This window comes from Microbacterium pumilum, from assembly GCF_039530225.1.
Classification (GTDB): domain Bacteria; phylum Actinomycetota; class Actinomycetes; order Actinomycetales; family Microbacteriaceae; genus Microbacterium; species Microbacterium pumilum.
Map to the genome: position 1 here is coordinate 2,178,139 of NZ_BAAAOH010000001.1, position 55,719 is coordinate 2,233,857.

Here is a 55,719-nt window from a genome sequence, read left to right on the forward strand (position 1 = left end):
GATCGGGGTCGCTCAGCAGGTCGTACGTCAGCCGCTCCTCCTCGCGAAAGCGTCGGAGCTTCTCGGGTGTGTCGCGAGAGACGCCGAGGAGCGTGTAGCCGGCCGACTGAAGCGGTGCAAGGCTGTCGCGGAAGTCGCACGCCTCTTTCGTGCAGCCCGGCGTCATGGCCTCGGGGTAGAAGAACAGGATGACGCGCTCGCCGCGAAGGTCGCGGAGCGTCACCGGTCGCTCGTCCTGATCCAGGAGCGTGAAGGCGGGGGCGAGGGAGCCGGGTTCGAGGCGCGCGGGGGTCACGATTCCAGCGTAGACGGCGAGGTCGATCCCGCCCGCTGGGATGATTTGTCGGCGAACGTCAGCAGCAGGCGCTGCAGCGAGTCCAGGCGCGAGGCTCCGTTGTCGCCCAGGCGACCCTCGGCCACAGCCTCGACGATCGCGCAGTCCGGGGCGTCTGGAAGGTGCGTGCATCCGCGCGGGCACTCCTTCGAGATCTCGTCGAGATCGGTGAATGCGCGCAGGATGTTGGCCGGATCGACGTGGCCGAGTCCGAACGAACGCACACCAGGTGTGTCGATGACCCAGCCTGCCCCGCCTTCGCCGTGGTACCGCAGCGACACCGTCGACGACGAGGTGTGACGGCCGCGGCCGGTGACGACGTTCACATGGCCGGTCGCGCGGCGCGCGTCGGGCACCAGCACGTTCACGAGCGTCGACTTTCCGACACCCGAGTGACCGACGAACACGGTCGAGTGCCCGACGAGAGCGGCGCCGATGCGCTCGACCGGCATCTCGTCCTGAGCGCTGGTGAAGACCTCCAGGTCGAGTCCCTCGAAGTGCTCCAGGAAGCTCGAGGGATCGGCGAGGTCCGTCTTCGTGACGACGAGGAGTGGGCGGATGCCGGCATCCAATGCCGCGACGAGGTAGCGGTCCACGAGCCGCTCGCGTGGCTCGGGGTCGGCCGCTGCGACGACGACGAGCATCTGGTCGGCGTTGGCCACGATGATCCGCTCCACCTGATCGGTGTCGTCGGCGCTCCGCCGCAGCAGCGACGTCCGATCCTCGATGCCCACGATGCGGGCCAGCGTGCCTCCGTCGCCCGTGCGGTCGCCGACCACTCGCGCCCGGTCGCCCGTGACGATGGGCATCTTGCGCAGCTCGCGTGCACGGACTCCGAGGACCGTGCGCTCGTCCGGGCCGTTCTCGTCGACGAGCACCGTGTAGCGCCCGCGATCGACGCCGAGCACGCGGGCGATCTCGGCATCCGCGTGTGCCGGGCGGCGCTTCGACCGTGGTCGGTTGGCCTTGGGATTCGGGCGTACGCGCACGTCCGCCTCATCGAACTCGGGTTCGTCGTCGTCGTCGAGATCCTCGAGCCAGCTCACGATGCGCGCATGGCCTCCGGCTGCAGGGCGCCGGGCGCGCCGTCGGCGTCGAGCATGCGCTGCCACAGCTCGGGGAACTGCGGCATCGTCTTGGCCGTCGTGCCGATGTCGTCGATCTCGATGCCGGGGACTCCGAGCCCGATCAGCGCGCCGGTCGTCGCGAGGCGGTGATCGTGGTGGGCATGCCAGCGACCGCCGTGCAGCGGCCGGGGCACGACGCGGATGCCGTCCTCGAGCTCGTGCGCTTCGCCGCCCAGGTTGCGCAGCTCGGCGCTGAGCGCAGCGATCCGGTCGGTCTCATGGCCGCGGATGTGCCCGATGCCGTACAGCGTCGTGGGAGTGTCGGCGAAAGCGGCGAGCGCGAAGATCGTGGGGGTCAGTTCACCGGCTGCCGACAGATCCAGATCCACGCCCTGGATGCCGCCAGCCGTGGCCGTCACGGTGAGCGCGCCACCGCGGCGGACGACCTTGGCGCCCATCAGCGTCAGGATCTCGGTGAGCATGGCACCCGGCTGCGTCGAGTGAGCCGGCCATCCGGTCACCGACACCGAGCCGCCGGCGATCATCGCGGCGGCGAGGAACGGCGCGGCATTCGACAGGTCGGGCTCGATTGCGACATCCTTCCCGCGGATGGCACCCGCCGGAACGATCCATTCGCCGGTCGCGGGCCGTTCGACGTGCACACCGCGATGGGCGAGCGCCTCGACGGTCATGTCGATGTGCGGGGTGCTCGGCAGACGCGCGCCGGAGTGCACGAGATGGATGCCGACATCGAACCGCGGCGCGGCGAGCAGCAGACCCGACACGAACTGGCTCGATGCACTCGCATCGATCGTGACCTCGCCGCCGCGCACGTGCCCGTGTCCGCGGACGATGAACGGCAGCGCCCAGTGCCCGCCGTCGTCGATGTCGACGCCCACATCGCGCAGCGCCGTGATCATCGCGCCCATCGGGCGGTGGAGGGCGCTCTCGTGCGCCGTCATCGTCACGTCGCCTGACGCGAAGCCGCCGAGCGGCGCGGCGAAACGCATCACGGTGCCGGCCTGTCCGCAATCGACCTCCGTGCCGCCGCGCAGCGGCCAGACCGGAGTCACGACGATGTCATCGCCGTATTTCCCGTTGCCCGGCTCGAACTCGATGCCGACGCCGAGCGCGCGCAGCGCGTCCACCATCCGCGCCGAGTCGTCCGAGTGGAGGGGTGCGATCAACCGGCTGGGTCCGTCGGCGAGCGCCGCGAGGATGAGCTCACGATTCGTCAGCGATTTGGAGCCCGGCACTGTGACGGTCGCGTGCATCGGAGCAGGCGCGACAGGTGCCTGCCAAGGCCCGCGCGCGCCCGTCGCGAAGTCTGGGGAATACCCGTCGGCTGTCATCGGGTTCTACCCTACTGAACCCAACAGACCTACCAGCGAAGCGGAGCCGGATGATCGCCACCCTCGATCGCACGGATGCCGGGGCATCGACCTGGCCGGACTCGGGAGTTTGGGACGCCGCCGTAGACTGGCGCGTGATGACCGAACCCACTGAGCAGGTACAGGCCGACCCGGCGCAGGAAGCGCGTACCCAGTTCGAAGAGCAGGCGCTGCCCTTCATGGACCAGCTGTACGCAGCCGCCATGCGCATGACCCGCAACCCCGCCGATGCCGCAGACCTCGTCCAGGAGACGTTCGTCAAGGCGTTCGCATCGTGGCGTACGTTCACCCAGGGCACCAACCTCAAAGCCTGGCTGTACCGCATCCTCACCAACACGTACATCAACACGTACCGCAAGAAGCAGCGCGAGCCCTACCAGGGAACGATCGACGATCTGGAGGACTGGCAGCTCGGCGGCGCAGAATCGACCACCGCGACGAGTTCGCGGTCGGCGGAGGCCGAAGCGATCGACCGGATGCCGGCATCCGTCGTGAAGGACGCGCTGCAGGCCATCCCCGAGGATTTCCGGCTGGCGGTGTACCTCGCAGACGTCGAGGGCTTCGCCTACCAGGAGATCGCCGACATCATGAAGACCCCCATCGGCACAGTCATGAGCCGCCTGCATCGAGGCAGGCGGCTGCTCCGTGAACTGCTCGCCGACTACGCGAAGGAGCGCGGCATCTCCACGGCCGCCACGAGGAGAGAGACATGACCGACTGCGGCTGTGACAAGGCGCGGCGCGACCTGGAGGAGTATCTCCGCCACGAGGTGTGCAAGACGGAGCAGGCCGACATCGCCGAGCATCTGGCGCACTGCGCCGACTGCACCGACGAAGCGCTGGTGGCCCGCACGCTGACCGAGGTCATCGCGAGGGCGTGCAAGGAGACTGCTCCCGAAGAGCTGCGCGACCAGGTGCTGTCGTCGCTGCGCGCCGCGCAGGCCATGCACTGACCGCTTCCGGGTCCGCTTTCTCCTGCTACGGCGAGAAGACGGTGAGGGCTCCTGGGACGACGTCGACGGTGAGCGGAAGCGCACCGATCGGATCGCCGTCCGCGTACGCGGTCACTCCGGGCGACGACAGCCGCACCGACCGCACCAGACGGATCGACACCTCCGCCACCGAGGCGTGCGTGCCCTTGTAGACCTTCGGCAGCAGGCGGAGCAGCCGCATCCGGCCCGCCGGTCGCACCAGGACGACGTCGAGCAGCCCGTCGGTCGGGTCGGCGTCGGGGCAGATCGGGATGCCGCCGCCGTAGGTGCGGCCGTTCCCGACCGTGGCCATGACGAGGTCTCCGGTGACGTGCTCGCGGGTGCCGTCGCCCAGTTCGAGCTCGACCTCGTACGGAATGCCGGTGAGGGTCAGGAACTCCACGAGGATTGCGATGTTGTAGCGCGATCCGCCGCGCGGCCAGCGCATCGCGTTCGCACGGTCGTTCACCTTCGAGTCGAAGCCGCTCGCGAGGACCGAGCCGAAGAATGTGGTGGTGCCGTCCGTGCGCGTGACGCGCGCGAGGTCGATCGCGCGGGTGCGGCCGGACGCGATCGTGTCTGCCGCGGCGGAGACATCCAGTTCCTTGAGTCCGAGCGTGCTCGCGAAGTCGTTTCCCGTGCCGGCCGGGATGATGCCGAGGGGGATGCCGGTCCCTGCCACCTCCTGGATGGCCAGGTGCACAGTGCCGTCGCCTCCGGCCACGACCACCGCGTCGGTGCCCATCTCCACCGCAGTACGCAGAAGCTCGCGGGACTCGGCGGCGCTCCCGCCGCTGATGATCGTGGTTCGGATGCCGCGGGCACGCAGAATCTCGGCTGCCTCGGCGCCCGCGCCCGAATGAGAGCCCGCCCGGGCGGCAGGATTGACGAGCAGCGCGACCTTCATGCGTCGTCACCTTCCGCGTCTGTGGGACTGGGGCTCCGCGCCTGTTGGCGCTCCGCGTCTATGGGGCAGCGTGCGGCGCGATGAGTGCGCCGGGGTTCATTATGCCGCGAGGGTCGAGTGTCGCCTTCACCGCCCGCAGGACCTCGATGCCCAACGCGCCGACCTCGGCCTCGAGGTAGGCCCGGTGGTCGCGCCCTACCGCGTGGTGGTGGGTGATGGTCGCGCGTGCGTCGGCGATCGCGCGGGATGCGGCATCCTTCGCCCGCAGCCACTGCCCGATCGGATCGGGCCCGAGCGCCGCGATCACGGTGAAGTACAGCGACGCGCCCGCAGGGTACACGTGGGAGATGTGGCACAGCACGACCGGCTTGGTGCCCTCTGCGGCCAGGGTGTCGGTCAGCGCCTCGGTGACGGTCCGCTTGAGCCCCGGCAGCAGTGCCCACGTCGTCGCCGTCTCGAGGGTCTCGGCGAGGACGCCGGTGTCGAGGAGCGTGTCGCGCAGGGCGGGTGAGGAGAATCGCCCACGCTCCCACGACCGAGCGGGATCCTCGCCGCGCGACTTGGCGCCGTGCGCCGCGAACAGGGAATCGAGCTTCGAGCGGATCGCCTCGGATTCGGCGTCATCCGACCCTTCGAAGGTCGCGACGGCGAGGCAGCCGCGCATCCGCGTGAGGTGCCCGCCGAGAGCCGCGTTCACGCGCGTTTCGGCCTCATCGCTCAGCCGCAGGACGGTGGGGCGGATGCCGCGCTGGGTCGCCTCGCGGATGGCCGCCGAGCCGGACGCGAAGTCGGGGAACGTCCACGCGCCGTACCTGGTCGCCCCGGGCAGCCGTCTGATGCGCACCGACACCTCGGTGAGGACGCCGAGCGCTCCCTCGGACCCGAGGAACAGCTCACGAAGGTCCGGTCCTGCCGCGCTCGCCGGTGCGCGCCCGAGCGACAGCTCGCCGACGGGGGTCGCGACGCGCAGGGCGTGGACCAGGTCATCGAACCGTCCGTAGCCTCGCGACGCCTGACCGCTCGAGCGGGTCGCGGCGAAGCCGCCGATCGTCGCGAACTGGAAGCTCTGCGGGAAGTGGCCGAGCGTGCAGCCGTGCGCGGCCAGCAGCTCCTCGGCCTGCGGTCCGGTCGTGCCCGCGCCGAAGGTCGCGAGGAGCGAGACCTCGTCGAGGTCGAGGAGGGCTGCCGTGCGCGAGAGATCCAGCGCGATCACGGCGGGGTGCGCGCCGCGCTGAGGATCCACACCGCCCACCACGGATGTGCCGCCGCCGAACGGCACGACCGCGATTCCGCGATCGTCGCAGAGGGTGAGCACCGCGGCGACCTCGTCGTGGGTCGCCGGAGAGATCACCGCGTCAGGCGCCGTCTGAGGGTCATCGAGGCGGCGTCGCAGCAGATCGGGTGTGCTCTTTCCACCGAGGTGCAGCATCCGCAGGTCGTCGCCGAGGGTCGCATTCGCGGGGCCGACGATCTCGGCGAACGCCGCGAGCGTCGTGACGTCGAGGTGAGACGGCGTCAGGTTTGGCCCATCGCGGCGGGGGATGGCGCGCGGCTTTCCGGGCAGTACGGTCGCGAGGATGGCCCGCGCACCGGGCGGCAGCCGCGCAGGTTCGGTGCCCCACGCGTCCCACCGTGATCGAGGGGCGGCAGCGGCGGGCACCTCTACGGGGAATGGTGTCGATTCCGAGCTCGACGGCGTCGTCGCAGGCATGGCGACAGTATGACACATTCTGTATGGTTGTCACATGATTGATGGCGTCACCGACACCGAGGCTGCGATCCTCGACGCCGCGCTCGAAGAAGTGCTCGCCCACGGGATCCGGCGGACCACCGCATCCGACATCGCACGGCGATGCGGCATCGCCCGGCAGACGCTGTACCGCTACTGGCCCGACGTGCAGTCGGTCTTCGCCGCGCTCGTGACCCGTGAGCTGCTTGCGGTGCTGCCCTCGGGAGCGTCGACGGCTTCTGATCTGCCGGAGTTCGTGTCGGTGCTCGTCGACACCGCGGATCGGGTACGGCGGCTTCCGCTCGTCGACCGGCTGCGCGAGACCGACCCCGAGCTGTTCGCACGGTACGTCCTGCATCGGCTCGGCACGAGTCAGCGCACCATCCACGCCGAGCTGGCGCGGCAGATCGGCGCCGCCCAGCGCGCCGGGTTCGTTCGTCAGTGGGAACCATCCCAGCTGGCCGCGATGGTGCTGCTCATCGCTCAGTCAGCCGTGCTCTCGGCATCCGTGGTGGCCGAATGGCTGCCCGCCGAGTCGTGGCGGACCGAACTGGGCCGCGCGCTCGCGGGGTATCTCGAAGTGCCGGCCGCGTGATCTCGCCCGTCCTCGGCCGGACGCCCCTGCCGTCCGCCCTCCACGCCCGGCGCAGGGCCCGCGAGCTCGACGCGCTCGGCACCGATCCCGACGTCGACATCCTCGTGATCGGCGGCGGCGCGACCGGCGCCGGGATCGCGCTGGATGCCGCGAGCCGGGGGCTCCGCACCGTGCTGGTCGAGCGTCGGGACCTCGCGCACGGCACCAGCCGATGGAGCTCGAAGCTGGTCCACGGCGGCCTGCGCTATCTGGCATCCGGTCAGGTCGCCATCGCTCACGAGAGCGCATCTGAGCGGCATCTGCTCATGACCCGGATCGCGCCGCATCTCGTGCGGCCCATGGCGCAGGTGACCCCGCTGTACGCGCCCGGGCACATGTCGCGAGGCGCATATGTCGGAATGGGCTACGGGCTCGGGGATGGCCTGCGGCGGATCGTCGGCACCCCCGACGCCGTGCTCCACGCCCCAGGACCGATCGGCCGGGACGAGACGCTCCGCCTCGCACCGGCCCTGCGCGCTGACTCGCTGCGCGGGGGCATGCGCGGGTGGGATGGCCAGCTCATCGACGATGCACGGCTCGTGGTCGCCATTGCCCGCACGGCGGCGGGGTATGGAGCATCCATCCTCACGCAGGTCGAGGCGCTCGAGGCTGATGGCGACGGCGCGCTCCTGCGCGACGCGCTCACCGGATCGGAGCTGCGGGTTCGGGCCCGAGCGGTCCTCAACGCCACGGGAGTGTGGGCGGGGGAGTTCGATCCCGCCGTCGTGCTGAGGCCGAGCCGCGGGACCCACCTCATCGTGGACGCGGCGCGGCTCGGCGACTCGGACGTCTCGCTCACCGTCGCCGTGCCCGGTTCATCGAACCGGTTTGTCTTCACCGTTCCCGCGCCGCACGGCCGGGCATACATCGGGCTGACCGACACGCCCGCCGACGGACCGCTCCCCGAGGTTCCGACAGCGACGGATGCCGAGATCGACATGCTCCTCGCCACCATCAACACCGTGATGGCGTCGCCTCTCACCCGCGACGATCTGCTCGGCACCTTCGCCGGGCTGCGACCGCTCCTGGCCGGACGCGCCGAGGGCGAGACGAGTGACCTGTCGCGTCGTCACGCGATCATCGAGTCGTCGACCGGCCTTCTCAGCGTCGTCGGCGGAAAGCTCACGACCTATCGCCGGATGGCTCAGGACGCCGTCGACGTCGCGGCGGCACGGCGATTCGCGCCGGACGACATGCCGGGCTCCCGGACGCGCGCCCTGCCTCTCGTCGGGGCGTGGCCGCGCCCACGGCTCGGCGAGATCGCCGCCGCACCGCGGCTGGTGCGCCGCTACGGCGCGGAGGCGCCGTTCGCGGCCGCACTGCCCGACGGTCCTCGCGGCGCCCGGGGCGTCACGGCGCAGGAACTGGAGTGGGGGATTGCGGTCGAGGGCGCGCTGACGATCGACGACGTGCTCGACCGGCGCACGCGGCTCGGTCTCGTCGCGCGGGATCGACAGGCGTCGTGGGATGCGGCGGCCGCCGCATTCGAGCGGGCAGGCATCGCTCCACAGTGAGGTCGCGGCATGCACGCGAGGGTTTGGCAGGAATCCGCGGAACGACGTCCGATCGCCGCGAGCGCGTGTCCTCGCCGACCGCGAGACTGGAGGAGTGACCTCGCCGGACGCACCGCCCGCCCCCGCTCGCCACGGCGGGATCGGCATCGTGCAGGGCACCGCCCTCTACATCGCATCCGTCCTCGGAACCGGTCTCCTGGTGCTGCCCGGGCTTGCGGCAGCTGTGGCTGGGCCGGCGAGCATCGTCGCCGTGATCGCGGTCATCGGCCTGTCGGTGCCTCTCGCGGGCACATTCGCCGTCCTGGCGGCGCGCTATCCCGACCCCGGCGGTGTCGCAAGCTACGTGCGGCGGGCGCTCGGCGGCACCGCTGCTCGCATGACCGGCTACTGGTTCATGTTCGGCGTGTGCGCGGGCGCGCCGGTCGTCGCCGTGCTGGGTGCGAACTACGTCGCCGCCGTCGCCGGAATCGACCGGAGCATGGTGCCGCTCCTGGCCCTCGCGATCCTGGTGCCGCCCTTCGCCGCCAACGCGTTCGGCGTCCGCGTGGCGGGCTGGGTGCAATTCGTCCTCACCGCGCTGCTCCTCGGCGTCGTGGTGGTTGTCGTCTCGCTCGCCGCACCGGCCGTCGACCCGCAGAACTACACACCGTTCCTGCCGCACGGCTGGGTGGGTGTCGGCACCGCCGTGAGCCTGTTCGTGTGGGCCTTCGCCGGCTGGGAGGTCGGGACGCACATCTCGGGGGAGTTCCGCAATCCGCGCCGTGACATCCCGGTCGGCACGGCGATCGCCCTCGTCGTGACCGGCGCCTGCTACCTCATCCTGCAGATCGTGACGGTCGGTGCCCTCGGCGGCGATGCCGGCGACGGGGCGGTTCCGCTGCTCGAACTCGCCCGTCTCGGCTCGCAGGGACTCGGCGCGATCGCGGTGGGAGTCATCGCTGCGATCGTCGCGCTGGGCGTCATGAACGCCTACCTCGCCGCATTCGCCAAGCTGGGCGCCTCACTTGCCTTGAATCGGGATCTGCCGCGGTGGTTCTCCGCGGGCGCCGAATCGGGCGGCATACCGCGTCGCGCGCTCGCTCTCACCGGAGTCGTCGTGCTCGCGTACTTCGGTCTCATGCTCGCCTCCGGCCTCGACCTCAAGCCGTTCATCCTCGTGCACACGAGCAGCATGGTGGCGATCTACGCGCTGGGCATGGTTGCGGCCGTGCGTCTGCTGCGCCGATTCACCACGGGATGGTGGATGGCGGTCATCGCCGCTGTCCTCTGCGTCGGCATGCTGGTGCTCGCGATCGGCTCACTGCTGCCTGCCGCGGGTCTCGCCGTTGCGGCGGTCGCCGTGACGATCGTTCGGCGAGCGCGCAGGACCGCGGGCACGGTCCTTGTGGCCCAGGCCATGGTCGACGACCGGTCGGATCCCGGTGTCGGCACGCCCGCAGAGCCCGCGGCACGATCGAGTCGGCCCTGACACGAAGCGGGTCGGCGCCGCAGAGCGGCATCGACCCACCTCGAGTGATCCGGGCAGTCCCGGACGTCAGAGCGTCAGCGCCTTCTGCAGGATCGTCGCCTGCTCGGTCGCGTGCACCTTCGGCGACCCGGTGGCCGTCGACGCGGCTGCCGGGCGCGAGATGCGCTTGATCGTGCGTCCGTGCAGGTGCTTGACGACCTCGAGCGCGATGAAGGGCCAGGCGCCCTGGTTCTCGGGCTCGTCCTGCACCCAGAAGAGCTGGGCGTTCGGGTAGCTGTCGATCACGGCGTTCAGCTCGTCGATCGGCGCCGGATAGAACTGCTCCACGCGCACGAGGGCGATCTCGGGGTTCGGCTTCTTCTCCAGCTCGGCGCGGAGGTCCCAGTGGATCTTTCCGGCGTGCAGCAGGACGCGCTTGACGGCGCTCTTGTCGAGACCGCGGTCGTCGTCGAGCACCGGCTCGAACCGCCCGCTGAGGAAGTCCTCGACGGGGCTGGTCGCGCCGCGCAGTCGCAGCATCGCCTTGGGGGTGAAGACCACGAGCGGCCGGCGTGGGCGCGCGTACGCCTGGCGGCGGAGCAGGTGGAAGTACGACGCGGGCGTCGACGGTCGTGCGACGGTCATGTTGTCCTGCGCGCACATCTGCAGGTAGCGCTCGATGCGGGCCGAGGAGTGGTCGGGGCCCTGGCCTTCGTAGCCGTGCGGGAGCAGCAGCACGACACTCGACTGCTGACCCCACTTCTGCTCGGCGGCCGAGATGTACTCGTCGATGACCGACTGCGCGCCGTTGGCGAAGTCGCCGAACTGCGCCTCCCACAGCACGAGGGCGTCGGCGCGCTCCACGGAGTAGCCGTACTCGAACGCCATGGCGGCGTACTCGCTGAGGAACGAGTCGTAGACCCAGAACCGGCCCTGGTCGTCGCTCAGGTTCGCGAGCGGGATCCACTCCTGACCGTTCGCGCGGTCGTGCAGCACGGAGTGCCGCTGCACGAAGGTGCCGCGGCGGGTGTCCTGGCCGGCGAGGCGGACGAACGTCTTCTCGAGCAGGAGCGAGCCGAACGCGAGCAGCTCGCCGAACGCCCAGTCGATCGCGCCGTTGCGGCTCATGTCGAACCGCTTCTCGAGGAGCTGCTGCAGCTTGGGGTGCACGGTGAAGCCGTCGGGCTTGTTGACGAACGCGTCGCCGATGAGGTTCACGACGTCGCGTGAGACTCCCGTGCTGTCGGGCTGTCCCGCCACCGGCTCAGCAGCGGCATCCGCATGCAGAACCGAAGAGGACCCGGTCTCGGCCGCGTGCGTCTCGGCGAAGGCGATCTCCAGACGGTTCTGGAAGTCGCGCTTGGCCTGCTCGTACTCCTCCTCGGTGATGTCGCCGCGTCCGACCAGTGCCTCGGTGTACAGGCGTCGCACCGACCGCTTCGCCTCGATGAGGTTGGTCATCAGAGGCTGCGTCATCGAGGGGTCGTCGCCCTCGTTGTGACCGCGGCGGCGGTAGCAGACGAGGTCGATCACGATGTCGCGGTGGAAGCGCTCACGGTACGCGAAGGCCACCTGCGAGACGCGCACGACGGCCTCGGGGTCGTCGCCGTTCACATGGAGGACCGGCGCCTGGATGGTCTTGGCGACATCCGTCGAGTAGACCGACGAACGGCCGTCCTGCGGCGTCGTGGTGAACCCGACCTGATTGTTGACGACGACGTGGATCGTGCCGCCGGTGCGGTAGCCGCGGAGCTTGGACATCTGGAGGGTCTCGACCACGACGCCCTGACCTGCGAAGGCCGCGTCGCCGTGGACGAGGATCGGGAGCCAGGAGTAGCTGCCCACGGGCTTGCGGTCCTGCTTGGCGCGGACGATCCCTTCGAGCACGCCGTCGACGGTCTCGAGGTGCGAGGGATTCGCGGCGAGATAGACCGGCAGCTCCGTGCCACGGTCATCGACGAACGTGCCCTCGGTGCCGAGGTGGTACTTCACGTCGCCCGACCCGCTCTTGCTTCCGATCGAGACGGAGCCTTCGAACTCGCGGAACACCTGGCCGTAGGTCTTGCCGCCGATATTCGTGAGCACGTTCAGCCGGCCGCGGTGCGCCATTCCGATCGCGGCGCCGTCGAGGCCGGAGTCGGCCGCACCCTGCAGGATCTCGTCGAGCAGCGGGATGAGCGACTCGCCGCCTTCGAGGCTGAAGCGCTTCTGGCCGACGTATTTCGTCTGCAGGAACGTCTCGAACGCCTCGGCCTGGTTGAGCTTGTCGAGGATGCGCAGCTGCTCGTCGTGACCGGGCTTGGTGTACTTGACCTCGACGTTCTCCTGGAACCACCGGCGCTGCTCGGGATCCTGGATGTGCATGTACTCGATGCCGATGGTGCGGCAGTAGGAGTCGCGGAGCACACCGAGGATGTCGCGCAGCTTCATCTGGCGCTTGCCGCCGAACCCGTTCGTGACGAACTCGCGGTCGAGGTCCCAGAAGGTGAGGCCGTGCTCTTCGATCTCGAGGTCGGGGTGGGTGCGCTGCACGTACTCGAGCGGATCGGTGGCCGCCATCAGGTGTCCGCGGACCCGGAACGAGTTGATGAGCTCCTGCACGCGTGCCGTCTTGTCGACCCGCTCGGCGAGGTCGACGTTGATGTCGGCCGCCCAGTGGATGGGGGCGTACGGGATGCGGAGCGCGGCGAAGATGGTGTCGTAGAAGCCCCGCTGGCCGATGAGCAGCTCGTGCACCTTCTTGAGGAACTCGCCCGACCCGGCGCCCTGGATGACGCGGTGGTCGTAGGTGCTCGTGAGCGTGATCGTCTTGCCGATCGCCAGCTCGTTGAGCGTCTTCTCGCTCGCGCCCTGGAACTCGGCCGGGTATTCGAGCGCGCCCGCGCCGACGATGCACCCCTGGCCCTTCATGAGACGCGGGACCGAGTGCACGGTGCCGATGCCGCCGGGGTTCGTGAGCGAGATCGTGGTGCCCTGGAAATCGGCGGCCGTCAGCTTGTTGTTGCGGGCGCGCGTGATGAGGTCCTCGTACGTCGTGAGGTACTCGTTGAACGTGAGGGTGTCTGCGCGCTTGATGCTGGGAACGAGCAGCGCGCGCGTGCCGTCGGGCTTCGGCAGGTCGATCGCGATGCCGAGGTTGACGTGCGAGGGCGCGACGACGGACGGCTTGCCGTCGATCTCGGCGTAGAACACGTTCTGGCTCGGGAACTCCTTCAGCGCCTGGATGATGGCCCAGCCGATGAGGTGCGTGAAGCTGACCTTGCCGCCGCGGGTGCGCGACATGTGGTTGTTGAGCACGATCCGGTTGTCGATCATGAGCTTCGCCGGGATCGTGCGAACGCTCGTCGCGGTCGGAACCGTGAGCGACTCGTCCATGTTGGCCGCGAGGGTCTTCGGCATCCCGCGGAGGACGGTGACGCGCTCCTCAGCAGCCTGGTCGGCCGCCGACGGGGCCGCGGCCGGAGCCTGGGCAGGGATCGGCGGTGGCGCTGCGGGCCGCGCGGTCGTCCGGGCGACCGGCTGCGACCCGACCACGGGGATCGCCGCGGTGACCGGCTTCGGCTCCGCCCCGGGTGCTTCGGATTCCGGGGGCGCGGCCGGGGGCGCGGCAGGCGCCTCTGCCGCCGGCGCGGGGGCTGCCGCTGCCGGCGCGGCCGCCGCCGGTGGGGCGGAGGCTGCGGGCGCCCCGCTCGCGGGCCTTGCGGCATCCGGAGCCGGAATCGTCGGTGCCGATGGTACGGCCGTCCCCGTATCGACGGGGTGGTAGGCCTCGAGAATGGGCCACCACGCCTTGTCGACCGAGTTCTTGTCGATCTTGAACTGTTCGTACAGCTCGTCGACGAGCCATTCGTTGGCTCCGAACTCTCCTTCGTTCGAAACCCCGACGCCCGTCACCTGGCTCGACACGCTGGATCGCCTGCTTTCATCGGTGAAGATCTCAGAGATCGTGCGGAGCGCGAACCGCCCACATGCACGACTGTTAAGCGTAACCCAGTCTGCCGCACGGGTTCCTTGCGGCGGGAGAGGCGGGAGCGGAAAGATCGCGGACGCTTATCTGCACGGAAACAGTCACTACCCTTGACGGACATGGAGTTCTACGGTGACATGCCCGACGTCGACCTGACCTATTCGGATGTCTTCCTGGTCCCTCGATCCTCATCGATCACCAGCCGGCTCGACGTGGATCTGTCGCCTGGTGACGGCACCACGGCGACGATCCCGCTGGTGTCGGCGAACATGAACTCCGTCACCGGCGCTCGACTGGCAGCGACCCTTGCGCGACGTGGTGGCCTCGGGGTGCTTCCGCAGGACATGCACCTGCAGGACCTGGATGCCGCCATCCGATGGGTCAAAGCGCAGCCCGTGCAGTGGGATACCCCCCTGGTGCTCCCGCCCGAGGCGACCGTGGCGCAAGCCGCGCGGCTGCTGCCTGCCACCGAGGGGCACGGCATCGTGGTGGCGGATGCGGCCACCGGCCCGCTCGGAATCGAAGACATTCAGGGTGTCGTTCCGGCCACGCGTCTCGGCACAGCTCTGCCCGACGCACGGCTGGGCGACCTGACGCGAGGGCGCACGGCATCCGTCGACGCCGACGACATCGAGAGCGCACGCCACGCCTTCGACGTGATCGTCGCCGCGGGCGCCGAGACCGTATGCGTGCTGCATCACGGTCACCTGGTCGGCACGCTGTCCCGTCGCAGCGCGCTGCGCACGACGCTCTACCGTCCGGCGGTCGACGCCTCCGGACGCTTGAGTGTCGCCGCCGCCGTCGGCATCAACGGGGATGTCGCAGCCAAGGCCAGGGCGCTCGCCGCGGCCGGGGTGGATGTGCTCGTCGTCGACACCGCCCACGGACACCAGGAGGGCATGCTCCGCGCGCTCCGCGCCGTCGCCGACCTCGACCTCGGCATCCCGATCGCGGCCGGCAACATCGTCACCGCCGAGGGAGTGCACGACCTCGTCGCGGCGGGTGCGGACATCCTGAAGGTGGGTGTCGGGCCCGGAGCGATGTGCACGACGCGCATGATGACCGCGGTCGGGCGGCCCCAGTTCTCCGCGGTGCTCGAGACGGCCGAGGCCGCCCGTATCATGGGCGCACACGTGTGGGCCGACGGCGGCGTCAGGTACCCGCGTGACGTCGCACTCGCGCTCGCTGCGGGGGCGGCATCCGTCATGGTCGGCTCGTGGTTCGCGGGCACGATCGAAGCCCCCGGCGAGCTGCAGGTCGATGCGACGGGGCGCGCCTACAAGGAGTCGTGGGGGATGGCGTCCACCAAGGCCGTGCACGACCGGTTCGGACGCCTCGATCCCTACGAGCTGGCCCGCAAGGAGCTGTTCGCCGAGGGGATCTCGTCGTCGAAGATCTACCTCGATCCGCTGCGCCCCGGCCTCGAAGACCTGCTCGACATGATCACCTCGGGCGTGCGTTCGTCGTTCACGTATGCCGGCGCCTCGAGCGTCGCGGAGTTCCACGAGCGCGCCCGGGTCGGCCTGCAGTCCGCGGCCGGCTACGAGGAGGGCAAGGCGCTTCCCGTCAGCTGGTAGCCCCCGGGCGGTCGGGGGTCCGCGGCGTCTTGTGAGGTGCGTCCCGGTTTCACATGCGCGGTTGATTCCGTCATCCGCGCCATCGACCGACGTAGCGGATGTCGGGAATTGGCGCGGTTGTGATGCGTGGTCGGCAGAGAGCCCCGGAATACCGGAGCCGTGACGGAGTGATCGCCGAGTTCCTGGACGTCCACTCCGTCGAGGATTCTCGGATGGCGTCTGATCGCGCCGCTGGACCTCCCGCCGCGCGCGGGTGCACACGATACATCGATGGAAGCGGGCCAGTCCCCCAGCACGTCGATATCCCACAGAGCCGCTGCGGCGAAATGCGACACAACGGCGGGCGCCCGCATCCGCCTCATCACCTCGAGTACGCGCACCCGGTGACGTTCGGTCGGCGAGAGAGCCTGCCATTCAGCGGTGCGCACGAATGCGCCGGAGGTCACCCGTGTCCACGCTCCTGCCCGGATCGCGGCCCGCAGCCTGCGATCATCGAAGGGATCCGCGCGATGGCGGCGACGGACGACCTCGATCGGCAGGTCCACGGTCAGTGTCACGCCACCAGGATCGCCTGTACTCGATCGGGTGCGGTTGCGGTCCTGGCCTCCTGTGGAAAACGCGCAGAGCGTGTGGTGGGCCGGGGGTTGGGATGGGCCGCGGATGACGGGGAGTGGCGCGCATGAGGGCTCGCGCGGCGGCTGACTCCGCGCCCCGGCCGGGCATCCGCTCATAGGCCCTGCCGTAGACTTGGCGGCACGATGGACGACCCTCCCAGTTGCAGACCCTCGCCCCACCGACCCGCCTCCGGCACGTACCGGGGTGATGCCTGATGGAATTCGTCATGCTGGGCGTGGGGCTCCTGCTCACTTTCGGAACCGGACTGTTCGTCGCGAGTGAATTCGCGCTCGTCAACCTCGACCGTGCCGACCTCGAGGCCCGCCAGGCGGCGGGTGAGACGCGGCTGTCGCTGACGATCAGCGCATTGAAGATCACCTCGACCCACCTGTCCAGCGCACAGCTCGGCATCACGCTGACGACGCTGCTCACGGGTTATGCGCTCGAGCCCGCGATCTCGAACCTGCTGCGACCCGTCTTCACGGCGTGGGGTCTGCCCGCGGGAGTGGTGTCACCCCTCGCCGTGTTCCTCGCCGTCACGTTGGCCACCGTCCTGTCGATGATCCTCGGCGAGCTCGTGCCGAAGAGCTTCGCGCTCGCGGTTCCGCGCCAGACGGCAAAGCTGGTCATGCCGTTCCAGGTCGGGTTCACCACGGTGTTCCGCCCGGCGGTCAGCGTGCTCAACGGCAGCGCCAACGGCGTGCTCCGCGCGATGGGTATCGAACCCAAGGAAGAGCTGTCGGGTGCCCGCACGGCCGAGGAGCTCTCGAGTCTCGTCCGGCGCTCTGCGAGCGCGGGACTGCTCGAAGAAGACACCGCATCCCTCCTCGACCGCAGCCTCACCTTCGCCCGGCTGACGGCCGCCGACGTCATGACGCCGCGGCCCAGCATCCATGCCCTCGCGGCAGGAGACCCGGTCGAAGAGGTGATCCAGCTCGCGCGCCGCACCGGCCACAGCCGCTTCCCCGTCTACGACGACTCGATGGACGACATCACCGGAATCGTGCACCTCAAGGCGGCGGTGAGCGTTCCGCGAGAGCGACGAATGGATGTCCCGGCCGCCGCGGTCGCGACGGAGCCGCTGCGCGTGCCGGAAGCCGTGCATCTCGACGCCCTGGTGTCGGAACTGCGCGCCCGCGGCTACCAGATGGCAGTGGTCGTCGACGAGTACGGCGGCACCGCGGGCGTCGTGACCCTTGAAGACCTCGTCGAGGAGATCGTCGGCGAAGTGCTCGACGAGCATGATCGCCGACGCGCGGGAATCATCCGCGCCGCCGACACCGTGACATTTCCTGGCGAGCTGCGGCCGGACGAGGTGCTCGACCGCACCGGCATCCGGATTCCCGAGGACGACGTCTACGACACGGTCGGCGGATTCATCATGAGCGTGCTCGAGCGCATCCCCGTCGTAGGCGACACCGTCGAGATCGAGGATGGGACGCTCGACGTGCAGCGCATGAGTGGACGCCGCGTGGAGCGCGTGCGCTTCACCCCCGCACCGATGCCCGCCGACGCTGCGGCCGACGGGGGTGACGACCGATGAGCGACTGGGGAGGAATCGCCTGGCTGGTCGTGCTGCTCGCGTTCAACGCGTTCTTCGTCGGCGCGGAGTTCGCCGTCATCTCGGCCCGGCGCTCCCAGATCGAGCCGCTCGCCGAGAGGGGCTCGCGATCGGCCAAGACGGCGCTGTACGCCATGGAGCACGCCACCCTCATGCTCGCGACCTCGCAGCTCGGCATCACGATCTGCTCGCTGCTGATCCTGAACGTCTCCGAGCCCGCCATCCACCACCTCCTGGCGGGTCCGCTGGGGCTGACCGGGCTCTCAGAGGCGGCGGTCGACGCGTTCGCGTTCATCGTCGCCCTCATCCTCGTCTCGTACCTCCACGTCGTGTTCGGCGAGATGGTGCCGAAGAACCTCGCGTTCTCGGTGCCCGACCGCGCGGTGCTGATGCTCGCGACTCCGCTGGTGTGGGTGTCGAAGCTGTTCCACCCGATCATCGTTTCGCTCAACTGGATCGCCAACGGCGTCGTGCGTCTGTTCCGCGTCGAGCCGAAGGATGAGGCGGCATCCACCTTCACCCTTGAAGAGGTGGCGACGATCGTCAATCAGTCGCGCATCGAGGGGGTGCTGAACGACACGTCGGGCACCGTGGCGGCGGCGGTCGAATTCACGGACAAGAAGGCGAAGGATGTCGCGGTGCCCCTCGCCGACCTCGTGACCCTGCCCGAGTCCGCGACCCCGGACGAGATCGAGCGTGCCGTCGCCAAGCACGGCTTCTCGCGCTACGTGATCGTCGACGGCGCGGGGCATCCGTTGGGGTACGTGCACCTGAAGGACATCCTCCAGGCGGCGGAAGGGCCGAATGCCTCGACCGACGTCGCGCGGCGGATCCCGTCGAAGCGGATCCACGCCATGGTCCCGGTCCTTGACACGACCGACCTCGAGGACGGTCTCGCTCTGATGCGCCGTGCCGGCCGACACCTCGCCCAGGTGCGGAACTCCGCCGGCGAGACGACCGCGGTGCTCTTCCTCGAGGACATCATCGAGGAGCTTATCGGCGAAGTGCAGGATGCTACGCGTCGGGGGAGGCGCTGACGAGCCCTTGTCAGCGCCGGGCGCGAACGTACTGCTTCGGCCAGTAGTCGATGTCGTCGCCGAGTTCGGATGCCGCGCGCAGCGCGTAGTGCGGATCGCGCAGCCACTCGCGGCCGGCCATGACAGCATCCGCGGATCCGTCCTTCAACACCTGTTCGGCCTGGGCGGCATCGTCGATCATGCCGACGGCGTTCACCGGCACACCGGCGACCTGGCGCACGTGCGCGGCGAGAGCCACCTGATAGCCCGGCCCGACGGTGAGCTGCTGGTGGGCGACGAGCCCGCCGCTCGAGATGTCGAAGAAGTCTGCTCCGCGCTCGGCGGCCCATCGCGCGACCGCGGCCGTCTCGTCGACACCCCACCCGGCGTCCGCCCAGTCAGAGGCCGAGAATCGCACGAACAGGGCGGCGTGCGGTGCTTCGGCCCGGACCGCATCCACGACCCGCAGCAGCAGCCGCGCGCGATTCTCGAGGGATCCGCCGTACGCGTCGTCGCGGTGGTTGGACAGCGGCGAGAGGAACTCATGGAGCAGGTAGCCGTGGGCGGCGTGGATCTCGATCACCTGGAAGCCGGCCTCGATCGCGCGACGCGCAGCAGCGCCGAAGTCGTCGACGACCGCATCCACTCCGGGGATGTCGAGGGCGAGCGGCTCGGCGAACCCCTCGAACGCGATGGCGGAGGGGGCGACCGCGGGCCAGCCCCCCTCATGAGCTGAGACCGTGCCACGGCGGCCGGAGAAGGGCGACCACGTCGACGCCTTGCGTCCGGCGTGGGCGAGCTGGATGCCCGGTACCGCGCCGCGGGTGCGGATGCCCTGCACGATCGGGGCCCACGCGTCGCGATGCGCGTCGCTCCAGATGCCGGTGTCGTCGGGCGAGATCCGCCCCTCCGGTGAGACCGCCGTCGCCTCGGCGATGACGATGCCCGCGCCGCCCGACGCGAACTGGGTGAGGTGGGTGTGGTGCCACTCCTGCGGGAGGCCGTCGACCGCGCTGTACTGGCACATCGGCGCAACCCAGAGGCGATTGCGCGCGGTGATGCCGTTGATGGTCAGGGGAGTGAACAGCAGGCTCATCGTGTGGGTGCTCCGCGGGTAGGGTGGCGCCATGGCCGGGTCATGGACGCTCGCAGACGCCAGGGGCGTCCTTCGAAGCCCAACTGCGGCTGACGACAAGTATTCCCGAGGCGTCGTGGGCTTTCGCACCGGATCCGACGCGTACCCCGGCGCCGCGGTCCTCGGTGTCGAGGCGGCCTGGCGCGCGGGCATCGGCATGGTCCGCTACCTGGGTCCCGACCGCGCGGCACAGCTGGTGCTGGCCCGTCGGCCCGAGACGGTGACCGCCGATGGCCGGGTGCAGGCATGGGTGATCGGGTCGGGGATGGTCCCCACGGCCCCTCCAGACGCCGATGACGCGTCGCCCGGAGACTCTGGGCGCGTGGGCCCGACCGCCGCCAGGTCGGCGGCCGACACCGCGGCGCTGCGCGGCATCCTGTCGGGAGCGCAGCCCGTCATCGTCGACGCGGGCGCCCTCGATCTCGCGGTCGGGGCACACGCGCCGCGGATCGTCACTCCGCACGCACGCGAGCACGCCCGCTTGCGGGAGCTGCTCGGACTCGATCCTGCGTCGGCCGAGGACGACGATGGGCGTGCAGCCGTCGCGGCGCAGACGGCGGCCGCGCTCGGTGCGACCGTCGTGGTGAAGGGTGCCGTGACGATCGTGGCGCAGCCCGACGGATGGGCGACACGCGTCACCGCCGGCACACCGTGGCTCGCGACCGCGGGCACCGGAGACGTGCTGGCGGGTGCCCTCGGTGCCGTCGTCGCAGCCGCGGAGGCGCGCCGGGAGGCGCAGGGCGAGGCGCACGGGCTCGGCGCGCTCGCCGCCACGGCGGTCTGGCTTCACGGACGGGCGGCGACACTCGCGGCAGGTGGGCTGGGTGCGGCAGGGGGGCCGATCACTGCGCTCGACGTCGCCGACGCGCTGCCGCTCGCTGTCGCCGAGGCCATCGCCGCTGAATGACGGCGCGGAACGGACCGCAACGGGGACGCAATAAGCCGCGCTTAGGATGACAGGATGTCGAGGCGGGGGTGGCTGTGGGTCGCGTTCGTCGTGGTGCATGCCGCGATCGCGATCTTCGGCTTCACTATGCCGAACCAGCCCATGGGCGATGTCTACTTCGTCTACGAGCCGTGGTCGCTCGCCGCGCTGCGGGGCGACGGCATCGTCGGGGTGACCTCGTCGTGGGTGTACCCCCAGCTCGCCCTCATCCCGATGGTCCTCGCGCACGGGCTGGAGTGTATCGCCGGGTACGAAGTCGCCTGGGCGATCATGGTGACCGCTTTCAGCGCCCTCGGCTTCGCGGTGCTCGTCGGCCGGGGCCGGTCGCAAGGACGGTTCACCGCCGCGGCGTTCTGGCTGGCCTACACGGCGCTCCTCGGGCCGATCGCGATGTACCGGATCGATGCCGTGACGGTGCCGCTGGCGGTCGCGGGATGCCTGTGGCTCGTCGGTCGCCCCTGGCTCGCCTCGGCGCTGCTCGCCGTCGCGACGTGGATCAAGGTGTGGCCGGCCGCTCTGCTGCTGGCAGCCCTGATCGCGGTGCGTCGTCGCGGTGCTGTCATCGGGGGTGCTCTCGCCGTCAGCGCCGCGACCATCGTGGTCGTGGTGTTGCTGGGCGGAGGCGGGCACGTGTTCGGCTTCATCACCGATCAGGCCGATCGCGGCCTTCAGATCGAGGCGCCGGTGAGCATGGCGTACCTGTGGCTGGCCGTCGCGAAGGTGCCGGGCTCCTTCCTCTACTACGACCGTGACCTCCTGACGTTTCAGGCGTCGGGGCCGGAGGTCGACGTCGTCATCGCGCTGATGACGCCATTGCTCGCCCTCGTCGTCTCGGCGATCGCGATCCTCGGCGTGGTCAAGCTGCGGCGAGGAGCGAGTTTCGCCGGGCTGTTCCCGCCGCTCGCCTTGAGCCTCGTGCTCGCGCTGTTCGTCGTCAACAAGGTCGGTTCGCCGCAGTACCTCACCTGGCTGATCGCGCCGATCGTGATCGGCCTGGTGATCGACCGCCGGCGCTGGTGGCGCCTCGCGACCGCGGCGCTCGCCGTGGCCCTGCTCACGCAGCTCAACTATCCGCTCCTCTACGGCTATCTCCTCATTTCGGATGCCGGCGCCGTCGCCGTGCTCACCGCGCGCAACCTGTTGGCGATCGCCCTCCTCGTCTGGTCGGTCATCAAACTCGCGAAGGTGCCGCAGCGGATGCGGCATCCCGTACCTCAGCCGACTCCCGCCTGAACGACTCCCACTGAATCGGAGATCCCACATGCTCATCGCCTTCTCCGTCGCCCCGAGCGGCACCGGCGCGGCTGACGGCTCGGTGCACGACGCCGTGGCCGCGGCTGTCCGCGTTGTCCGCGACAGCGGGCTGCCACACCGCACCACGTCGATGTTCACCGAGCTCGAGGGTGAGTGGGACGAGGTCTTCGACGTCGTGAAGCGTGCCACCGACGCCGTGCTTCCGTTCGGCTCGCGGGTGTCCCTGGTGCTCAAGGCCGACATCCGTCCCGGCTACTCCGGCGAGATCGACGGCAAGGTCGAGCGGCTCGAAGAGGCGCTGGCGAATCCTGATCACGGCGATTCGGTGTCCGTCTGACGGGCAGCATCGAATCGATTCGACACGAGGCTCGCCGCAGCGCTAGCATGGCGGGGTGACCTCCTCGACCTCGAGGAGCGGCGCGGCGATGTGGGCGCTCCTCTCCCTCGCCATCGGCAGCTTCGGCATCGGCATGACCGAGTTCGTCGTCATGGGTCTGCTGCCCGACATCGCCCAGGACCTGCTGCCCGCCCAGTGGGCCGCCGATCAGGAGAGTGCGATCGCGCAGACCGGCTGGCTGATCTCGCTGTACGCGCTCGGCGTCGTCGTCGGTGCCCCGACCATCGCGGGGGCCGTCGCCAAATACCCACGGCATCGCGTCATGATCGGGCTCGCTCTCGCGCTGACCGTGTTCAATGCACTCACCTTCGTCCTCCCCACCTTCGAACTGGTCGCGGCGTCGCGCTTCCTCGCGGGCCTGCCGCACGGTGCCTACTTCGGCATCGGCGCGCTCGTCGCGGCCGACATCCTCGGTCCGGGCAAGCGCGCCAAGGGAGTCGCCTTCGTGCTCACCGGCCTCACGATCGCGAACGTGGTCGGCGTTCCGCTCGGCACGTATCTGGGTCAGCAGGCCGGATGGCGCGCAGCCTTCGTCGTCGTCGCGGCGATCTTCGCGGCCGCCACGATCTGCATCGGGTTCTTCGTGCCGGAGCACGCCGGGGATCCGGTGCGGACGCTCCGTGCCGAGCTCGCGGTGTTCCGCATCGGCCAAGTGTGGCTGACCCTCGCGGTGGGTGCGATCGGCTTCGGGGGATTCTTCGCCGTGTACAGCTACATCGCCCCCGTGGTCACGGAGGTCGCGGGCTCGCCGCAGTGGGTCGTGCCGATCATCCTCGTGATCATGGGACTCGGGATGACGGCGGGCAACCTCACCGGAGGCGTGCTCGCCGACCGCGACCTCAGGCGGACGATGATCGGGGGATTCATCGCGCTGGCGATCGTGCAGAGCGCGCTCGCGCTCTCGGCGCAGGGGATCTGGGCGCTCGGTGTGTTCATCTTCGCCACAGGCTTCATCTCATCCGCGCTCAGCCCCGCCATCCAGACGCGTCTCATGGACGTCGCCGAAGACAATCAGTCCATCGCGGCTGCGCTGAACCACTCGGCGCTCAACATGGGCAACAGCCTCGGCGCTTTCCTCGGCGGAACCGTCATCGCGATCGGCTGGGGTTTCGTCGCACCGGCGTGGGTCGGCGTCGGCCTCGCCCTTGCGGGGCTCGCCCTCGCGATCGTCAGCCTCTCGCTGGAGCGTTCCCGCACACCTGTCGCCGTCTGACTCGGCCCTAGTCTGGTCGGATGCCGGATACCCCGTCCTCCACCGAACAGGCGCTGCAGGCGATCGCCGATGCGGTCGGCGACGGGCGGCAACGGGTCGAATCCGACCTGTCGGACCCCGCGATTCCGGTCGCTGCGACTGTCGTGCTGCTGCGCAACGGCGGCGACGGCCTCGAAGTGCTCATGATCGAGCGGCCGGATCGCGGTTCGTTCGCCGGGGCGTGGGTGTTCCCCGGCGGAAAGCTCGAGCCGGGCGATCGTGAGCCGCCTGCCGACGCGTCGTCCGCCGGCAGCGCGACCGAGGAGGCGGACGCGCGACGCGCGGCGGTGCGCGAGACGTTCGAAGAGACCGGGCTCGAGCTCGCGGCATCCGCTCTCGTCACGGTGTCGTGCTGGGACCCGCCGCCGGGGCTTCCTCTTCGCATCCGCACCTGGTTCTTCGTCGTCGCGGCGCCGCCCGCGGAAGAGCTCCGGCTCCAACCCGGCGAGGCGGTCGCGTCCGAGTGGCTGCGCCCCGCCGACGCGCTGCAGCGCCACGCGCAGGGCGAGTTCACGCTGTATCCGCCGACCTGGGTGACTCTCTACGGCCTCAACGACGCCACTGATGTGGAGGCCGTGCTCGCGACGACGCGACTCGCCGCGACCCGCTCGTTCGAGACGCAGGTGCGGCGCGGACCATCCGGTCCGGTCTTCTACTGGCGGGAGGACGCCGAGTACGAGGGCGATCGGCCGGATGCGGCATCCGGCCCTCGCCACCGGCTCGAGGTCGGCGCGAGTCCATGGGTCTACACCTACCGACAGTGACAGCCCCCGCGACGATCGCGAACGTCGGGCTTCAGCTCTCGAGCAGCCGTCGCAGGTGCGCCCCGACCGCGTTCGTCTCGATGAGGAATCCGTCGTGCCCGAAGTCGCTCGACAGCACGACCGCGCGATCGCCGTCCAGGGCCGTGCGAATGCCTCGCGCGATGCGATGCTGCCCCTCGATCGGGAACAGCCGGTCGCTGTCGATCCCCAGGACGAGCGCGGTGGCGGTGACCCGGGCGAGAGCGTCCTCGACGCCGCCTCGATCGCGCCCCACATCGTGGGAGTTCATCGCCTCGACCAGGGTCATGTAGGAGTTCGCGTCGAATCGGCGGGTGAAGCGGTTGCCGTGGAAGTCGAGGTATGACTCGACCGCGAAGCGGCCGCCATGCCCGAGAGGGCTCACCCCCGACTGCCACGAGCGCTGGAACCGCTGGTTGAGCTCGGTGGGCGACCGATAGTTCAGCAGCGCCATCCGGCGCGCGAGGGCGAGGCCTCGATTCGGCCCGTCGCCGTCCGCTGCGTCGTAGTACTCGCCCGCCTGGAATCGCGGATCGATGCGGATCGCCTCGAGCTGCACCGAGTTGAGGGCGATCTGGTCGGCGGTGTTCGACGGCGGAGCGGACAGCACCCCGACCCGCTCGACCCGATCCGGCAGCGCGATCGCCCACTCGAGGGCGTGCATGCCGCCCATCGAACCGCCCAGCACCGCTGCCCAGACATCGATCCCCAGCGCATCGGCGAGGCGTACCTGGGCGGCGACCTGGTCGCGGATCGTCAGATACGGAAATCGAGACGCCCACTCGTAGCCGTCGGGCCCGATGCTCGCGGGTCCTGTCGACCCCTGGCAGCCGCCCAGCATGTTCGGCGCGACGACGAACCACCGATCGGTGTCGATGGGCGCGCCCTGGCCGACGACGTCTCCCCACCACCCCTCGGTCGGATGCCCCGGACCCGCCGAGCCGCACACGTGGCTGTCGCCCGTCAGCGCGTGAAGAACCAGGACGGCGTTGCTGCGTGTCGCGTTGAGCTCGCCCCACGTCTCGTACGCAAGGCGGTAAGCCGGAAGCTCCCGCCCGCCTTCGGTGCGGAACGCCCCGAAGGCGGCGAACTGCCGGTCGCCCACAGGGTCGCCATCACGCCATGCCCCCGTCGCCGGCGGTCGTCCGAGCAGCTGGCGGGCATCCGCCTCCGTCACCGGGGCCGAGGGCACGGTGTCTTCGGAGGTCTGCCAGTCCATGGGTCCCATTGTCGCGGCTTGCGGGGGGCGCTCGGTCGCGTGTTACACCCGCGCGCGGTTCGTCGAGTCGGGCGTCCGGCCGATGTCCACGCGACCGCGGTTGTTTGCGGCATCCGCTGCGTCGATCGGTGGCGCGGATGTCGCGGAGTGGCGCGGGTGTGGGGTCGCGCGACTCGCGACACCGGTGGACCCGCGCGGGAACGCCGCCCGGATCGCTCCGGGCGGCGTTCCTCGAGCGTCACGCTTCGAGCGAGAACCCGAACAGATCGCGGTTGCGCCACGGTCCGCCCGGTGTGATCGTGCGGTCGTGCGCCCACAGGGTGAGCACGTAGCCGCAGGCGGCCATGAGGCTCGTGTCGAGCTCCCACGTGCCGTTCGCCGCCGTCGTGATGGCAGGGAACGCGGTCGGGCCCGAGAACGTCGGCAGCGCTCCGAGCGCCGACGACGCCGGCTGCAGTTCGAACCAGATCTGCGAGAGGTGCTGGTCCGACACCGCGTACGTGCCGCGCAACTTGTCGCCGATCTTGAACCGCTTGCACGGCCCGGTCGGCTGAACGGTGCCGTCGGCGTGCTCGACCTCGGTGATCGCGAGCGCCACGTCGGGCACCGTCTCATCCAGGCGGATCGTCACGGTCTGGCGGATCGTGCCATCCGAGCACAGCCGGATCTGCGCCGGATACTCCGTGCCGCCGGCATCCTTCGCCACGACCTCGACCTCCCAGAGCCCCGCCGCGAGGGCGATGGTCTGCCACGGGTAGAGGACGTCGCCGTAGACCGTCCGGTACCCGAGGCCCGCGATGTTGCGGTCTACGAGATACGGGAAGAATCCGTCGGCGTCGACTGTCTGCAGCTCGCTGTACGACTCAGGCGGGTTCATCCCGATCCAGCGCGTCCCGCTCACCCAGAACGGATCCGAGAGGGTGGTCCAGGTCGACGAGCCAGAGGGCCGCACCCGTACGCGGTACCGCATCTGCGGCGCCGCCACATCCGGCGCGTCGGGGATGAATCCCGAGATCATCACCTGCCCGCCGAAGGGGTTGTCGCCGCCCGTCGTCCGACCGTCGGACTGGTCGATGTCGCACACATCGACACTGCTGATGAAGTCGAGTACGGGGCGCAGCGCCGACAGGGCGCCCACCGGTAGCTGGATCGTCGTCTCTTCGCGGTTGCCCCACGCCGGCACCCAGTCCGGGTTGCCCGCCGGCGGCGGGGTGGCCCACGACAGGATGGCGCGGACCCTCGGCTCGACGGGTCCGGTGGCGCAGTCGCGCCGGTGCGCGACCGATGCGAGCGGCAGGTACACGGCGAACCGCAGCCCGCCGTCGGGCACGGTCTCGTCGTGGACGACGACGCTCGCCGTGCCGGAGTACGACCAGCCGCCGCCCCAGTCCACCCAGAACGCGACGTACTCGACGCTGCCCGAGGTGCACGGCCCTCCGCTGTAGCCCGACGGCTTCTTCACCGTGAGCACGCCGACGAGGGCGTCTTCGACGGGGTCGTAGCCGATGCATCCAAGCTCCTCGTACGACGTGTTGCCGTCGGTCTTGAGCAGGGTGGCGACGATCTTGCCGAGGTCGAATTCCTTGAGTTCCGGGATGTCGAACAGCGGCGACACTTTGGGGATCGGGGGGACGTTCGGGATTGGCGGTCCGCCGGGGATAGGTGGTACGCCACCCGCGATCTCCGGCCCGAACGCGTCGACGGCGAGCGGCGCGATGGGTACGACAGGTGAGACGCCGATGCCGGCGCGCGAGGCGTCGATCCCGATGTGGTCGAAGATCGTCGGTGCGAGGAAGCGGTGCGGTTCGACATCCGTCTTCGCATACGTGGATGCGAGCTCCGCGACCGAGAGGGTCTCGGCGGCCTTGAGGGTCACAGGTCCTTCGGGATCGATCTGCGCGAGGACGAGCTCGGGGAGCTTCACTTTCGTGAGCTCGATGAACTCGGACCACAGCGGACTCTTCGTGGTGCGCGGCGCGACGGACACCGTCACGACATTGCCCCAGATCGGGGTGTAGTCGGGGTCGCCCGCCGTCGGAGCGGCGTTCCACGAGAGGATTGCGCGCACGAGGGCCGGCCGCGCGAACAGACACCAGTAGTGGTGCATCGGCGCGACGACGTTGACGGCGAAATCGAGCGGGCGCGTGCCTGCCGAGTCATGGACGGCGAAGGAGTCCGTGCCGGCGTCGGTCCACGTCGCACCGCCGTCGTAGCTGACGAAGAAGCGGACGTATTCGCGCGAGCCGGCGCTGCAGAGCGCGCCGCCGTATCCGTTCGTCTGGTTCACGCGCACGACGGCCTCGAGCTGGTCGATCGTCGGGTTGAGCCCGACGCACGTGACCTGCTCGAAAGTCGTGCTGAACGCGACCTTCTCGAAGGGCTTGAACGGGGTGTCCGGCGCGGTGCCGAAATAGTTGGGGTTGCCCAGCAGAAGCGCCTTCGCGCTGCTGCGCAGCCCCAGCTCTTTGACGCTCACCTTCGTGACCCGCCCGGGTCCGGTTCGCGCCTTGGTGTCATCTGTGGGTGACATGTCGTCTCCTCAGTCAGGGCGTGGCGGGATGCCGCGCCTCACCTGACGAAGAGGGCCGGCTCTCGCCCGCTGATACTGCGCAGGCACGACGACGCGCCGATGTCCCCACGACGCCATACACTCGCGGCCATGGACGTCATCGCGTATCTGCTCGACAGTGACCCGGCGATCCGCTGGCAGGTGATGCGTGACTTGACGGATGCCGCACCCGGCGATGTGGCAGCAGTCCGCGCGCGTGTCGCCACCGAGGGCTGGGGCGCGCGGCTGCTGGCAGAGCAGGCCGGGAACGGACTGTGGGACGGCGGCACTTACCGTCCGGGCTGGGTCGATGACGAACGGCCGTTCTTCGACGCGTGGACCGCGACCCACTTCTCGCTGCAGTCACTGTGGGAGTACGGACTGGACCCTGCCAGCCCCGAGGCGCAGCGTGCGATCGCGCTGGTCCGCGAGAATGCGCGCTGGGACTACAACGGCGAGCTGTACTTCGAGGGCGAGGTCGAGCCCTGCATCAACGGCATCGCGCTCGGAGTCGGCGCGTACTTCGGTCAGTCGGTCGATCCGATCGTGGCGACGATCCTCGACGGGCGGCTGGCAGACGGTGGCTGGAACTGCTGGGCGGAGTATGGAGCCACGGTGTCATCGTTCCACTCCACCGTCTGCGTGCTCGAAGGTCTTCGGGAGTGGCAGGCGGCGACCGGCGGGTCGGATGCCGCGCGCGCCGCGCAGGGCGCGGCCGAGGAGTACCTGCTCGAACGCGGGCTCTATCGCCGCAGATCGACGGGCGAACCCGCCGACCTCCGGCTGACGATGCTGTCGTATCCGACGCGGTGGTTCCACGACATCCTTCGCGGGCTCGACTACTTCCGCCTCGTCGATCGTCGCGACGAACGACTCGCCGACCCCATAGGGCTGCTGCGGTCCAAAGCTGACGCCAACGGCATGTTCCGCTGCGAGAACAGCCACGCAGGCCCGACCCTGTTCGACCTCGAGGGCGAGGGCGAAGGCCATCCCAGCCGGTGGCTCACGCTGCGTGCGCTGCGCGTGCTCCGGTGGTGGGACGCCGCCTGAGCCTCACGCGCTCCCCACCCCTCACAAGGGTGAGCGCCCAGCCACTCGTGGTGGCGGGGCGCTCGACGGATGCACGGCATCCGTTCTCCCTTGCACAGGGGTCTATGCGCGAGCCGCCTCCGACACGCGGCGCGCGGCGCCCAGCGCCTGCTCGAGATCCGCCTTGAGGTCCTCGATGTTCTCGAGCCCCAGCGAGAGGCGCACGAGTCCGGGCGTCACACCCGTCGTGAGCTGCTGCTCGGGCGTGAGCTGCGAGTGCGTCGTCGACGCCGGGTGGATGACGAGCGAGCGCACATCGCCGATGTTGGCGAGGTGGCTGAACAGCGTCAGCGAGTTCACGAACTCGCGACCCGCCGCGACACCGCCCTTGAGCTCGAACGAGAGGACCGCTCCCACACCCTTCGGGGCGTACTTGTTGGCTGCGGCGTACCACGGCGACGTCGGCAGACCCGAGTAGTTGACGGATGCCACATCCTCATGGTTCTCGAGCCACTCCGCGGTCTCCTGGGCATTCTGCACATGCCGCTCGATGCGCAGCGACAGCGTCTCGATGCCCTGGATGAGCAGCCAGGCACTCTGGGGCGAGATGGCGGCACCGAGGTCGCGAAGCAGCTGCACGCGGGCCTTGATGATGAACGCGAGTCCGTCGCCGACCGCGGCGGTGTAGCTGGCGCCGTGGTACGAGGGGTCGGGCACCGTGAGGCCCGGGAACTTCTCGACGTTCTTCGACCACTCGAACTTGCCGCCGTCGACGATCACGCCGCCGATGACCGTGCCGTGGCCGCCGAGGAACTTCGTCGCCGAGTGGATCACGATGTCGGCGCCGTGCTCGAACGGTTTGATGAGGTACGGCGTCGCGATCGTGTTGTCGACGATGAGCGGGATGCCGTTCTCGTGAGCGACGCCCGCGACCAGCCCGATGTCGAGGATGTTGATCTTCGGGTTGCCGATCGTCTCGGCGAAGAAGAGCTTCGTGTTGGGGCGCACCGCTGCGCGCCACTCCTCGGGGTCGTCCTGGTTCTCGACGAACGTGGTCTCGATGCCCAGCTTCGCCAGCGTGTACTTGAAAAGGTTGTACGTGCCGCCATAGATCGAGCTGGACGAGACGATGTGGTCGCCCGCCTCCGCGATGTTGAGCACGGCGATGGTCTCGGCCGCCTGGCCGCTCGAGACGAGGAGCGCTCCGGTGCCGCCCTCGAGCGCAGCGACGCGCTCCTCGACGACGGCCTGCGTCGGGTTCATGATGCGGGTGTAGATGTTGCCGAACTCGGCCAGTGCGAACAGGTTCGCGGCGTGGTCGGTGTTGTCGAAGACGTACGACGTCGTCTGGTAGATGGGTGTCGCGCGAGCCTTCGTCACCGGATCGGGCTGCGCGCCCGAGTGGATCTGCTTGGTCTCGAAACGCCAGTTCTCGGGTGCTGACATGGCTTGCTCCTGCGTGATAGCGACGCCGAAGGCAGTCGCCTTCGGCCGTTCCGACAGTACGGATGCGGCATCCATGTCAACAACGCTCCGGAAATGTTACGTAACCTCCCGCTACTCACCCGTGCGGTTACGGACGCGACACGCCGCGTCGGCGCCGAGCGCGACGGCGTGTCGCGTCCGTAAACGGTGGTGGGGGTGCGGGGTAGCGTGGAGTCCATGGCGACACGACGTGCGGTGGTGACCGGGGCGAGCTCGGGTATCGGCGAGGCGACAGCGCGGGCGCTGCGCCAGCGAGGGTGGGATGTCGTGGCGGTCGCCCGGCGCGCCGACCGGCTGCAGCGCCTCGAGGACGAGATCGGCGTCGTCGCATTCGCGGCAGACCTGACCGTCGACGCCGACGTGCAGGCGCTCGCCGAGTGGCTGGAGGAATCCGGGCCGGTGCATTCGCTCGTGCACGTTGCCGGCGGTGCCCGCGGCACGGACCGCATCGAGGCCGCACTGACCGAGGACTGGCAGTGGATGTGGGATGTGAACGTGCTGTCGGCTCAGCGGCTCGTCGCCGCGCTGCTGCCGCTGCTGCGTCTCGGCGCGGACGCTGACGGCCACGCCGACACGGTCTTCGTCACCTCGACCGCTGCCCAGACGGCGTACCCCGGCGGCGCCGGCTACAACGCCGCGAAGGCGGCAGAGGCGATGGTGGCGCACGGCCTCCGGCTGGAGCTGAACGGCGAGCCCATCCGCGTGATCGAGGTGGCGCCGGGGATGGTGCGCACCGACGAGTTCACCCTCAATCGCCTCGGCGGCGACCGTGACGCCGCCGACGCCGTGTATGCCGGCGTCGAGTCCCCGCTGACGGCCGAAGACGTCGCCGACGTCATCGTCTACGCCCTCGACGCGCCCGGGCATGTGAACCTCGACCTCATCACGATGCGCCCGGTCGCTCAGTCCGCGCAGCACCTGCTGGCGCGCGGTCCGCTCCGACCGCGTCTGGTCGACTAGAGGCGCGGCCGGGCCTGTCGGCTACCGGACCTCAGTCTCGCCCGCGACCGCGTCGGACTCTTCGGGGAGCGTGTCGGCGAAGGCCACCTTGGGCACGAAGAACAGCACCGCCGCGGCCGCGAAGCCGCCTCCGGCGCAGATCGCCCACACCGCCATGTAGCCCCCCAGCGATCCCGCCGTCTGACCCACGACAGCCCCGGCACCCGCGGCGAGCACGACGCCGAACACCGCCGACGCGAACGTGCCGCCGATCGTCTTCGTCGTGTTCGTCAGAGCCGACGCGATGCCCGTCTGCCCGAGCGGGGCGGCCGCTGCGGCCGCGGCCGGAAGCGCCGCCACGAGCGCACCCGACCCGATCCCCGCGATCGAGAGGTTCAGCAGCACCTGCCAGAGTTCGAGGTGGAACGGGAGGAACAGCGTGTAGCCGATTCCGACGAGCGCGCTCGCGGCGATGAGGATCACACGGGGGTTGGCGCGCCGCGAAGTGATCGCGAACAGCACCGCCCCGAAGATGAGCGACACGAGATAGACGCCGATGACGTTCGAGCGCGCGGTCGCGTCGAGGCCGAGGCCGTAGCCGAGCGACGAGTCGGTGCCGGCGTACGTGGACAGGGGCCCCTGTGCGCCGAGCAGACTGATCCCGACGAGGAACGCGGTCGCCTGCACCGGCCACATCTCGGGCTTGCGCAGCACGCGGATGTCGACCGCCGGGTCATCCTGGCGCAGCTCGTACCGGACGAACCACGCGAACACCGCGATTCCGGCCGCGAGCAGGCCCACCACCCACCACCAGGCCTCGGGCCCGAGGGCGAGCTCGCCGATCATCCGCATGTAGACCAGCGCACCCGTCACGAGCAGCAGTCCCCACGCGAGGATGACGAAGCCGCCTGTGTCGAGCGAGCGCCCGGGAAGCGGCGTCGACTCCGGCACGGCGAGCCAGATGACGATCGCGATGAGCGTCACCGCGATCGCCGGGACCATGAGGGTCACTCTGAGGTCACCGGAGGTGGCGGCGAAGATCCGGCCGGCGGCCAGCGCGCCGATGATCGCGCCCGCCTCCAGGCCGACCACGAGCAGTCCCGCTGCGCGCCGCGTCGTCGATACGCCGCGGTTCTGCGTTCGGCCGCGTTCGAAGATGAGCGCGATCTCGAGCGGCAGCCAGACGACGTAGAAGCCTTGGAGCGCCCACGCGATGAGGAAAGTCCAGAACGTCCCCGCGAACACCAGCCACCAGCTCGCGCCGGCTGTCAGGATCGCTGCGATGAGCAGGATCTTCTTGTGCCCGTACATGTCGCCGAGCTTCGCGAGCACCGGAAGGACGAGAGCGGACAGCAGGAGCTGAGCCGCCTCGAACCAGTTGACGTCGGCGTCGCGGATGCCGAGGGCAACGACGATGTCGCTGAACAGGGGCACGTAGTAGCCCTGCAGGATGCCGCTCGTGAGCTCGACGAGGATGAACCAGCCGATGAGGCCGGCGGTGATTCCGAGAGCGGAGCCGCGCAGGCGATGAGCGACGGGGGCGCGTGACACGAGGGCGAGCGTAACACCGCCGCGGCCCTACGCTGGAGACGGACCAGGTGCTGCGAAAGAGGGGACCACCGTGGCGGAAGCGACCGGCGAACGGGAACATCTGACATGGGAGGCGTTCGGCGAAGCCGCTCGCGACCTCGCACGATCTGTCCTCGCCGACGGCTTCGCCCCCGAGGTGGTGGTCGCGATCGCGCGGGGTGGTCTGCTTCCGGCCGGAGCCATCGCCTATGCGCTCGGTGTGAAGAGCTGCGGCGCGCTCAACGTCGAGTTCTACACCGGCATCGGCACGGTTCTGGATGCCCCCGAGGTGCTGCCCCCGGCCCTCGACATCGATTTCCTCGAAGGACGACGGGTCCTCCTCGTCGACGACGTCGCCGACAGCGGACGCACTCTCGCGCTGGCAGTCGAGCTGCTGCGTGCCCGCCACGCCGACGTGAGGTCCGTCACCCTCTACACGAAGCCCGGATCCATCGCCATGCCGGACTACTCATGGCGCGAGACGGGTCTGTGGATCGACTTCCCCTGGTCGTGGCAGGGCACGGTGCAGGGCACGGAGGGAGCCTGAGGCATGGCGATGACCCTGCCCGAGCTCGCGGATGCCGGTGTGATCGACTCCGGCTGGGCGGAGGCTCTCGCGCCTGTCGGCCCCGACATCGCCGCGCTGGGTGATCGGCTGCGGGCGGAGGTCGCGGCAGGGCGGAGCTATCTCCCCGCGGGTGACCGCGTGCTGCGGGCATTCCAGCGTCCACTGGCCGACGTCAAGGTGCTGATCGTCGGGCAGGATCCGTATCCGACCCCGGGACATCCGATCGGGCTGTCGTTCGCGGTCGAAGCGCATGTGCGACCGCTCCCGCGCAGCCTCTCGAACATCTACCAAGAGCTGGAGTCCGATCTGGGCATCCCGCGCGCGCCGCACGGCGACCTTTCGGCGTGGAGCGATCAGGGAGTGATGCTGCTCAACAGAGTGCTCACCGTGGCGCCGGGTGCTCCCGCGTCGCATCGCGGCTGGGGGTGGGAGAAGGTGACCGAGCATGCCATCCGCACTCTGGTCGCACGCCCCCAGCCGCTCGTCGCGATCCTGTGGGGGCGGGATGCTGCGAACCTCACGCCGCTTCTGGGCACGACCCCGGTCATCGAATCCGCGCATCCGTCGCCGCTCTCCGCCAGTCGCGGCTTCTTCGGCTCGCGGCCGTTCTCGCGGGCGAACGAACTCCTCGAGCGGCAGCGTTCCGCACCGGTCGATTGGCGCATTCCGACGTCGGCGTAGGCTTGTCGCCATGCTGGAGGAGGAGTACGACAAGCCGCGCCGGCTGCCCTGGCACCTGCGGAAGCCGCCCGAGCCGGAGCGCCCGTTCGCGTATGCGATCCGGGCGGTCGAAGACCGCGACATCCCCGACATCCGCGAGATCTACAACTACTACGTCACCAACTCGGTCGTGACCTTCGACGAGAAGAAGTGGACGTTCCAGCAGTGGCGCGACAAGGTCGAGCGCCTGCGAAAGCTCGACCTGCCGTTCATCGTCGCGGAGTCGCCGTCGGGACAGGTTCTGGGCTACGCGTACGTCTCACCCTGGTCGGGCAAATCCTCCTACCGGTACACCGTCGAGAACTCGATCTATCTCGGCCAGGCCGCCACGGGCAAGGGGCTCGGACGTGCTCTGCTGGCCGAGCTGATTGCGGCGTGCGAGGCGAAGGGCATTCGCGAGATGGTCGCCGTGATCAGCGACAAGGGGGCCGAAGCATCCGTCTCGCTGCACGAGAAGCTCGGCTTCACAGAGGTCGGGCGCATGGGCAGGGTCGGGTTCAAGTTCGGCCGCTGGCTCGGCACGATCTACCTGCAGAAGTCCCTCACGCCGGTCAAGCAGAAGCGGACGAAGCTCTTCAGCCGCTGATCCCGTCGCAGCGGGCTGCAGTCAGTCGCCGCTGCGCCGGCCCGGCGAACCGGCTTCGCGCACGGCGTCGATGAGATCGCGCCATGGGCCCCGGACCTCGGGGTCGGCGAGCTCGGCTGCGCGCCGCCGATCGCCGCAGCGCACATCGAGACGCCACATGAACAGGTCCGCCCCCGCAGGCCCGGTGCCGATCCGCACGGCATCCCACGGGCATCCTTCGATCAGCGTGACCCAGTGCGGCGCTTCGTCCTCACCGGCCTCGGCACGCCAGGTGCGTCGGAGTCCGGCGAAACCCCCGCTGCGGATGACGGTGACGGCGACGGCCGGTTGCGGCGATGCATCTGGCGATCGCTCACTCGCCGGCTGATCCGGCCGGCGCTCCGTGGACCCGGGAGTGTCGCCGGGGACGGTGGCGTGTCGCGCTCCGCCCACTGCGTCATCGCTGTCAGGGTGCATCCTCGAGTACACCGACGCCGGTCCAGCCCGCCCGTACCGCGTCGACCTCCTCCGATCCTTCACCGTACTCCGCTGTGGCAGCGGCGAGGGTGGCGTTCGCGAAGGTGGCGAAGTCGGCGTCGGCAGGAACAGTGCCCGAGGTGAGGGCGCGATACCAGATCAAGCCGGCGCGTTCCCAGGCGTGGCCGCCGAGAGCCTTGGCGGTCAGGTAGAAAGCGTGGTTGGGGATGCCGGAGTTGATATGGACGCCGCCGTTGTCGTCGCTCGTCACGACGAAGCCGTTCATGTGCGCCGGCTGCGGGTCGCGCCCGAGCACGTCGTCGTCGTACGCGGTGCCCGGTGCCTCGAGTGACCGGAGGGCCCGGCCCTCGACCGCATCCGTGAAGATGCCCTCACCGATGAGCCACGACGCCTCGTCGACGGTCTGACCGAGGTGGTGCTGTTCGGCGAGGGCGCCGAACACGTCGGCGATGGATTCGTTGAGCGAGCCCGACTGCCCGGTGTAGTCGAGGCCGCCCGAGGCCTCGACGACACCGTGACTGAGTTCGTGCGCGATGACGCTGAGCGATCCGGTGAAACCCTGGAAGATCTCGCCGTCGCCGTCGCCGAACACCATGCGCTCGCCGTTCCAGAACGCGTTGTCGTAGTCGAGCCCATAGTGCACCGTCGCGAGGAGGGGCTCGCCCGCGCCGTCGACGCTGTTGCGCTGGAACGCATCCCAGTAGAAGTCGAACGTGACGCCGAGTCCGTCGAATGCGTCGTCGACCGCAGCGTCGCCCGTTGCGGCATCGTCTTCGCCCCTGACGCGGACGCCGGGGAGCACCTCACGTCTCTGTGCATCGGAGATCTCTCGATCCGGCGCCGGCACCGCCTCGGCCACGAGCGTGTCGCCGTCTTCGATGGACAGGCGCAGGCGCGAGCGCGCCGGGCCGTAGTCCCGCGGCACAGCAAGGGTGGCGCGGGCGGCCTGAGCGGCATGCTGCAGCTCGGGGTCCTGGAGGGCGGCGATCCGCGCGAGCAGATACGGGGGGACGATCGCGTGGGTCATGATCCGAGGCTAGTCGCGCTCGGCGACACCCTTCAGGATGACGCGGCGCGGGGGTCGATGGCCGGGATCGACGCGAGCAGCCGTCGCGTGTAGGCGACTTGCGGCTGCATCAGGACCTTCTCGGTGGGCCCATCCTCGACGATACGGCCGTCTTTCATCACGACGACCTCGTCGCACAGGTTCTGCACGACGCCGATGTCGTGCGACACCAGCAGCAGGGTCAGGCCGTCGCGGGCACGCAGCCGGACGAGGAGCTCCAGGATCTGCGCACGGACCGTCACGTCGAGCGCCGACAGCGGCTCGTCGCCGACCAGCAGCCGGGGACGGTGCGCGATCGCCCGCGCCAGGGCGATCCGCTGGCGCTGACCGCCCGAGAACTCGTGCGGGAACCGGTCAGCCATCGCCGGCTCGAGCCCGACATCCTCGAGCACCTCGCGCACCCGCGCACGCCGGTCGCCCTCGATCCCGAGGGCCCACAGCGGCTCGCCGATGATCCGCCCAACGCTCATGCGCGGGTCGAGCGAGGCGTACGGGTCCTGGAAGACGATGCCGGTCTCGCGGCGCAGCCAGTGGAGGTCTCGTGCGCTCGCCGCCGCATCGACCTCGCGACCGCCGAACTCGACGGTGCCCGCCGAGGGTCGGTCGAGGCCGAGCAGCAGACGCATGAGCGTCGACTTGCCCGACCCGGATTCGCCGATGATGCCTACCGCGGAACCCTCGCGGACGACGATGTCGGCGTCTTCGAGCGCTGTGGTGAAGGCCTTCGGCCCGAACAGCGTGGCCTTGGGCGCGTGGTAGCGGCGCGCGAGCCCGCGGCCGCGGACGAGCGGCTCGTGACCGTGTCCATTCGATCCCTGACCGTGTCCATCCGGTCCCTGACCGTGTCCATTCGATCCCCGACCGTGTCCATCCGGTCCCTGGCCGTGTCCATCCGATCCCTGACCGTGTCCATCCGGTCCCTGGCCGTGTCCATTCGATCCCTGACCGTGTCCACCCGGTCCCTGAGCTTGTCGAAGGGCGCTCACGGCCGGCCTCCCGGGCGCCACAGGGTTGCTGTCGCATCGCGCAGCAGCCCCTGGGTGATGGGGGAGGAGGGCGCGGTGAGGAGCCTCGCGATCGGGGCATCCTCCACCACTCGCCCGTCCTCCAGCACGACACCGTGCGTCGCGATCTGCGACAGCACAGCGAGGTCGTGCGTGATGAACACGAGCGACATGCCGTCATCGGCCACCAGGGCGCGGAGCAGGTCGAGGATCTCGGCCTGGATCGTCACATCGAGCGCCGTCGTCGGCTCGTCGGCGATCAGCAGGCGCGGTCGGCACGCCAGTGCCATGGCGATGGCGACGCGCTGCCGCTGCCCGCCGGAGAGCTGATGCGGGTAGCGGCGCGTGATCCGCTCCGGGTCGGGGAGCGCGACGCGCGCGGCCTCCGCGACGGCTCGGGCAGCGGCATCCCGCCGCGAAGCGCCCTCGTGGATGCGGATCGACTCGGCGATCTGCGTGCCGACGGTGCGGATCGGGTTGAGGGCGGTCCGGGGCTCCTGGAAGACGATCCCGATCTCGTCGCCGCGCAGCTCGGCGAGCTCGCGATCGGGCAGGCCGATGAGCTCGCGTCCGTTCCAGCGCACGCTTCCGGCGGCGGTCGCGCCGTCCGGGAGGAGCCCCAGGATCGCAAGTGCGGTGAGCGACTTGCCCGATCCCGACTCGCCGATGAGCCCCACGCGCGCGCCGTCCGGTACGGCGAACGAGACGCCGTCGACGACGCGTCGGCCGCCGATCTCGACCGTGAGGTCCTGCACCTCGAGGGTCACGAGACGACCTCCGGCACGTGGCGGATCGCGCCGCGCGGCGGATGCAGCGGATCGCGGCCGTGAGACAGGGTCGGGTCGGTCGCCTCGCGGAGCGCGTCGCCGAGCAGATTCAGTCCGAGCACGGTGATCGTGATCGCGAGCCCCGGCCAGACGACCGACAGCGGATGCACCGTGATGAACTGCTGCAGCTCGGCGAGCAGGAGTCCCCACGACGGCTCGGTGACCGGTGCGCCGAAGCCGAGGTACGACAGACCCGCTTCGGCGAGCACCGCGACCGCCATCGCCCACGACAGCTGCACGATGAACACCGGCGCGACGTTGGGGAGGAGGTGGCGCATCAGGTTCTGAGCCGGTGTGAGCCCCGAAGCCCGCCCGGCGAGCACGAAGTCGCTCTGCAGCACGCGGCGCAGCTCGGGACGCGTGACGCGTGCGATGTTGACGCCGAAACCGATGCCGACCGACCAGATCACGACCCAGAGGGACCCGCCCCACACCGCCGAGATCATCATCGCGATGATGAGCACCGGAAAGGCGATCAGGATGTCGACGAAGACGGCGACCGACTCGCGCACCCATCGGACGGTGAGGGCGCCCAGCGCCGCCAGCGCGATGCCGACGACCGTGGCGATGATCCCGGCCCCGACCGCGACGATCACCGTCGTGCGGGAACCCGCCATGATGAGGCTCAGGATGTCGCGTCCCGACCCGTCCGTGCCGAAGACGTGGGGCCAGCTCGGGCCGGCCCACCGGTCCGCGATGTCGACCTGCTGCGGGTTGAATGGCGTCCAGACCAGCGAGACCAGCGCCGTGACCACGACGCCGATGACGACGATGATGCCGAACCGACCGGTCGACAGCGCCCACAGCCGCCGCAGCCAGGTCCAGCGCGAGCGTCTCGATGGTGTCGCCGCGCTCCCGGAAGCGGTCCCTGAGCTCGTCGAAGCGGTCCCTGAGCTCGTCGAAGGGTCGGTCATGACGCCTCCCGCTGCCGCGGGTCGAGCAGGCGGTGCACGAGATCCACCACGAATCCGACGATCAGCACGAAGCCGGTGAGCACGAGCAGCTCGCCCTGCACCTTGGGCAGGTCGCGGCGGCTGACGTCCTGGACGAGCATCCGTCCGATGCCGGGGAGTGCGAAGAGCTGCTCGATCACGACGGCACCCACGATGATGCCGGCGATCTGCAGGCCGAGCACCGTGATGACCGAGAGGCCGACGACCGGCAGCCCGTGGCGGATGAGCGCGGTGTCGCGGGTCAGCCCCTTGGCAGCAGCGGTGCGGACGTAGTCCTGTCCGACGGCCTGCAGCGTGGCGCTTCGCACGAACCGCATGAGCATGGCGCCTTCGACGATGCCGATGGTCAGCGCCGGCAGCAGGAGCGAGCGGAACGCGGCCCAGGGATCAGCCCACCCGGTGCGCGGGAATCCCTGCGCGGGCAGCCAGCCGAGCCAGACCGCGAACACCACGACGAGCATCATTCCGGCCCAGACCACCGGCACGGCGGCGAGGGTCTGCGCCCCTACGCTCATCACGGTGCCCGTCGAGCGGCTGCGCCGCATCGCGGAGAGCACGCCCAACGGAACGCTGAACAGTATGGCGATCGTGAGCGCCATGACACCCAGCGGCACCGTCACACGGATCTTCTGAGCGAGTTCGTCCGCGACGCTGGACCCGGTCAGCAGGGAGTTGCCGAGATCCCCGCGGAACACGCCGCTGATCCACTCGAGGTATTGCGCCGTCAGCGGCTGATCGAGTCCCAGTCGCTGACGGAGCGCCTCCACCTGCTCGGGGGTGCTGTTGACCCCCGCGATCAGCTGGGCGACATCCCCGGGGAGCACCCGAAGGGTGAGGAAGATGAGCACGCTGGCGACGAGCAGCCCGAGCAGAAGCAGGGCCAGTCGTGTCAGCGTGTATCGGATCACCCGTCGCTCTTGGTCAGCTCGGCGAGGTTGAGTCGCTCGTTCACGTTGGTGGTGGGAATCCCGCTGATGCCGGTGCCGACGGCGACGACCGATGCTCCGTTGTAGAGCCAGTCGGCGCCGGCGTCCTCCGAGACGATGCGAGCCGCCTGCTTCAGCAGCTCGGCCGCCTCATCCGGGTCGGTCGCCGCGAGCGACTGCGCGTAGAGATCCTGCACCTCGGGGTTGTCGTACGTGAAGTAGTAGTCGGGGTTCGCCCAGTTCTCGAAGTCGCGCGCCTCGGTGTGCAGCACGAACGACAGGTCGTAGTCCTTCTTCGTGTAGACGTTCTCGAGCCACGTCGAGAAGTCGACCGAGTCGACCTCGAGCGTGATGCCGACGTCGGCGAGGTTCGAGACCAGGATCTGCGGGATGGTCGTGGAGTAGAAGTTCGGGATCGTGAGCGTCAGGGTGAGGTCCTCGACGCCCGCATCGGCGAGCAGCGTCTTCGCAGCCTCGGGGTCGAACGGCGCGACGTCCGAGAGGTCCTCGTACCCCGGGTCGAGCTCGGGGATCGGTCCGTACTGAGTCTGTCCCGACGCCAACGCTTCGACGATCGCGTCGTGGTCGATCGCCTGGCGGATCGCCTGGCGCACCCGCTTGTCGGCGAGCGGTCCGCTGGCCTGGTTGAACGCGAGCGTGCCCTTGTCGGTGGACTTGCCGAGTTCGACGGTGAAGTCGCCGTTCGCCTCGACCTGGTCCTTCAGGTTGGCATCGAAACCGGTGAGCACGTCGACCTCGCCGGCGAGCGCGGCATTCACGGCCGCCTGGTCGGTCGGGATGTAGTCGAAGACGACCTCGGCGACCTGCGCCTTCTCGCCCCAATAGTCCTCGTTGCGGGCGAAGGTGATGCTGTCGCCCTGCACCCAGTCCGTCAGCACGAAGGGACCGGTGCCGTTCGCGGCGGTCTGGTAGTCCACCGTGTCATCCTGCTTCAGGATCAGACCGGCGCGGCCGGTCAGGTTCCACAGCAGGCTCGAGTCGGGCTCGGTCAGCGTGAGCGTGATCTCCTGCCCGTCGGCAGTGATCGATTCGACGTTGGCGAGCCGCGCGGAGTCTGACCATTCCGCGGTGTCCTTGCGGGTCTCCAGCGACCAGACCACATCTTCGGGAGTGAGTTCCTGACCGTCGTGGAAGGTGACGCCCTCCTGCAGCGTGAACGTGTAGGTCAGCCCATCGTCCGAGATCGTCCAGTCGCTCGCGAGCGACGGCACGATCTCCTGGTCGGGCGTGCGAGCCACAAGGCCCTGGTAGACGTTGTCGACCAGGATCTGGTCGAGCGCCGCGCCCGCCGTCTGCCGGATGTCGAGGTTGCTCGGCTCGAGCACGAGACGGATGACCGCGGAGGCGTCGGGGTCGGGCTCACTCGTCGCGCTCGGCGACGGCGTCGCGCTGCCGGTGCAGGCGGTGAGCAGGAGCGCGCCCGCGGCGAGCAGGGAGGCCGCGGCGAGGGCGGTGCGACGAAGCATTGGGTTCCTTCCGGAGGGGCGTCCGCGTGCTGTGCGGAAGTGCCGAAACGGGGTTGATCGGCGGTCGTGCTGGTGCGTTCACTAAAGCCTAGAGAGTGCGGGACGGCCCGACCGCACCCGCTACCCGGAACGAAACATAAGCGTTAACCCTTCCCGGCGAGGGTCCGCAGGTCCCTTCCGAGCTCCAGCGGGCGTTCTTCCTGCACGTTGTGTCCGGATGCGACGGTGACGACGGATGCCGCAGGCACGCGTGCTCGGAACTGCGTCGCATCCGCCTCGGTGACGTAGCCTCGATCGCCCTGCATCAGGGTGATCGGCGCTGTCACAGCGATGAGATCCTGCCAGCCGGCTTCGCCCAGCACCGCCGCGACCGCGTCCTGTCCGTCGGCGGGCGGTGCGGCCGGCTCGGCGTTGGCCGCCGCCATCGCCGCCGCCAGGTGGGCGAAGTGGTGCTTCCACTCCACGCGGCCGTCGGGCCGCACCCGCGAGTTGAAGTACACGCCGCGCTCGGCCGCCGCACGTGAGCCACCCAGCCCGAAGGCGAGCGCGCGGTCGACGAGCTCGTCGCGCGAGGCCCAATCGGTCGGACCGGCGAAGAACTCCCGGATCTGGGTCGGCCCGGCGTTCGGGTCGACCCCCGGCGTGATGTCGATGATCACGAGCTCGCGCACGAGATCGGGTCGGGATGCGGCGACCGCCGCCGCGGTGAGCCCGCCCAGCGACTGGCCGACGAGAAGCTGAGGGCCGTCGGTCCAGGCGTCCATGCCGGCCGCGACATCCGGGGCGAGAACTCGTGCGACGTACGCCGCGTCGGCACGCCACGATGAATCGCCGTGTCCGGGCAGGTCGATCGCAAGCGCGGGAAGCCCGAGGGCGAGGATCGTGGTGTCCCAGGTGTGGGCGTTGAGCCCGGCGCCGTGCAGGAAGGTCACGACGGGTCCGCCGGCGCCGCCACCCCCGTCTTCACTGCCTGGAGGCGGCGCCGCAACGGGCGTGTAGCGCAGTGCGCTGAGGATGCGACCGTCCGCCAGGGTGAGCGATAGCCGCTCGCCGCGGGGGATCGGCCCCTCGATGCCGACGTCCGCGGCCTGCTCGGTCAGAAACGAGAACTCGTCGATGGGTTCGCTCACTCGGACATTCTCGCGCACCCGCGGGCGGGCCCCGCACACGGCCCGTCGCTACGCTGGTGGCATGAGCGAACAACCCCGAGTGCATCTGTCGCGATCCGCCCCAGACGTGTACCAGGGGCTCGCCGCCTTCTCGAAGACCGTCGGCGGCGTCGCCGCCGGCTCGGGCATCGACGACCGGCTCAAGGAACTCGTCCAGGTGCACGTGTCGCAGCTGAACGGCTGTGCGTACTGCGTGCGGGTGCACGGCGATCGTGCGACCAAGGCGGGGGTCACCGTCGACGTGATCGCTCAGCTGCCGGTGTGGCGCGAGTCGGGGGTGTTCTCGGACCGCGAGCGCGCCGGGCTGGAGCTGGCGGAGGCGTTCACGTTCATCCATGAGGAGGGCATCCCCGACGACGTCTACGACCGCGTCGGCGGCATCTTGACTGAGCAGGAGTACGTGGCGCTCAGCTGGATCCTGGTGTCGATCAACGCGTTCAACCGGATCGCCGTCGCCGGTCGCTACCACGTGCCGCCGCGGGACGATCTCGGGCGAGAGGACAGCGACGCCGCGTCGGGAACGGCGTGGTGACCGAGAGCGGACAAGAGGCTGCCACCCTCGTTCCTGGTGCGGAGAACTTCCGCGATGTGGGCGGGCTCGCGGCCCGCGGTGGACGCACCCGCGAGGGGATCCTCTACAGATCCGGCAACCTCGCGCAACTCGACGATGCGGGCGTGGCGGCGCTCGGGGCGCTCGGCATCCGGCGCATCATCGATCTGCGCGCCGACGAGGAGGTCTCGTACGCACCGAGTCGCGTCGACGGTCTCGAGATCGTCACTCAGCGCGTCCCGCTGTTCCTGGGCTCGGTCGCGTCGTTCTTCGAGGACGACATCAGCCTGGATGAGATGTACCGGCGGCTGGTGACGGATTCGGCAGCCGGGGTGGTCGAGGTCGTGCGCGGCATCGTGAACGATCAGCCCGTGCTGGTGCATTGCACTGTGGGCAAGGACCGCACCGGCGTCACCGTTGCGCTCGCCCTGGCTGCCGCGGGTGTCGACGAAGACGCCGTCGTCGCGGACTACGCCCGTACCGAGGGTCTCCTGCCGCAGGAGCGCAGTCGCCGCATCGTCGACATGCTCAGGTCGCTGCATCCGGACGCCGTTCACCTCGAAGACCTCGCGACCCGCTCTCCCGCACCGGTCATGCGGACCCTTCTCGCGGACCTCCGCGCTCGGTACGGCTCGCCGACCGATTACCTGCTCGCCCACGGGCTCGGCGATGACGAGGTCGCGGAGCTTCGGAGAGTGCTCGTGCTCGAGGACGGACATCCGTCGTAACTGAGGTTAGGCAACCCTACCCTCGGGTATACTCGAGGATCATGTCCCACACGTCGGAGCACAACGCCGCGGCCTGCCGCGCGTCGCGGCACACGCGGGTTCAGCACCTCATCACCGCCGACGAGGCATCCCTCGCCGAGCTCGAGGCGCTGCTGGCGACGCTTCCGATCTGCTCGACCGGTCGCGTGTTCATCGAGATCCCGGATGCCGCATGGCAGGGCGTCGTCGACGCACCGCCTCGCATGGTCGTGACGTGGCTGGATCGGTCACGGCGCAGCGGCGACCCGGGCACCGGTCGTGCCTGCGCCCCCGGTCAGGCGCTGTCGCGCGCCGTCACGGCGTGGGCCGACGAGATGCTGTGCGACGAGGACGACGAGACCCGCATCCACCTCTTGGGCGGCTACCTCGGCACGGCCGACATCGTCGATCACCTCACGTCCCGCAACGGCGTGGCGTCGTCATCGATCCACACCCCCGAGCGATTCGGTCTGACGACGGCGCGCTGAGTCCGACCAGAGTGGCTCGCCGACGTCTGCGGACGCGGCATCCTCGCTACAGTCGTCCGCATGACCGCGACAGCATCCCCCCTCGCCCTGTCGGCCCGCGACCTGCGAATGCCCACATGGGTGATCGTGTGGCTCTCGATCTCGGCAGTCATCCAGACGTACGACGCCTGCTATGTCCTCCTCGGGCCCTTGTCGCACGCCGACGGGCCCCTGGCGGGATTCTGGCCTGGCCACGTCTTCTACGGCTCATTCGATCACCGCTACGCGAACGTCGATTCGTTCGGCAGCGCGCAGAGCTGGGCCAACCTGCTCGAGGTGATCGTCATCGTCTGGGCGCTGTTACATGCGAAGAAGTGGTCCGGAGTCGTGGTCGGACTGCTCGTCACGGTCGCCACGTTCTGGAAGACGGTGATCTACTTCCTCGTCGAGATCTCGAGCGGTCTGGAGATGACACGCCAGTCGCTGGAGCGCGGCGATTTCGTCGGGTTCCTCATGGTCGCCGTGCTGCCGAACCTCTTCTGGATCGTCTTCCCCCTGGCGGTCGTCATCACGCTCGGCCGCCAGGTGTACCGCGTCGGGCGGTGCGCCGCAGCGCAGCTCGGGTCAGACTGAGGTCGCCGCGCGCGTGGCACCCCGTGGCACGTAGTTGCCGTCCTCGAGCCCAGCCTCGATCTCGAAGCGGTTGCGCAGCGGATCGCGGCCGGCGAGCAGGTAGAGCAGCGGCATCAGGAATCCATAACGCTCCCACTGGCGCTTGTGCACGGCCTCGTGCCGCAGCAGCCGCTCGGTGACGGGCAGATCGCCGGTGAGGAAGCATCCCCCCGCGCATGTCCCGCCGCGCGGGAAGGCCCAGCGCGGCATCCCGCGGAACACCCACAGCCCCGCCCGCTTCTCGACCCGGCCCGTGCTCCAGATGGAGCCCCACACCCAGCCCACCGTCGTGCCGTACCAGTAGCCCGCGCGGCTGATCGGCGAGTCGAGCAGGATGCCGGGGATGATGCGGTCCAGGGTCCGGCCGCGGGCGAGCGCGCGGTCTGCGGCCTCCGGCCAGCCCGCCGGGGGTGCCGGGATCGGGCTCATGCCAGTGCGCCGATGATCCGGAGGATGGCACCGAGGTCGTCTTCGGCGGCGCTGAGCGACGCCGGCGAATAGCCGGCCAGCGACGAACCGACGAGGGGCAGGTCGGCGCGGACGCGGGCGATCGCCGCCGTGAGCTCGGCCACGGTCGAGCCGAACGGCTCGGGGTGGGCGTTTCCGGCCAGCTCGGCCGGATCCAGCGCATCGACGTCGACGTGGATGTAGACGCTCGCCGCTCCTGTCGCGCGCACGGCCGCCGCAAGCGCTTCGGGGTCGCGCAGTTCGTCGACCGACACCGTCGTGATGCCGAGCGCCTCGACGGCTTCGAGCTCGGCGTCGTCGAACGAGCGGGCTCCGGCGACGATCACGCGCCCGGGCGACACCATGCCGGACTCGATCGCCAGACCGGGCTCTCCGTCGCCGAGGGCGGCGCGCAGCACCATGCCGCTGAACGCGCCGGATGACGAAGATTCCGGGGTGTTGAGGTCGGGATGCGCGTCGATCCACACGACCGCGGTGTCGGGCGAGCGGCGCACCGCGTGCGAGATCGGCGCGAGCGCGATGCCGCAGTCGCCGCCGATCGCGAGGACCGGTTCGATCCGCCCCCCGAGTGCGTCGTCGATGATCGCACGCGTGTGCAGCAGGGCGCTGAGGCGATGGATGCCGGTTCCGAGCGACTCGCCCGCCTCCATGGGCACCTCGAGGATCGTGGTGGCAGACCGTGGGAGATCACCCGCGATCGCCTGAGCGCCGTCGATGAGCTGCATCGCCCGCGACGACGGACTGCCCTGCCACTGCGGAACCACGAGGTAGCGTGTCATTCCCTCATCATCCCTCACCGCCTGCGCTGCGCATATGCCGTTCTGCGCATTCGTCTGCCCGCGGGGGACACGACTCGGGCGCCGCACCCGATGGGTGCGACGCCCGGATCACGTGTTCGCCTCCTACGGCGTGTAGGGAACGCTCGGCGCGTCGATCGCGACCTGCGCGGGAGCCGTGGTGCCCGCCTTCAGTGCGGCGAGGCGCGCGTCGACCTCGGTGAGTTCGCCGACGTCGTCGAGGCTCTCGAACTGGGCGTCGAGCGTCGAGGCAGCGAGCTCCTGCTTGCCTGCGGCAAGAGCCTCCTGGCGGCGGACCTTGTCTTCGAACCGACCGAGCTCGCTGGTCGGGTCGAGCACGTCGATCGACTTGACCGCATCCGCGACCTTGTTCTGAGCCTCGGCCGTCTTGGCGCGCGCGAGCAGCTCGGACCGCTTCGACTTCAGCTCTCCGAGCTTCTGCTTCATGCCGTTGAGGCCGACCTTGAGCTTCTCGACCACCTCGGTCTGGGCGGCGATCGTCGGCTCGACGGCCTGGGCCGCCCGCTCCTCGCTGATCTGGCGCTGCAGCGCGATCTTCGCGAGGTTGTCGAACTTGTCGGCGTCGGCCGTGCTGCCGGCGCGGCGCAGCTCGTCGCCCTTCCGGCTTGCAGCGATGGCCTTGTTGCCCCATTCCGCTGCGGACTGGACGTCTTCCTGGTGGTCGCGCTCGAGCAGGCGCAGGTTGCCGATCGTCTCGGCGATGGCCGACTCGGCATCGGCGATGCTGTTGGTGTAGTCCCGCACCAGCTGGTCGAGCATCTTCTGCGGGTCCTCGGCGGAGTCGAGGATCGCGTTGATGTTCGCCCTCATGAGGGTGGAGATTCGGCCGAAGATGGACTGCTTCGCCATCGGTGTGTTCCTTCCTATCGGTGAGTTCTGCGGTTGTCACGTGAGAGATGGGATGCCGCGGCTGCGGCGTACGGCGCGTGCGGTCAGAAGCGACCACCCCCTCGGCGGCCGCGGGTTCCGCCGCCGCCGAAGCTGCCAGGACCTGATCGGCCGCCGGAGGATCCGCCGCCGAACATGCCGCCGAGTCCGCCGGACGAGCGGCCGCCGCCGCCGCCGAGCATCGAGTTGATGACTATTCCCCCGAGCACAGCGCCGAGCATTCCGCCGCCGCCGCCCGATGACTGTCCGCCACCGAACATCCCGCCCATGCCGCCCCCGGCGCCGCCGAATGCACCGACGTCGGTCTGCGCGAGCTGGATGGCGGCTCCGGCGAGCTGGTCGGCGCGCTGGGCCTGCTGCATCGCCTGCTGCGGATCGTTCTGCTGCAGCTGCTGGGCGCGAACGAGCGCCGCACCCGCCTCGGCCAGCCGCGTGCGTGCCTCGGCGCCGACCGCGCCGCGCCGCGCGGTGATGTAGTCCTCGGCGGCCGAGACCTGCGCCTGCGCCTGCATGATCAGCTGCCCGACCATCTGGCGTGCGCGCTGCGCCTGTGCCTCGGCATCCCGCACGCCGGCGACGACCGCGTCGATCTGCTGGTTCGCCGCTTCGAGCGCCTGGAGCGTCACCAGCGGGCGCTTGGCCCCGCTCGCGAGATTCGCCCGCGCAGCGTCGATCTGCTGCCTGGTCGCGGCGATGGCGGCAGCGACCCGCCCATCGGTGTCGGGGAGCGTACCCGCGACCGTGACGTCCTGCTCGAGTTCAGCGATGAGTGCGGCGGCGTTGGATTCGCCGGCTGCGAGGTCGGTGGCGAGCTTGTCGATCGCGCCCTCGAGCAGCACGGCCTGCGCCACGGACTCCTCCGCGGCGCGGATGCCGACGGCCGCTTCGCCACCCTTGCCCTGGCCGATGGCGGTCTGCGCGGCCGTGAGCTGCTCGTCCGCGAACGCGATGCGCTGGCGCGCCTGCTCGGGGTTGTCGGCGATCATGGCGAGGGTCTCGGGAGCATACTGCGCCGAAAGCGCCTGGAGCCGGGCGGCGGCGCCGTCGAGGGCGGCGGCGGCCTGCTGACGCTCGCCCTGCACTCGCGCGAGAGCCTCGGGCGCGTTCTGCTCGAGCTTGCGGAGCTCGTCGAACGCCGCGGCCTTGTCATCGAGCCACGCATTGGCCTGCTCGCACAGCTCGATGATGCGGGCGTTCCAGGCGCGGGTCTCGTTCTCGGCGTCCGGCGTGGCGTCATCGAGCTGCTGCTTCAGCGTGAACGCCTGAGTCAGATTCTCCTGCGCGTCCGCGAGCGCCTTCTCGAACTCGACCGTTGCCGCGTCTCCGAACTGGGCTTTGGCGAAGCCGAGTTCCTGCGTGCTCGTCTTGACGGCGTCATCCGTATCGACGAGGGCCGACGACGCGCGGCGTTCGAGCTCCGCGGTGTCGATCTGCTCGACCTGCGGTGCGCCACCGGCCCCGCCGGTGGCAGCCTTCTTGCGCCGGCTTCGGATGATCAGCCACACGACGAGGGCGATGGCGGCCACCACGATGATGAGGACGATCACTCCGGTGGGGAAGCCCCCCACGCCACCCGATCCGCCTCCGGAATCGTTGAGCTCGGATTCGAACGTGTCGGCTGCCGCATCCACGGCGCCGGCATAGTCGCCGTCCGTCAGGAAAGGCTTGGTGGCGGCTTCGACCGCGGTCAGGGACTGCTCGCTCATGGGACCGCTCGAGTCGGCCGAGAGGTAGTACTGGCGCGACTCGGTCGCCACCGCGAGAAGGTACTGGGACGGGCCGAGGCCGCCGAGCTGAGCCACGGTGTCGGCCCACTGCTGACTATTCTCGGGGTTGGTGAACTCGTCGACGAACACGACGTACAGATCGGTGCCGGTCGACTCGTAGAGCTGCGTGAGCCGGTCTTCCGCAGCGGCCGTCTCGGTGGGGTCGAGCGCCTCGACCTGATCCACCACGTGTCCCACCCCGAGTTCGACCGGATCGGTCGCCCAGGCCGCGCCCCCTGCGGACACAACCACAGCCACCAGGACTGCGGTGAGCGCCACCGCCCATCGCGCACGCATCGATCGCCTCCCTGGAAGCAGGAATCCTGCCCCCACGCGAGTCTATGCAGGCGCGGCGGGGGCACGGTAGTGCGCGCACCGGCTGCGGCGTGGCCGCGGGTCGCTGCACGGCGTGCCGTCGAGCGGCGGGTAGCCTTGCCGATCCGGAGGGCACATGGACGATCGCTACAGCACAGACGTGCTGGCCGCCGGGTGGCGCATGAAGCACACCCGAGAGCTGCCGCGAATCGAGGCGTCGCGCGGGCTGGTGGTCGAGGTCGCGGACGACGGCTTCTGCGGTGCCGTCGTCAGCCTCGCATCGGGCCACGTCGAGCTCGAGGATCGGCACGGGCGTCGCCGCCTGTTCCCCCTCGGACCCGGATACCTGGTCGATGGAGCTGACGTCGTGCTCGTGGCGCCGGCTGTTGTTGTCGCAGCGGCGAGCGGTCCCCGCCGGACGGCCTCTGGATCGTTCGCGGCGACCGACGCGAGAGCCCGCACCGCCCGCGCCAGCCGGATCTTCGTCGAGGGACGCCACGACGCCGAGCTCGTCGAGAAGGTGTGGGGCGACGACCTGCGCGCCGAGGGAGTCGTCGTCGAATACCTCCAGGGCATCGATCTGCTCGAGGCCGTACTCGACGACGAGCCGCCCTCCGCGGATCGGCGGTACGGCGTGCTCGTCGACCACCTCGTGGCGGGGTCGAAGGAGTCGCGCATCGCCGACGCCATCTCGCGCGGGCGGCATGGCGCGCATCTGAAGATCGTCGGCCATCCGTGGATCGACGTATGGCAGTGCGTGACGCCTCAGGCTCTCGGCATCCCGCAGTGGCCCGAGGTGCCCCGCGGAACGGAGTTCAAGGTGGGTGTGTGCCGCGCACTCGGCTGGCCGGCACGGGATCAGGCCGACATCGCCCGAGCCTGGCAGCGGATCCTCGGCGCCGTCTCGAGCTATCGCGACCTCGAACCGGCCCTGCTCGGGCGCGTCGAAGAGCTCATCGACTACGTCACCGAGCCGGGCTGACCCCGGTCACCGACCCCGGGCCGGTCGTCGAGCCCGAGCCGGTCGCTGAGCCCGAGCCGGTCGCTGAGCCCGAGCCGGTCGCTGAGCCCGTCGAAGCGTCCAGCAGCCCTTCGACGAGCTCAGGGACCGCCTGCGTCTCCCGTTAGCCTGGACGGGTGCCCCACGCCTCCGAGGAACCCCGCGGCTTCCGGGACAAGCCGGTGTCGTTCGTCCGGCGCAGCGGCAGGATGACGGATGGCCAGGATCGGGCGTGGATCGACCTCGCTCCCCAGTACGAGATCGTGGCGCCGCGGGATGCCGCGGCCACCAGTGTGCGCCCGGATTCCGCCGTCGACCCCACCGAGGTGTGGGGACGTGCGGCGCCGCTGATCGTCGAGATCGGCTCGGGTCAGGGCCACGCGATCGTGCATGCCGCGGCATCCCGCCCCGATGTGGACTTCCTGGCCGTCGAGGTGTTCAGGGCAGGACTGGCGCGCACGATGCTCGATGCCGACCGCGCAAACGTGCGAAACCTGCGGCTCGTCGAGGCGAACGCGCCGGAGGTCCTTCAGCACCTGCTGCCCGCGGCATCCGTCTCGGAATTGTGGGTCTTCTTCCCTGACCCCTGGCACAAGAACAAGCACACCAAGCGTCGGCTGGTGACCCCCGAGTTCGCGTCAATCGCAGCCGCGGCGGTGTGCGCGGGCGGCGTGGTGCGCCTCGCGACGGATTGGGAGGACTACGCGCGTCAGATGCGCAGCGTATTCGACGACGCGCCCGAATTCACCCGCGACTTCACAGACGAATGGGCGCCGCGCTTCGACGGACGCGTGCTGACCGCCTTCGAGCGCAAGGGAGCGCGCGCCGGGCGCGACATCCGCGACCTCGCCTACCGTCGAAGGGCTGCGTGATGAGCGATTACCGCGACCCCGAGGCAGAGACACCGCTGCCGGTCCCGTCGATCGGCCGGCCGTCGCCGGAGGTCCATGAATCCTGGCGTGTCCTGCGGCCGCTCGGCTATCGCGACTTCCGCGTGCTGTTCGGCGCGGTCGTGCTCTCGATCTTCGCGGCCGGCATGTGGGCGGTCGTCATGGTCTACTCCGTGATCGGAGCCGGAGGAGGACCGCTCGACCTCTCGGTCGTCGCGGCGTCGAACGCCACGGGCCTGCTGCTGTGCGCGATTCCCGGCGGCATCGTCGCCGACCGGGTGTCGCGGCGGCTCATCGTCCGGCTCGTGGAGCTGGTCAACCTCCTCGCGATCACCTCGGTGGTCGTCGTCGGGTGGATCGGTGTCGTCACCATCCCCCAGCTGGCGATCGCCGCGTTCGCGCTCGGCGCCGGGGCGGGCTTCTTCTTCCCGGCGTACAGCGCGATGCTGCCGCGCATCCTGCCGGCGCAGCAGCTGCTCGCGGCGAACGGGCTCGAGGGCGCGATCCGTCCCGCGCTGCAGCAGGCAGCGGGGCCTGCCGTCGCGGGCGTGATCGTGGCCGCAGTCATGGTGCCGACGCATGCCGCCGTGGCGATCGCGATCGCCCACGCCCTCGCCCTCGCGCTGCTGCTCTTCCAGCGCCCGGAGCCGGTCCTCGACCGGCAGGAGCCGTCGGGGTCGGCGAAGAGCGTGTTCCACGACCTGAAGGAGGCCGTCGTCTTCACGGCGAAGACGCCGTGGCTGCTCTGGACGCTGCTCTACGCCAGCGGGTGGGTGCTCGTGTTCGTCGGACCCGAGGAGGTGCTGCTGCCCTTCATCACGCGAGAGCGCATCGGCGACGATCCGCGCTGGTTCGGCTTCCTCCTGGCGGTGTACGGCCTCGGCGGGGTCATCGGTTCGATCGTCGTCTCATCGCGGCCGCTGCCGCGGCGCTACCTCACCGTGATGAACCTGGTGTGGGGCGTGAGCACGCTGCCTTTCGCGATCATCGGGGTCACGGACCAGTACTGGGTGATGCTCGCGGCGGTCTTCGTCTGCGGCTTCGGATTCAGCTACGGCAACGTCATCTGGGGCACGCTCCTGCAGCGGCGCGTTCCGACCCACATGCTGGGGCGCATCTCGAGTCTCGACTTCTTCGTCTCACTCGCACTGATGCCCCTGTCGATGGCGCTAGCGGGTCCGCTCGCCGAGGTGGTGCCGATCCCGGTCATCTTCCTGGTCGCGGGATTCCTGCCGCTCCTGTTCGGCCTCGTCGCCATCGTCGCGGCGAAGATGCCGCAGGACGAGATCGCCCACCCATTGGACCGCTGATGCCTGCCCACTCCGATCCCGTAGCTGCCCGGACGCTCCCCGAATGGTCGTGGGCACTCCTGCCCGCGCTGCTCGTGTGCCTCGCGGCCCCGGCGTTCTTCGTCGTGCGTGTGCCGTGGCTCGGCTGGGCGCTGCTGGCGGCGGGGCTCGTGGGCGCGCTTCTCGTCCGACGAGCGGATGCCGGTGGCCCGGCGACTGCGGACGACGCACCGGACACCGGCATCCGCAAGCCCAGTCTGCTGCGCGACCTCTCACTCATCGCGATCGGACTTCTCATCGTGAGTGCGATCCCGCTCGCTGCGCGGCTCGACGACTTCGCCTTCGTCCGGTTCGGGCTCGCCCTCGGCGGCGCGGTCGTCGTGCCGTACGTCATCTCGCGGTGGGTTTTCCGTGACCGCGCCATCGCGTTCCCGTGGCGCGGTGGGGGTCGGTGGACGACGTTCCAGTGGTCGTGGCTCGCCGGTGTGCTCGTTCTCGGCTGGCTGATCCTGCCGTTCTACTTCATCACCACCGGGGTCTATCAGAACTGGCCGGTCGTCGACACCCCGCAGCTCATCGCGCGCCTCTTCGTCGGCGTCGGAAGCGTGGGCATCTGGGACGAGCTGTTCTTCATCTGCACGGTGTTCGCCCTGCTGCGGCGCCACTTCCCGTTCTGGCAGTCCAACATCCTGCAGTCGATCGTGTTCGTGTCGTTCCTGTGGGAGCTGGGCTACCAGGCGTGGGGACCGTTGCTCACGCTTCCGTTCGCACTGCTGCAGGCCTTCATCTTCATGAAGACCCATTCGCTCGCCTACATCGTCACGGTGCACCTGCTGTTCGACGCGGTCGTCTTCCTCGTGCTCGTGCATGCCCACAACCCCGGGATGCTGGACTGGCTGTTCGTCGTCTAGAACTGTCCCGGCCGTGCCCGGTCCCTGCCCAGGGCTTGCCCAGCGGGTCCCGGTAGTGTTCAAGACGGATCCCCACCCGGATCCCCGGACGACGGATCAGTACCCGGTGAGCGAAAAGACTGGCCGTGGAGGTCAGTCCCGTGTCGTGGGTCATCCTTGTCGTATCCGGCATCCTCGAGGCCGTGTGGGCCACCGCGCTCGGCAAGTCCGAGGGGTTCACCAAGCTCTGGCCGAGCATCATCTTCGGCGTCTCGCTGCTGGCCAGCATGGCCGGGCTGGCGTACGCGATGCGTGAGATATCGACCGGCACGTCATACGCCGTGTGGGTCGGAATCGGCGCATCGCTGACCGTCGCGTACGCGATGTTCACGGGGGAGGAGCCGTTCTCGATCGTGAAGCTGCTCCTCATCCTCGGGCTGGTCGGATGCGTGGTGGGGCTCAAGCTCGTGGGTCATGAATAGCCGCGAGCGCCGCTCGCAATCTCACCTTCAACATGATGTCGAAGTGACTTCACGATGAACTCTTGACGAACGATTCTTCGTGAGTATCTTTGGTTCTGCAGACGGAAAACGGAGACGAGGAACCCGCAAGGGAACCGGACACAGAGACCAAAAGTTGCAGATGATCGCCCCGAGACCTCGGTCCCGGGGCGATCTTATTTTCGCCCTGCGCGGCCTTCGCCGCCGCTCAGACCGCGGGCAGCGCAAGCCTCTGAATCGAGGTCGTCAGGGTCAGCGACTCGCCGCCGGCGATCTCCGTGCCGGGGCCACCTCTGCGGCGCCGGACTGCGTCGCCCTCGCCGGGGATCACGTTCGCCGGCTCGATCGCGACGGCATATAGACGGCGGAACCACGGCCAACCGGTCGACGCGTTCGCTTCGATCCACATCCATGCGTGCGGGAGCACGGTGAGGTCCCACGCGAGCCTGACCGCGAAGCCGCGCGCCGGGCTGCAGAACGTCGCCTCGGGCGCGGCGAAGTCGGTCAGCGCGGCGAACAGCGAGGATGCCGACCCCGGGCCAGGCAGACGGATGCTGCCAGGAACCGGTCCGCGGGGAAGCACCTCATCCGGGCGTCCGGTGACGTCGGCGTCGGCCAACGTGCCGGGTGCCGCCGCATCCGTCACGATCGTCGCGGCCGAGGTGAGCACGTAGCTCTCGTCGTCGAGGAACGGGGTGCCGAACGCGGGATGCTGCACGATGCGGGTCTGCACCGGATCGGGCGAGAGGTTCGAGAGGACATCCGTCACCGTCAGCGCGTCGCCCGTCACGGTCACCGACCGCCGGATTCGCAGGGGCGCGGTCATCAGGTGCGTCTCGAGTTCGCAGGACGCGGCATCCTGAGCGATCACGTCCCACACGGCGAGCGATGCCTTGCCGTGGTACCCCTGTCTGGCTCCGCCGTGCTCGCGCTCGGGTCCGGCGTTGGGCACCAGCAGCTGCCACCCGCCGGGATAGCCGTGCAGCCACCGGGCCATCGAGTCCGTGGCCGGCACCGAACCGGCGTTCACACGACCGGTGGGGGACTCCGCCAGCAGCGGCGTTCCGGTCGCAAGGTCGACCACCTGGACGATGTCCGCTCCTCGTTCGGGGGTGATCGTCGCCTCGAGGGCGTCCGATGTCAGCGTGATCGGCATGTCAGCCCCGGAATGCGGCCGTGGCGAGGCCGATCGCGCCGAGACCCTCGACGCGGAAGATCGAGCCGGCGTCGGCGTCGTCGACCGGATCGAGGTGCTGAGCAGCCGAGGTCACCCAGAGTTCGTCGAGCTGCGGGCCGACGAAGGCGCACGATGTGGTCTGCGATGTCGGCAGGGCGACACTCCGCAGCTTGACCCCGTCGGGCGTGAACTCATGCACCGCCGACCCGGAGTACT

The 55,719-nt window shown here is 69.7% G+C and carries 52 protein-coding genes and 1 riboswitch (2 of these 53 cut by a window edge); of the genes, 27 read left to right on the forward strand and 25 right to left on the reverse strand.

What is annotated here, in order from left to right; translation table 11 throughout:
- The 3 genes in view from bcp to aroA are tightly spaced (each overlapping or abutting the next) and all read right to left on the reverse strand, a layout consistent with a single transcriptional unit that may run on beyond the window.
- Window positions 1-295: the 5' portion of a thioredoxin-dependent thiol peroxidase gene (bcp, locus tag ABD188_RS09500; protein ID WP_344061065.1), read on the reverse strand. 185 nt of this gene lie to the left of the window's left edge; only the first 295 of its 480 coding nucleotides appear in the window; it begins with the start codon at window positions 293-295; its stop codon lies beyond the left edge, outside the window.
- Entirely contained in the window at window positions 292-1,380 is a 1,089-nt protein-coding gene (gene rsgA, locus ABD188_RS09505) for a ribosome small subunit-dependent GTPase A (protein WP_344061068.1), read from the reverse strand. Before rsgA ends, bcp begins: the two co-directional genes overlap by 4 nt.
- A complete protein-coding gene (gene aroA, locus ABD188_RS09510; RefSeq protein ID WP_344061071.1) occupies window positions 1,377-2,753 on the reverse strand; it encodes a 3-phosphoshikimate 1-carboxyvinyltransferase in 1,377 nt (458 codons plus the stop codon). The genes rsgA and aroA overlap by 4 nt, the downstream gene beginning before the upstream one ends.
- A 137-nt stretch (window positions 2,754-2,890) precedes the next feature.
- Here aroA and ABD188_RS09515 point away from each other — a divergent pair, with 137 nt between their 5' ends.
- Both ABD188_RS09515 and ABD188_RS09520 read left to right on the forward strand, forming a co-directional pair.
- Window positions 2,891-3,505, forward strand: a complete 615-nt coding sequence (locus tag ABD188_RS09515) for a sigma-70 family RNA polymerase sigma factor (protein WP_344061074.1) — start codon at window positions 2,891-2,893, stop codon at window positions 3,503-3,505.
- The gene (locus ABD188_RS09520; RefSeq protein WP_344061076.1) at window positions 3,502-3,744 is read left to right on the forward strand and encodes a zf-HC2 domain-containing protein; all 243 of its coding nucleotides are present in this window, start codon (window positions 3,502-3,504) and stop codon (window positions 3,742-3,744) included. The genes ABD188_RS09515 and ABD188_RS09520 overlap by 4 nt, the downstream gene beginning before the upstream one ends.
- 25 nt (window positions 3,745-3,769) lie before the next feature.
- On the opposite strand, the gene ABD188_RS09525 is transcribed toward ABD188_RS09520, so the two are convergent.
- The gene (locus ABD188_RS09525; RefSeq protein ID WP_344061078.1) at window positions 3,770-4,669 is read right to left on the reverse strand and encodes a diacylglycerol kinase; all 900 of its coding nucleotides are present in this window, start codon (window positions 4,667-4,669) and stop codon (window positions 3,770-3,772) included.
- Window positions 4,670-4,727: 58 nt separating this feature from the next.
- Entirely contained in the window at window positions 4,728-6,380 is a 1,653-nt protein-coding gene (locus tag ABD188_RS09530) for an FAD-binding oxidoreductase (RefSeq protein WP_344061081.1), read from the reverse strand.
- A 34-nt stretch (window positions 6,381-6,414) separates the two neighbouring features.
- On the opposite strand from ABD188_RS09530, the gene ABD188_RS09535 reads away from it, so the two are divergent.
- From ABD188_RS09535 to ABD188_RS09545, 3 genes are all read left to right on the forward strand, one after another.
- A complete protein-coding gene (locus ABD188_RS09535; RefSeq protein WP_344061084.1) occupies window positions 6,415-6,993 on the forward strand; it encodes a TetR/AcrR family transcriptional regulator in 579 nt (192 codons plus the stop codon).
- A complete protein-coding gene (locus ABD188_RS09540; RefSeq protein WP_344061087.1) occupies window positions 6,990-8,546 on the forward strand; it encodes a glycerol-3-phosphate dehydrogenase/oxidase in 1,557 nt (518 codons plus the stop codon). The genes ABD188_RS09535 and ABD188_RS09540 overlap by 4 nt, the downstream gene beginning before the upstream one ends.
- 94 nt (window positions 8,547-8,640) lie before the next feature.
- The gene (locus tag ABD188_RS09545) at window positions 8,641-10,014 is read left to right on the forward strand and encodes an APC family permease (RefSeq protein ID WP_344061090.1); all 1,374 of its coding nucleotides are present in this window, start codon (window positions 8,641-8,643) and stop codon (window positions 10,012-10,014) included.
- 66 nt (window positions 10,015-10,080) lie between these two features.
- Here the strand turns inward: ABD188_RS09545 and ABD188_RS09550 are convergent, their stop codons facing one another.
- On the reverse strand, window positions 10,081-13,899 hold the full coding sequence (locus ABD188_RS09550; RefSeq protein WP_344061093.1) for a multifunctional oxoglutarate decarboxylase/oxoglutarate dehydrogenase thiamine pyrophosphate-binding subunit/dihydrolipoyllysine-residue succinyltransferase subunit: 3,819 nt from the start codon (window positions 13,897-13,899) through the stop codon (window positions 10,081-10,083).
- A 180-nt stretch (window positions 13,900-14,079) separates the two neighbouring features.
- Between ABD188_RS09550 and guaB1 the strand changes: the two genes are divergently transcribed.
- The 3 genes from guaB1 (at window position 14,080) to ABD188_RS09565 (ending at window position 18,750) form a co-directional block, all read left to right on the forward strand.
- Complete coding sequence (guaB1, locus tag ABD188_RS09555; RefSeq protein ID WP_344061096.1) at window positions 14,080-15,537, forward strand: GMP reductase; 1,458 nt, start codon at window positions 14,080-14,082, stop codon at window positions 15,535-15,537.
- 829 nt (window positions 15,538-16,366) lie between these two features.
- Window positions 16,367-17,695: a hemolysin family protein gene (locus tag ABD188_RS09560; protein ID WP_344061099.1), complete on the forward strand. Its 1,329-nt coding sequence runs from the start codon at window positions 16,367-16,369 to the stop codon at window positions 17,693-17,695.
- Entirely contained in the window at window positions 17,692-18,750 is a 1,059-nt protein-coding gene (locus ABD188_RS09565; protein WP_344061102.1) for a hemolysin family protein, read from the forward strand. Before ABD188_RS09560 ends, ABD188_RS09565 begins: the two co-directional genes overlap by 4 nt.
- Before the next feature lie 10 nt (window positions 18,751-18,760).
- On the opposite strand, the gene ABD188_RS09570 is transcribed toward ABD188_RS09565, so the two are convergent.
- Window positions 18,761-19,825: an NADH:flavin oxidoreductase/NADH oxidase gene (locus tag ABD188_RS09570; protein WP_344066985.1), complete on the reverse strand. Its 1,065-nt coding sequence runs from the start codon at window positions 19,823-19,825 to the stop codon at window positions 18,761-18,763.
- 31 nt (window positions 19,826-19,856) lie between these two features.
- Between ABD188_RS09570 and ABD188_RS09575 the strand changes: the two genes are divergently transcribed.
- The 5 genes from ABD188_RS09575 (at window position 19,857) to ABD188_RS09595 (ending at window position 24,477) form a co-directional block, all read left to right on the forward strand.
- Window positions 19,857-20,771: an ADP-dependent NAD(P)H-hydrate dehydratase gene (locus ABD188_RS09575; protein ID WP_344061104.1), complete on the forward strand. Its 915-nt coding sequence runs from the start codon at window positions 19,857-19,859 to the stop codon at window positions 20,769-20,771.
- Window positions 20,772-20,825: 54 nt separating this feature from the next.
- The gene (locus tag ABD188_RS09580; protein ID WP_344061107.1) at window positions 20,826-22,043 is read left to right on the forward strand and encodes a glycosyltransferase 87 family protein; all 1,218 of its coding nucleotides are present in this window, start codon (window positions 20,826-20,828) and stop codon (window positions 22,041-22,043) included.
- A gap of 28 nt (window positions 22,044-22,071) precedes the next feature.
- The gene (locus tag ABD188_RS09585) at window positions 22,072-22,401 is read left to right on the forward strand and encodes a thiamine-binding protein (protein ID WP_344061110.1); all 330 of its coding nucleotides are present in this window, start codon (window positions 22,072-22,074) and stop codon (window positions 22,399-22,401) included.
- An 88-nt stretch (window positions 22,402-22,489) separates the two neighbouring features.
- Window positions 22,490-23,674: an MFS transporter gene (locus tag ABD188_RS09590; protein ID WP_344066988.1), complete on the forward strand. Its 1,185-nt coding sequence runs from the start codon at window positions 22,490-22,492 to the stop codon at window positions 23,672-23,674.
- Between the two features lie 20 nt (window positions 23,675-23,694).
- Complete coding sequence (locus ABD188_RS09595; protein ID WP_344061112.1) at window positions 23,695-24,477, forward strand: NUDIX hydrolase; 783 nt, start codon at window positions 23,695-23,697, stop codon at window positions 24,475-24,477.
- A gap of 31 nt (window positions 24,478-24,508) precedes the next feature.
- Here ABD188_RS09595 and metX read toward each other — a convergent pair whose 3' ends face one another.
- Together metX and ABD188_RS09605 are read right to left on the reverse strand one after the other, a co-directional pair.
- Window positions 24,509-25,714, reverse strand: coding sequence for a homoserine O-acetyltransferase MetX (gene metX, locus ABD188_RS09600; protein ID WP_344061114.1), 1,206 nt, complete (start codon window positions 25,712-25,714; stop codon window positions 24,509-24,511).
- A 238-nt stretch (window positions 25,715-25,952) separates the two neighbouring features.
- A complete protein-coding gene (locus tag ABD188_RS09605) occupies window positions 25,953-28,244 on the reverse strand; it encodes a hypothetical protein (protein ID WP_344061117.1) in 2,292 nt (763 codons plus the stop codon).
- A gap of 129 nt (window positions 28,245-28,373) precedes the next feature.
- Here ABD188_RS09605 and ABD188_RS09610 point away from each other — a divergent pair, with 129 nt between their 5' ends.
- Window positions 28,374-29,312, forward strand: coding sequence for a hypothetical protein (locus tag ABD188_RS09610; protein ID WP_344061119.1), 939 nt, complete (start codon window positions 28,374-28,376; stop codon window positions 29,310-29,312).
- A gap of 102 nt (window positions 29,313-29,414) precedes the next feature.
- Here ABD188_RS09610 and ABD188_RS09615 read toward each other — a convergent pair whose 3' ends face one another.
- Entirely contained in the window at window positions 29,415-30,737 is a 1,323-nt protein-coding gene (locus ABD188_RS09615; protein WP_344061121.1) for a bifunctional o-acetylhomoserine/o-acetylserine sulfhydrylase, read from the reverse strand.
- 216 nt (window positions 30,738-30,953) lie between these two features.
- Between ABD188_RS09615 and ABD188_RS09620 the strand changes: the two genes are divergently transcribed.
- Window positions 30,954-31,736 carry an SDR family oxidoreductase gene (locus ABD188_RS09620; RefSeq protein ID WP_344061122.1) on the forward strand — a complete coding sequence of 261 codons (783 nt, stop codon included), beginning with the start codon at window positions 30,954-30,956 and terminating at the stop codon, window positions 31,734-31,736.
- Between the two features lie 21 nt (window positions 31,737-31,757).
- Here the strand turns inward: ABD188_RS09620 and ABD188_RS09625 are convergent, their stop codons facing one another.
- Window positions 31,758-33,266 (reverse strand): MFS transporter, encoded by a 1,509-nt coding sequence (locus ABD188_RS09625; protein WP_344061125.1) that lies wholly within the window; start codon window positions 33,264-33,266, stop codon window positions 31,758-31,760.
- 70 nt (window positions 33,267-33,336) lie between these two features.
- On the opposite strand from ABD188_RS09625, the gene ABD188_RS09630 reads away from it, so the two are divergent.
- From ABD188_RS09630 to ABD188_RS09640, 3 genes are read left to right on the forward strand one after another with little or no spacing between them, the layout of a single operon-like run.
- Window positions 33,337-33,831 (forward strand): phosphoribosyltransferase, encoded by a 495-nt coding sequence (locus tag ABD188_RS09630; RefSeq protein ID WP_344061128.1) that lies wholly within the window; start codon window positions 33,337-33,339, stop codon window positions 33,829-33,831.
- A gap of 3 nt (window positions 33,832-33,834) precedes the next feature.
- The gene (locus ABD188_RS09635; RefSeq protein WP_344061131.1) at window positions 33,835-34,533 is read left to right on the forward strand and encodes a uracil-DNA glycosylase; all 699 of its coding nucleotides are present in this window, start codon (window positions 33,835-33,837) and stop codon (window positions 34,531-34,533) included.
- 10 nt (window positions 34,534-34,543) lie between these two features.
- The gene (locus ABD188_RS09640) at window positions 34,544-35,158 is read left to right on the forward strand and encodes a GNAT family N-acetyltransferase (RefSeq protein WP_344061134.1); all 615 of its coding nucleotides are present in this window, start codon (window positions 34,544-34,546) and stop codon (window positions 35,156-35,158) included.
- A 21-nt stretch (window positions 35,159-35,179) separates the two neighbouring features.
- Here ABD188_RS09640 and ABD188_RS09645 read toward each other — a convergent pair whose 3' ends face one another.
- The 8 genes from ABD188_RS09645 to ABD188_RS09680 all read right to left on the reverse strand — a co-directional run bounded on the left by ABD188_RS09645 (window position 35,180) and on the right by ABD188_RS09680 (window position 43,028).
- On the reverse strand, window positions 35,180-35,614 hold the full coding sequence (locus ABD188_RS09645) for a protealysin inhibitor emfourin (RefSeq protein WP_344061137.1): 435 nt from the start codon (window positions 35,612-35,614) through the stop codon (window positions 35,180-35,182).
- Window positions 35,604-36,662 (reverse strand): M4 family metallopeptidase, encoded by a 1,059-nt coding sequence (locus ABD188_RS09650; RefSeq protein ID WP_344061140.1) that lies wholly within the window; start codon window positions 36,660-36,662, stop codon window positions 35,604-35,606. The genes ABD188_RS09645 and ABD188_RS09650 overlap by 11 nt, the downstream gene beginning before the upstream one ends.
- A 32-nt stretch (window positions 36,663-36,694) precedes the next feature.
- A complete protein-coding gene (locus tag ABD188_RS09655; RefSeq protein WP_344066991.1) occupies window positions 36,695-37,438 on the reverse strand; it encodes an ABC transporter ATP-binding protein in 744 nt (247 codons plus the stop codon).
- A gap of 245 nt (window positions 37,439-37,683) precedes the next feature.
- Entirely contained in the window at window positions 37,684-38,472 is a 789-nt protein-coding gene (locus ABD188_RS09660; protein WP_344061143.1) for an ATP-binding cassette domain-containing protein, read from the reverse strand.
- A complete protein-coding gene (locus tag ABD188_RS09665; protein ID WP_344061147.1) occupies window positions 38,469-39,446 on the reverse strand; it encodes an ABC transporter permease in 978 nt (325 codons plus the stop codon). Before ABD188_RS09665 ends, ABD188_RS09660 begins: the two co-directional genes overlap by 4 nt.
- The gene (locus tag ABD188_RS09670; protein ID WP_344061150.1) at window positions 39,443-40,393 is read right to left on the reverse strand and encodes an ABC transporter permease; all 951 of its coding nucleotides are present in this window, start codon (window positions 40,391-40,393) and stop codon (window positions 39,443-39,445) included. Before ABD188_RS09670 ends, ABD188_RS09665 begins: the two co-directional genes overlap by 4 nt.
- Entirely contained in the window at window positions 40,390-41,898 is a 1,509-nt protein-coding gene (locus ABD188_RS09675) for an ABC transporter substrate-binding protein (RefSeq protein ID WP_344061154.1), read from the reverse strand. Before ABD188_RS09675 ends, ABD188_RS09670 begins: the two co-directional genes overlap by 4 nt.
- Window positions 41,899-42,041: 143 nt before the next feature.
- Window positions 42,042-43,028 carry an alpha/beta fold hydrolase gene (locus ABD188_RS09680; protein WP_344061157.1) on the reverse strand — a complete coding sequence of 329 codons (987 nt, stop codon included), beginning with the start codon at window positions 43,026-43,028 and terminating at the stop codon, window positions 42,042-42,044.
- A gap of 61 nt (window positions 43,029-43,089) precedes the next feature.
- Between ABD188_RS09680 and ABD188_RS09685 the strand changes: the two genes are divergently transcribed.
- The 4 genes from ABD188_RS09685 to ABD188_RS09700 are packed head-to-tail and all read left to right on the forward strand — an operon-like array spanning window position 43,090 to window position 45,463.
- Window positions 43,090-43,599 carry a carboxymuconolactone decarboxylase family protein gene (locus ABD188_RS09685; protein WP_344061160.1) on the forward strand — a complete coding sequence of 170 codons (510 nt, stop codon included), beginning with the start codon at window positions 43,090-43,092 and terminating at the stop codon, window positions 43,597-43,599.
- On the forward strand, window positions 43,596-44,345 hold the full coding sequence (locus tag ABD188_RS09690; protein ID WP_344061163.1) for a tyrosine-protein phosphatase: 750 nt from the start codon (window positions 43,596-43,598) through the stop codon (window positions 44,343-44,345). Before ABD188_RS09685 ends, ABD188_RS09690 begins: the two co-directional genes overlap by 4 nt.
- 41 nt (window positions 44,346-44,386) lie before the next feature.
- Entirely contained in the window at window positions 44,387-44,851 is a 465-nt protein-coding gene (locus ABD188_RS09695; RefSeq protein WP_344061166.1) for an SIP domain-containing protein, read from the forward strand.
- Window positions 44,852-44,911: 60 nt separating this feature from the next.
- Entirely contained in the window at window positions 44,912-45,463 is a 552-nt protein-coding gene (locus tag ABD188_RS09700; protein ID WP_344061168.1) for a hypothetical protein, read from the forward strand.
- Here ABD188_RS09700 and ABD188_RS09705 read toward each other — a convergent pair.
- The 4 genes from ABD188_RS09705 to ABD188_RS09720 all read right to left on the reverse strand — a co-directional run bounded on the left by ABD188_RS09705 (window position 45,455) and on the right by ABD188_RS09720 (window position 49,739).
- On the reverse strand, window positions 45,455-45,931 hold the full coding sequence (locus ABD188_RS09705; RefSeq protein ID WP_344061171.1) for a Fe-S oxidoreductase: 477 nt from the start codon (window positions 45,929-45,931) through the stop codon (window positions 45,455-45,457). The two genes, ABD188_RS09700 and ABD188_RS09705, sit on opposite strands and share 9 nt — an antisense overlap.
- Window positions 45,928-46,749: an arginase family protein gene (locus ABD188_RS09710; RefSeq protein ID WP_344061173.1), complete on the reverse strand. Its 822-nt coding sequence runs from the start codon at window positions 46,747-46,749 to the stop codon at window positions 45,928-45,930. Before ABD188_RS09710 ends, ABD188_RS09705 begins: the two co-directional genes overlap by 4 nt.
- 123 nt (window positions 46,750-46,872) lie before the next feature.
- The gene (locus ABD188_RS09715; RefSeq protein WP_344061176.1) at window positions 46,873-47,637 is read right to left on the reverse strand and encodes a PspA/IM30 family protein; all 765 of its coding nucleotides are present in this window, start codon (window positions 47,635-47,637) and stop codon (window positions 46,873-46,875) included.
- An 83-nt stretch (window positions 47,638-47,720) separates the two neighbouring features.
- Window positions 47,721-49,739 (reverse strand): TPM domain-containing protein, encoded by a 2,019-nt coding sequence (locus ABD188_RS09720; RefSeq protein ID WP_344061179.1) that lies wholly within the window; start codon window positions 49,737-49,739, stop codon window positions 47,721-47,723.
- 154 nt (window positions 49,740-49,893) lie between these two features.
- Between ABD188_RS09720 and ABD188_RS09725 the strand changes: the two genes are divergently transcribed.
- The 5 genes from ABD188_RS09725 (at window position 49,894) to ABD188_RS09745 (ending at window position 54,308) form a co-directional block, all read left to right on the forward strand.
- Window positions 49,894-50,739, forward strand: a complete 846-nt coding sequence (locus ABD188_RS09725; protein WP_344061182.1) for a DUF3097 family protein — start codon at window positions 49,894-49,896, stop codon at window positions 50,737-50,739.
- A 155-nt stretch (window positions 50,740-50,894) separates the two neighbouring features.
- A complete protein-coding gene (gene trmB, locus ABD188_RS09730; protein WP_344061184.1) occupies window positions 50,895-51,629 on the forward strand; it encodes a tRNA (guanosine(46)-N7)-methyltransferase TrmB in 735 nt (244 codons plus the stop codon).
- Window positions 51,629-52,957, forward strand: coding sequence for an MFS transporter (locus ABD188_RS09735; protein ID WP_344061187.1), 1,329 nt, complete (start codon window positions 51,629-51,631; stop codon window positions 52,955-52,957). Before trmB ends, ABD188_RS09735 begins: the two co-directional genes overlap by 1 nt.
- A complete protein-coding gene (locus tag ABD188_RS09740; RefSeq protein ID WP_344061190.1) occupies window positions 52,957-53,847 on the forward strand; it encodes a CPBP family intramembrane glutamic endopeptidase in 891 nt (296 codons plus the stop codon). Before ABD188_RS09735 ends, ABD188_RS09740 begins: the two co-directional genes overlap by 1 nt.
- 63 nt (window positions 53,848-53,910) lie before the next feature.
- Window positions 53,911-53,975: riboswitch (guanidine-III (ykkC-III) riboswitch) on the forward strand.
- Window positions 53,976-53,987: 12 nt separating this feature from the next.
- Complete coding sequence (locus ABD188_RS09745; protein WP_344066993.1) at window positions 53,988-54,308, forward strand: DMT family transporter; 321 nt, start codon at window positions 53,988-53,990, stop codon at window positions 54,306-54,308.
- Between the two features lie 226 nt (window positions 54,309-54,534).
- Here ABD188_RS09745 and ABD188_RS09750 read toward each other — a convergent pair whose 3' ends face one another.
- Both ABD188_RS09750 and ABD188_RS09755 read right to left on the reverse strand, forming a co-directional pair.
- Window positions 54,535-55,482 carry a DUF4432 family protein gene (locus ABD188_RS09750; protein ID WP_344061193.1) on the reverse strand — a complete coding sequence of 316 codons (948 nt, stop codon included), beginning with the start codon at window positions 55,480-55,482 and terminating at the stop codon, window positions 54,535-54,537.
- A gap of 1 nt (window position 55,483) precedes the next feature.
- A protein-coding gene (locus tag ABD188_RS09755; RefSeq protein ID WP_344061196.1) for an SMP-30/gluconolactonase/LRE family protein crosses the window boundary here: on the reverse strand, window positions 55,484-55,719 show its final stretch. Its footprint extends 631 nt past the window's final position; 236 of the gene's 867 nt are visible here — the last part of the coding sequence; its start codon lies beyond the right edge, outside the window — the gene reads right to left on this strand; it ends in the stop codon at window positions 55,484-55,486.

What these genes read in the sequence shown, in the direction of transcription:
- ABD188_RS09585 (WP_344061110.1), top strand. Translation starts at nt 22,072, where the DNA reads ATGCTCATCGCCTTCTCCGTCGCCCCGAGCGGCACCGGCGCGGCTGAC.
- ABD188_RS09530 (WP_344061081.1), bottom strand. Translation starts at nt 6,380, where the DNA reads ATGCCTGCGACGACGCCGTCGAGCTCGGAATCGACACCATTCCCCGTA.
- metX (WP_344061114.1), bottom strand. Translation starts at nt 25,714, where the DNA reads ATGGACTGGCAGACCTCCGAAGACACCGTGCCCTCGGCCCCGGTGACG.
- ABD188_RS09575 (WP_344061104.1), top strand. Translation starts at nt 19,857, where the DNA reads ATGGCCGGGTCATGGACGCTCGCAGACGCCAGGGGCGTCCTTCGAAGC.
- ABD188_RS09635 (WP_344061131.1), top strand. Translation starts at nt 33,835, where the DNA reads ATGGCGATGACCCTGCCCGAGCTCGCGGATGCCGGTGTGATCGACTCC.
- ABD188_RS09685 (WP_344061160.1), top strand. Translation starts at nt 43,090, where the DNA reads ATGAGCGAACAACCCCGAGTGCATCTGTCGCGATCCGCCCCAGACGTG.
- ABD188_RS09605 (WP_344061117.1), bottom strand. Translation starts at nt 28,244, where the DNA reads ATGTCACCCACAGATGACACCAAGGCGCGAACCGGACCCGGGCGGGTC.
- ABD188_RS09560 (WP_344061099.1), top strand. Translation starts at nt 16,367, where the DNA reads ATGGAATTCGTCATGCTGGGCGTGGGGCTCCTGCTCACTTTCGGAACC.
- ABD188_RS09725 (WP_344061182.1), top strand. Translation starts at nt 49,894, where the DNA reads ATGGACGATCGCTACAGCACAGACGTGCTGGCCGCCGGGTGGCGCATG.
- ABD188_RS09665 (WP_344061147.1), bottom strand. Translation starts at nt 39,446, where the DNA reads ATGACCGACCCTTCGACGAGCTCAGGGACCGCTTCGACGAGCTCAGGG.
- ABD188_RS09740 (WP_344061190.1), top strand. Translation starts at nt 52,957, where the DNA reads ATGCCTGCCCACTCCGATCCCGTAGCTGCCCGGACGCTCCCCGAATGG.
- ABD188_RS09580 (WP_344061107.1), top strand. Translation starts at nt 20,826, where the DNA reads ATGTCGAGGCGGGGGTGGCTGTGGGTCGCGTTCGTCGTGGTGCATGCC.
- ABD188_RS09620 (WP_344061122.1), top strand. Translation starts at nt 30,954, where the DNA reads ATGGCGACACGACGTGCGGTGGTGACCGGGGCGAGCTCGGGTATCGGC.
- ABD188_RS09650 (WP_344061140.1), bottom strand. Translation starts at nt 36,662, where the DNA reads ATGACCCACGCGATCGTCCCCCCGTATCTGCTCGCGCGGATCGCCGCC.
- ABD188_RS09735 (WP_344061187.1), top strand. Translation starts at nt 51,629, where the DNA reads ATGAGCGATTACCGCGACCCCGAGGCAGAGACACCGCTGCCGGTCCCG.
- aroA (WP_344061071.1), bottom strand. Translation starts at nt 2,753, where the DNA reads ATGACAGCCGACGGGTATTCCCCAGACTTCGCGACGGGCGCGCGCGGG.
- ABD188_RS09700 (WP_344061168.1), top strand. Translation starts at nt 44,912, where the DNA reads ATGACCGCGACAGCATCCCCCCTCGCCCTGTCGGCCCGCGACCTGCGA.
- ABD188_RS09610 (WP_344061119.1), top strand. Translation starts at nt 28,374, where the DNA reads ATGGACGTCATCGCGTATCTGCTCGACAGTGACCCGGCGATCCGCTGG.
- ABD188_RS09595 (WP_344061112.1), top strand. Translation starts at nt 23,695, where the DNA reads ATGCCGGATACCCCGTCCTCCACCGAACAGGCGCTGCAGGCGATCGCC.
- ABD188_RS09695 (WP_344061166.1), top strand. Translation starts at nt 44,387, where the DNA reads ATGTCCCACACGTCGGAGCACAACGCCGCGGCCTGCCGCGCGTCGCGG.
- ABD188_RS09525 (WP_344061078.1), bottom strand. Translation starts at nt 4,669, where the DNA reads ATGAAGGTCGCGCTGCTCGTCAATCCTGCCGCCCGGGCGGGCTCTCAT.
- ABD188_RS09515 (WP_344061074.1), top strand. Translation starts at nt 2,891, where the DNA reads ATGACCGAACCCACTGAGCAGGTACAGGCCGACCCGGCGCAGGAAGCG.
- ABD188_RS09640 (WP_344061134.1), top strand. Translation starts at nt 34,544, where the DNA reads ATGCTGGAGGAGGAGTACGACAAGCCGCGCCGGCTGCCCTGGCACCTG.
- ABD188_RS09705 (WP_344061171.1), bottom strand. Translation starts at nt 45,931, where the DNA reads ATGAGCCCGATCCCGGCACCCCCGGCGGGCTGGCCGGAGGCCGCAGAC.
- ABD188_RS09520 (WP_344061076.1), top strand. Translation starts at nt 3,502, where the DNA reads ATGACCGACTGCGGCTGTGACAAGGCGCGGCGCGACCTGGAGGAGTAT.
- ABD188_RS09535 (WP_344061084.1), top strand. Translation starts at nt 6,415, where the DNA reads ATGATTGATGGCGTCACCGACACCGAGGCTGCGATCCTCGACGCCGCG.
- ABD188_RS09590 (WP_344066988.1), top strand. Translation starts at nt 22,490, where the DNA reads ATGTGGGCGCTCCTCTCCCTCGCCATCGGCAGCTTCGGCATCGGCATG.
- ABD188_RS09570 (WP_344066985.1), bottom strand. Translation starts at nt 19,825, where the DNA reads ATGAGCCTGCTGTTCACTCCCCTGACCATCAACGGCATCACCGCGCGC.
- ABD188_RS09710 (WP_344061173.1), bottom strand. Translation starts at nt 46,749, where the DNA reads ATGACACGCTACCTCGTGGTTCCGCAGTGGCAGGGCAGTCCGTCGTCG.
- guaB1 (WP_344061096.1), top strand. Translation starts at nt 14,080, where the DNA reads ATGGAGTTCTACGGTGACATGCCCGACGTCGACCTGACCTATTCGGAT.
- ABD188_RS09715 (WP_344061176.1), bottom strand. Translation starts at nt 47,637, where the DNA reads ATGGCGAAGCAGTCCATCTTCGGCCGAATCTCCACCCTCATGAGGGCG.
- ABD188_RS09720 (WP_344061179.1), bottom strand. Translation starts at nt 49,739, where the DNA reads ATGCGTGCGCGATGGGCGGTGGCGCTCACCGCAGTCCTGGTGGCTGTG.
- ABD188_RS09750 (WP_344061193.1), bottom strand. Translation starts at nt 55,482, where the DNA reads ATGCCGATCACGCTGACATCGGACGCCCTCGAGGCGACGATCACCCCC.
- ABD188_RS09565 (WP_344061102.1), top strand. Translation starts at nt 17,692, where the DNA reads ATGAGCGACTGGGGAGGAATCGCCTGGCTGGTCGTGCTGCTCGCGTTC.
- ABD188_RS09675 (WP_344061154.1), bottom strand. Translation starts at nt 41,898, where the DNA reads ATGCTTCGTCGCACCGCCCTCGCCGCGGCCTCCCTGCTCGCCGCGGGC.
- ABD188_RS09615 (WP_344061121.1), bottom strand. Translation starts at nt 30,737, where the DNA reads ATGTCAGCACCCGAGAACTGGCGTTTCGAGACCAAGCAGATCCACTCG.
- ABD188_RS09645 (WP_344061137.1), bottom strand. Translation starts at nt 35,614, where the DNA reads ATGCACCCTGACAGCGATGACGCAGTGGGCGGAGCGCGACACGCCACC.